The 56,702-nt window shown below is 62.4% G+C and carries 52 protein-coding genes and 1 pseudogene (1 of these 53 running past the window's edge); 22 read left to right on the forward strand and 31 right to left on the reverse strand.

All coding sequences use genetic code 11. The features are described 5' to 3' along the window. From C5F53_RS16630 to C5F53_RS16665, 8 genes are all read right to left on the reverse strand, one after another. Positions 1-229: tripartite tricarboxylate transporter permease (locus C5F53_RS16630; RefSeq protein WP_201740851.1), on the reverse strand; the 229-nt coding region annotated here is incomplete at its 3' end. 24 nt (positions 230-253) lie between these two features. After that, positions 254-742, reverse strand: a complete 489-nt coding sequence (locus C5F53_RS16635) for a tripartite tricarboxylate transporter TctB family protein (RefSeq protein ID WP_105262527.1) — start codon at positions 740-742, stop codon at positions 254-256. 74 nt (positions 743-816) lie between these two features. After that, positions 817-2,607, reverse strand: coding sequence for a GspE/PulE family protein (locus tag C5F53_RS16640; protein ID WP_105262528.1), 1,791 nt, complete (start codon positions 2,605-2,607; stop codon positions 817-819). Then, on the reverse strand, positions 2,604-3,362 hold the full coding sequence (locus tag C5F53_RS16645; RefSeq protein WP_105262529.1) for a spermidine synthase: 759 nt from the start codon (positions 3,360-3,362) through the stop codon (positions 2,604-2,606). Before C5F53_RS16645 ends, C5F53_RS16640 begins: the two co-directional genes overlap by 4 nt. A 6-nt stretch (positions 3,363-3,368) precedes the next feature. Next, positions 3,369-4,214 (reverse strand): TatD family hydrolase, encoded by an 846-nt coding sequence (locus tag C5F53_RS16650; RefSeq protein WP_105262530.1) that lies wholly within the window; start codon positions 4,212-4,214, stop codon positions 3,369-3,371. Positions 4,215-4,231: 17 nt separating this feature from the next. Continuing rightward, a complete protein-coding gene (locus tag C5F53_RS16655) occupies positions 4,232-5,431 on the reverse strand; it encodes an ABC transporter substrate-binding protein (RefSeq protein ID WP_105262531.1) in 1,200 nt (399 codons plus the stop codon). A 150-nt stretch (positions 5,432-5,581) separates the two neighbouring features. Then, positions 5,582-6,259 (reverse strand): lipoprotein-releasing ABC transporter ATP-binding protein LolD, encoded by a 678-nt coding sequence (lolD, locus tag C5F53_RS16660; RefSeq protein ID WP_105262532.1) that lies wholly within the window; start codon positions 6,257-6,259, stop codon positions 5,582-5,584. Beyond that, positions 6,252-7,508, reverse strand: a complete 1,257-nt coding sequence (locus tag C5F53_RS16665) for a lipoprotein-releasing ABC transporter permease subunit (protein WP_105262533.1) — start codon at positions 7,506-7,508, stop codon at positions 6,252-6,254. The genes lolD and C5F53_RS16665 overlap by 8 nt, the downstream gene beginning before the upstream one ends. Before the next feature lie 59 nt (positions 7,509-7,567). On the opposite strand from C5F53_RS16665, the gene C5F53_RS16670 reads away from it, so the two are divergent. The 5 genes from C5F53_RS16670 to C5F53_RS16690 all read left to right on the forward strand — a co-directional run bounded on the left by C5F53_RS16670 (position 7,568) and on the right by C5F53_RS16690 (position 13,000). After that, on the forward strand, positions 7,568-8,515 hold the full coding sequence (locus tag C5F53_RS16670) for a hypothetical protein (protein ID WP_105262534.1): 948 nt from the start codon (positions 7,568-7,570) through the stop codon (positions 8,513-8,515). Next, entirely contained in the window at positions 8,512-10,221 is a 1,710-nt protein-coding gene (recJ, locus tag C5F53_RS16675; protein WP_105262535.1) for a single-stranded-DNA-specific exonuclease RecJ, read from the forward strand. Before C5F53_RS16670 ends, recJ begins: the two co-directional genes overlap by 4 nt. Further along, positions 10,218-11,108, forward strand: a complete 891-nt coding sequence (locus tag C5F53_RS16680) for an NUDIX domain-containing protein (RefSeq protein ID WP_161499956.1) — start codon at positions 10,218-10,220, stop codon at positions 11,106-11,108. The genes recJ and C5F53_RS16680 overlap by 4 nt, the downstream gene beginning before the upstream one ends. A 54-nt stretch (positions 11,109-11,162) precedes the next feature. Then, positions 11,163-12,176, forward strand: coding sequence for a transporter (locus tag C5F53_RS16685; protein ID WP_105262537.1), 1,014 nt, complete (start codon positions 11,163-11,165; stop codon positions 12,174-12,176). Positions 12,177-12,244: 68 nt separating this feature from the next. Continuing rightward, on the forward strand, positions 12,245-13,000 hold the full coding sequence (locus C5F53_RS16690) for an SDR family NAD(P)-dependent oxidoreductase (protein WP_105262538.1): 756 nt from the start codon (positions 12,245-12,247) through the stop codon (positions 12,998-13,000). A gap of 457 nt (positions 13,001-13,457) precedes the next feature. On the opposite strand, the gene ppk2 is transcribed toward C5F53_RS16690, so the two are convergent. Beyond that, positions 13,458-14,324: a polyphosphate kinase 2 gene (gene ppk2 / locus C5F53_RS16695; RefSeq protein WP_105262743.1), complete on the reverse strand. Its 867-nt coding sequence runs from the start codon at positions 14,322-14,324 to the stop codon at positions 13,458-13,460. A gap of 163 nt (positions 14,325-14,487) precedes the next feature. Next, the gene (locus C5F53_RS16700) at positions 14,488-15,525 is read right to left on the reverse strand and encodes a GGDEF domain-containing protein (protein WP_105262539.1); all 1,038 of its coding nucleotides are present in this window, start codon (positions 15,523-15,525) and stop codon (positions 14,488-14,490) included. A gap of 138 nt (positions 15,526-15,663) precedes the next feature. Here C5F53_RS16700 and C5F53_RS16705 point away from each other — a divergent pair, with 138 nt between their 5' ends. Beyond that, positions 15,664-16,899, forward strand: a complete 1,236-nt coding sequence (locus C5F53_RS16705; protein WP_105262540.1) for a nitronate monooxygenase family protein — start codon at positions 15,664-15,666, stop codon at positions 16,897-16,899. 88 nt (positions 16,900-16,987) lie between these two features. On the opposite strand, the gene C5F53_RS16710 is transcribed toward C5F53_RS16705, so the two are convergent. Next, entirely contained in the window at positions 16,988-18,622 is a 1,635-nt protein-coding gene (locus C5F53_RS16710) for a diguanylate cyclase (RefSeq protein WP_201740879.1), read from the reverse strand. 18 nt (positions 18,623-18,640) lie between these two features. Next, positions 18,641-19,387: a 2OG-Fe dioxygenase family protein gene (locus tag C5F53_RS16715; protein WP_105262541.1), complete on the reverse strand. Its 747-nt coding sequence runs from the start codon at positions 19,385-19,387 to the stop codon at positions 18,641-18,643. 165 nt (positions 19,388-19,552) lie between these two features. On the opposite strand from C5F53_RS16715, the gene C5F53_RS16720 reads away from it, so the two are divergent. Together C5F53_RS16720 and C5F53_RS16725 are read left to right on the forward strand one after the other, a co-directional pair. Then, on the forward strand, positions 19,553-20,056 hold the full coding sequence (locus tag C5F53_RS16720) for a hemerythrin domain-containing protein (RefSeq protein ID WP_105262542.1): 504 nt from the start codon (positions 19,553-19,555) through the stop codon (positions 20,054-20,056). Between the two features lie 114 nt (positions 20,057-20,170). Then, complete coding sequence (locus C5F53_RS16725; protein WP_105262745.1) at positions 20,171-21,211, forward strand: NADP-dependent oxidoreductase; 1,041 nt, start codon at positions 20,171-20,173, stop codon at positions 21,209-21,211. Positions 21,212-21,294: 83 nt separating this feature from the next. Here the strand turns inward: C5F53_RS16725 and C5F53_RS16730 are convergent, their stop codons facing one another. Continuing rightward, complete coding sequence (locus C5F53_RS16730) at positions 21,295-22,317, reverse strand: methionine synthase (RefSeq protein ID WP_105262543.1); 1,023 nt, start codon at positions 22,315-22,317, stop codon at positions 21,295-21,297. A 24-nt stretch (positions 22,318-22,341) separates the two neighbouring features. Beyond that, positions 22,342-23,208 (reverse strand): ion transporter, encoded by an 867-nt coding sequence (locus tag C5F53_RS16735; RefSeq protein ID WP_105262544.1) that lies wholly within the window; start codon positions 23,206-23,208, stop codon positions 22,342-22,344. Between the two features lie 298 nt (positions 23,209-23,506). On the opposite strand from C5F53_RS16735, the gene C5F53_RS16740 reads away from it, so the two are divergent. The 5 genes from C5F53_RS16740 to C5F53_RS16760 all read left to right on the forward strand — a co-directional run bounded on the left by C5F53_RS16740 (position 23,507) and on the right by C5F53_RS16760 (position 27,992). Next, positions 23,507-24,541, forward strand: coding sequence for an amino acid ABC transporter substrate-binding protein (locus tag C5F53_RS16740; protein WP_105262545.1), 1,035 nt, complete (start codon positions 23,507-23,509; stop codon positions 24,539-24,541). Between the two features lie 114 nt (positions 24,542-24,655). Continuing rightward, a complete protein-coding gene (locus C5F53_RS16745; RefSeq protein ID WP_105262546.1) occupies positions 24,656-25,831 on the forward strand; it encodes an amino acid ABC transporter permease in 1,176 nt (391 codons plus the stop codon). A 10-nt stretch (positions 25,832-25,841) separates the two neighbouring features. Continuing rightward, positions 25,842-26,945 (forward strand): amino acid ABC transporter permease, encoded by a 1,104-nt coding sequence (locus C5F53_RS16750; protein WP_105262547.1) that lies wholly within the window; start codon positions 25,842-25,844, stop codon positions 26,943-26,945. A gap of 9 nt (positions 26,946-26,954) precedes the next feature. Further along, the gene (locus C5F53_RS16755; protein ID WP_105262548.1) at positions 26,955-27,698 is read left to right on the forward strand and encodes an amino acid ABC transporter ATP-binding protein; all 744 of its coding nucleotides are present in this window, start codon (positions 26,955-26,957) and stop codon (positions 27,696-27,698) included. A gap of 6 nt (positions 27,699-27,704) precedes the next feature. Then, positions 27,705-27,992, forward strand: a complete 288-nt coding sequence (locus C5F53_RS16760) for a hypothetical protein (RefSeq protein ID WP_105262549.1) — start codon at positions 27,705-27,707, stop codon at positions 27,990-27,992. A gap of 3 nt (positions 27,993-27,995) precedes the next feature. On the opposite strand, the gene C5F53_RS16765 is transcribed toward C5F53_RS16760, so the two are convergent. Both C5F53_RS16765 and C5F53_RS16770 read right to left on the reverse strand, forming a co-directional pair. Then, complete coding sequence (locus C5F53_RS16765; protein WP_105262550.1) at positions 27,996-29,450, reverse strand: NAD(P)/FAD-dependent oxidoreductase; 1,455 nt, start codon at positions 29,448-29,450, stop codon at positions 27,996-27,998. Positions 29,451-29,458: 8 nt separating this feature from the next. Next, the gene (locus C5F53_RS16770; RefSeq protein ID WP_236635416.1) at positions 29,459-30,166 is read right to left on the reverse strand and encodes a M14 family murein peptide amidase A; all 708 of its coding nucleotides are present in this window, start codon (positions 30,164-30,166) and stop codon (positions 29,459-29,461) included. 219 nt (positions 30,167-30,385) lie between these two features. Between C5F53_RS16770 and C5F53_RS16775 the strand changes: the two genes are divergently transcribed. Both C5F53_RS16775 and C5F53_RS16780 read left to right on the forward strand, forming a co-directional pair. Further along, on the forward strand, positions 30,386-30,904 hold the full coding sequence (locus C5F53_RS16775; RefSeq protein WP_105262552.1) for a flavin reductase family protein: 519 nt from the start codon (positions 30,386-30,388) through the stop codon (positions 30,902-30,904). 9 nt (positions 30,905-30,913) lie between these two features. Next, a complete protein-coding gene (locus C5F53_RS16780; RefSeq protein WP_201740880.1) occupies positions 30,914-32,257 on the forward strand; it encodes a TAXI family TRAP transporter solute-binding subunit in 1,344 nt (447 codons plus the stop codon). Here the strand turns inward: C5F53_RS16780 and C5F53_RS16785 are convergent. The 3 genes from C5F53_RS16785 to C5F53_RS16795 form a co-directional block, all read right to left on the reverse strand. Continuing rightward, a complete protein-coding gene (locus C5F53_RS16785) occupies positions 32,247-34,598 on the reverse strand; it encodes a DUF1631 family protein (RefSeq protein WP_105262553.1) in 2,352 nt (783 codons plus the stop codon). The two genes, C5F53_RS16780 and C5F53_RS16785, sit on opposite strands and share 11 nt — an antisense overlap. A gap of 37 nt (positions 34,599-34,635) precedes the next feature. Continuing rightward, a complete protein-coding gene (gene ettA, locus C5F53_RS16790) occupies positions 34,636-36,297 on the reverse strand; it encodes an energy-dependent translational throttle protein EttA (protein ID WP_105262554.1) in 1,662 nt (553 codons plus the stop codon). A 74-nt stretch (positions 36,298-36,371) separates the two neighbouring features. Next, complete coding sequence (locus tag C5F53_RS16795) at positions 36,372-38,600, reverse strand: DUF1631 family protein (RefSeq protein WP_105262555.1); 2,229 nt, start codon at positions 38,598-38,600, stop codon at positions 36,372-36,374. A gap of 293 nt (positions 38,601-38,893) precedes the next feature. Between C5F53_RS16795 and C5F53_RS16800 the strand changes: the two genes are divergently transcribed. Further along, positions 38,894-40,666, forward strand: coding sequence for a DEAD/DEAH box helicase (locus tag C5F53_RS16800; RefSeq protein WP_105262556.1), 1,773 nt, complete (start codon positions 38,894-38,896; stop codon positions 40,664-40,666). Continuing rightward, positions 40,629-41,249 (forward strand): nucleoside-diphosphate sugar epimerase, encoded by a 621-nt coding sequence (locus tag C5F53_RS16805; protein ID WP_236635417.1) that lies wholly within the window; start codon positions 40,629-40,631, stop codon positions 41,247-41,249. Before C5F53_RS16800 ends, C5F53_RS16805 begins: the two co-directional genes overlap by 38 nt. Positions 41,250-41,261: 12 nt before the next feature. Here C5F53_RS16805 and C5F53_RS16810 read toward each other — a convergent pair whose 3' ends face one another. The 3 genes from C5F53_RS16810 to C5F53_RS16820 form a co-directional block, all read right to left on the reverse strand. Beyond that, positions 41,262-41,642: a hypothetical protein gene (locus tag C5F53_RS16810; protein WP_105262557.1), complete on the reverse strand. Its 381-nt coding sequence runs from the start codon at positions 41,640-41,642 to the stop codon at positions 41,262-41,264. A gap of 61 nt (positions 41,643-41,703) precedes the next feature. Then, the gene (locus tag C5F53_RS16815; RefSeq protein WP_105262558.1) at positions 41,704-42,936 is read right to left on the reverse strand and encodes an MFS transporter; all 1,233 of its coding nucleotides are present in this window, start codon (positions 42,934-42,936) and stop codon (positions 41,704-41,706) included. Further along, a complete protein-coding gene (locus C5F53_RS16820) occupies positions 42,923-43,405 on the reverse strand; it encodes a MarR family winged helix-turn-helix transcriptional regulator (protein WP_105262559.1) in 483 nt (160 codons plus the stop codon). The genes C5F53_RS16815 and C5F53_RS16820 overlap by 14 nt, the downstream gene beginning before the upstream one ends. Positions 43,406-43,476: 71 nt before the next feature. Between C5F53_RS16820 and C5F53_RS16825 the strand changes: the two genes are divergently transcribed. From C5F53_RS16825 to C5F53_RS16835, 3 genes are all read left to right on the forward strand, one after another. Next, positions 43,477-44,031: a PaaI family thioesterase gene (locus C5F53_RS16825; RefSeq protein WP_370446750.1), complete on the forward strand. Its 555-nt coding sequence runs from the start codon at positions 43,477-43,479 to the stop codon at positions 44,029-44,031. A 26-nt stretch (positions 44,032-44,057) separates the two neighbouring features. Beyond that, positions 44,058-44,471: a lactoylglutathione lyase gene (gene gloA / locus C5F53_RS16830; protein WP_105262560.1), complete on the forward strand. Its 414-nt coding sequence runs from the start codon at positions 44,058-44,060 to the stop codon at positions 44,469-44,471. 156 nt (positions 44,472-44,627) lie between these two features. Then, complete coding sequence (locus C5F53_RS16835) at positions 44,628-46,271, forward strand: amidohydrolase (protein ID WP_201740881.1); 1,644 nt, start codon at positions 44,628-44,630, stop codon at positions 46,269-46,271. A 75-nt stretch (positions 46,272-46,346) separates the two neighbouring features. Here C5F53_RS16835 and C5F53_RS16840 read toward each other — a convergent pair whose 3' ends face one another. The 3 genes from C5F53_RS16840 to C5F53_RS16850 all read right to left on the reverse strand — a co-directional run bounded on the left by C5F53_RS16840 (position 46,347) and on the right by C5F53_RS16850 (position 50,631). Then, complete coding sequence (locus C5F53_RS16840; protein ID WP_105262562.1) at positions 46,347-48,800, reverse strand: hypothetical protein; 2,454 nt, start codon at positions 48,798-48,800, stop codon at positions 46,347-46,349. Between the two features lie 16 nt (positions 48,801-48,816). Next, positions 48,817-49,500 carry a hypothetical protein gene (locus C5F53_RS16845; RefSeq protein WP_105262563.1) on the reverse strand — a complete coding sequence of 228 codons (684 nt, stop codon included), beginning with the start codon at positions 49,498-49,500 and terminating at the stop codon, positions 48,817-48,819. 156 nt (positions 49,501-49,656) lie between these two features. Next, on the reverse strand, positions 49,657-50,631 hold the full coding sequence (locus C5F53_RS16850) for a YafY family protein (protein WP_105262564.1): 975 nt from the start codon (positions 50,629-50,631) through the stop codon (positions 49,657-49,659). Positions 50,632-50,786: 155 nt separating this feature from the next. Here C5F53_RS16850 and C5F53_RS20790 point away from each other — a divergent pair. Further along, positions 50,787-51,340, forward strand: a pseudogene (locus C5F53_RS20790) (LysE family translocator). 2 nt (positions 51,341-51,342) lie between these two features. On the opposite strand, the gene C5F53_RS16860 reads toward C5F53_RS20790, so the two are convergent. From C5F53_RS16860 to C5F53_RS16885, 6 genes are all read right to left on the reverse strand, one after another. Next, entirely contained in the window at positions 51,343-51,822 is a 480-nt protein-coding gene (locus C5F53_RS16860) for a VOC family protein (protein WP_105262565.1), read from the reverse strand. Positions 51,823-51,853: 31 nt separating this feature from the next. Then, complete coding sequence (locus C5F53_RS16865; protein ID WP_105262566.1) at positions 51,854-52,504, reverse strand: dihydrofolate reductase family protein; 651 nt, start codon at positions 52,502-52,504, stop codon at positions 51,854-51,856. Between the two features lie 106 nt (positions 52,505-52,610). Then, positions 52,611-53,036 carry a hypothetical protein gene (locus tag C5F53_RS16870; RefSeq protein ID WP_105262567.1) on the reverse strand — a complete coding sequence of 142 codons (426 nt, stop codon included), beginning with the start codon at positions 53,034-53,036 and terminating at the stop codon, positions 52,611-52,613. Positions 53,037-53,269: 233 nt separating this feature from the next. Then, on the reverse strand, positions 53,270-53,911 hold the full coding sequence (gene eda, locus C5F53_RS16875; protein ID WP_105262568.1) for a bifunctional 4-hydroxy-2-oxoglutarate aldolase/2-dehydro-3-deoxy-phosphogluconate aldolase: 642 nt from the start codon (positions 53,909-53,911) through the stop codon (positions 53,270-53,272). Between the two features lie 32 nt (positions 53,912-53,943). Beyond that, positions 53,944-55,812, reverse strand: a complete 1,869-nt coding sequence (gene edd / locus C5F53_RS16880; protein WP_105262569.1) for a phosphogluconate dehydratase — start codon at positions 55,810-55,812, stop codon at positions 53,944-53,946. Between the two features lie 169 nt (positions 55,813-55,981). Continuing rightward, entirely contained in the window at positions 55,982-56,554 is a 573-nt protein-coding gene (locus C5F53_RS16885) for an NTP transferase domain-containing protein (protein ID WP_105262570.1), read from the reverse strand. Positions 56,555-56,615: 61 nt separating this feature from the next. Here C5F53_RS16885 and pdxH point away from each other — a divergent pair, with 61 nt between their 5' ends. Further along, on the forward strand, positions 56,616-56,702 hold the beginning of the coding sequence (gene pdxH, locus C5F53_RS16890; RefSeq protein ID WP_105262571.1) for a pyridoxamine 5'-phosphate oxidase. 552 nt of this gene lie beyond the right edge of the window; 87 of the gene's 639 nt are visible here — the first part of the coding sequence; it begins with the start codon at positions 56,616-56,618; its stop codon lies off the right edge, out of view.

Here is a 56,702-nt window from a genome sequence, read left to right on the forward strand (position 1 = left end):
TGGAGCCACCGTACTGGGCGCCGTAGTAAATACCGGCCAGCATGATCAAGGCCGCCACGGGGGGCAAGGCATAGGTGGCGGGCAGCAACATGGCGATGGTGGCCAGGGGGCCAATGCCGGGCAAGACACCAATCAGGGTACCGAGCAAACAGCCGATGAAGGCGTAGATCAGGTTCTGGAAGGTGAAGGCCACACCAAAACCGAGGGCGAGGTTGTCAAAGAGTTCCATGGGGCAGTGTCCTCAGGCGGTGACTTAGGCAGTGAAGTAGGCGGGCCAGACCGGGAACTGCAGCTTGAGCAGCACGATGAAGGCTAAGTAGCTCAAGAGGGCCAGCAGGGTGGCCAGGATGAGTACGGGCTTGAGGGCAAACTCTTCACCGGCGTTGCTGGCAATGAAGGTGAGCAGGTAGATGCCGATGATCAGGCCCAGGGGCTTCAGACCAATCAGGGGCAGGCCACCGATGCAGGCACCAAACACGAGGTTGGCCAGGATGATGAAGAACAGGGGCTTCCAGGCCAGCTTGCCGATCTTGTCACCGTCTACGGTTTCCACCACCAGGGCCTTGAAGGTGATGATGCTGCCCAGAAAGGCCAGCAGCACGCCCAGGGCCAGCGGGAAGTAGCCCGGGCCCATGCGGGCGCCGTCTCCCAGGGTGTAGCCCGATGCGCCCCAGGCGAAGGCTACCCCTACGCCCATGAACATCAGGCCGGAAAAAAAATCCTTTTGGCTTTTTATATTCACTGTCTGTCTCCTACAACTAAACGGTGACGCATTCTGCCTGTATTTTTAGGGGCTTCCGTCTAGGGGTTTGCGTTCTAGCCCTGCAAAGGGGGTGTTGAGCTGAGAACCTCCTCCATCACGGTCTGGCCTTCGGCCACCCGCAAAGCCCCCGCAAGCCGCAGTGGGCGCATGCCATCGGTAACGGCCTGGCGGCGCAGCGCGTCAATACTGGGGTCGGCGCTCACACGGGACTTGAAACCCTCGCTCACCACCAGCAGCTCGTACAAGCCCATGCGGCCCATGAACCCGGTCATGCGGCAATCCACACAGCCCACCGGCTTGAAGGGTTTGTAGCCCCCATTGATCTGCCAGGGCTTGACCATTTCGCCCAGGGCTTCACGGCTGGCTTCGTCGTCCCGCACCTTGCATTGCTTGCACAAGGTGCGCACCAGACGCTGCGCCAGCACGCCCAAAAGCGTGGCGTTGATCAGGTAGGGCGGAATGCCCAGCTCCATCAGGCGGGTGACGGCCGAGGGCGCATCGTTGGTGTGCAGAGTAGAGAACACCAGGTGACCGGTGAGTGCAGCCTGCACTGCCATTTCGGCCGTCTCCAGGTCACGGATTTCACCCACCATGATGATGTCCGGGTCTTGCCGCATCAGCGCGCGCAGGCCCTGCGGAAAACCAAAGTCCAGTTGCGGCTGCACCTGGGTCTGGTTGAAGGACGGCTCGATCATTTCGATCGGGTCCTCCACGGTGCTCACGTTCACCTCTTCGGTGGCCACACGCTTAAGGGTGGAGTACAGCGTGGTGGTTTTGCCCGAACCCGTGGGACCGGTCACCAGAATGATTCCGTGCGGCCGCTGCACCAGTTGTTCCCAGCGCGTGGCGTCGTGGCTACTGAAGCCCAAGGCGTCCAGGTCTTTGACCGCATTGTCGGGGTCAAAAATCCGCATCACCATCTTCTCGCCAAAGGCGGTGGGCAAGGTCGAGATGCGCATTTCAATCTCGTCGCCACGCGGGTTGCGGGTTTTGATGCGGCCGTCCTGCGGACGGCGTTTCTCGATCACGTCCATGCGACCCAGCAGCTTGATACGCGCCGTCATGGCGTTGAGCACGCCCATGGGCATTTGGTAGACCGGGTGCAGCACACCGTCGATGCGGAAGCGGATCACGCCTTGCTCGCGGCGCGGTTCCAGGTGGATGTCACTGGCACGCTGGTCAAAGGCGTATTGCCACAACCAGTCCACCACCTGCACCACGCCTTGGTCGTTGGCGTCGAGCTGTTTGTTGCTTTTGCCCAGCTCCACCAGTTGCTCGAAACTGGCGCCATTGTTCGCCCCGTTTTTGCTGGCGGCGCGCACACTTTTGGCCAGCGCATAAAACTCGGCGGTGTAACGCGTGATCTCCTGCGGGCTGGCCACCACACGTTTGACGCTGCGGCGGCTCTGGCGCTCCACCTCGGCCACCCAGTCGGTAATAAAGGGTTCAGCCGTGGCCACAGTAATCTCGCTGGGCGTGACCACCACGGGCAATATCTTGTGGCGCTCGGCATAAGCCGCGCTCATGGCGTCGGCCACCTTGCCCACATCGACCTTGAGCGGGTCAATGCGCAGGTAGTCCAGCCCGGCGCGCAGGGCCAGCCACTGGGTCAGCATTTCCATGTCCAGCGGTTTCTGGTCCGACGCGCGGCGCATGGACACACTGGCCAGGCGCACCAACGGGTGCTGCGAACTCTCGGCCTGCGCACAGCGGCTGATGGTGCGCTGGGCTTCCTCTTCGGCAATCACCTTGTCGTGCTGCAGCCACTCCACGAGTCGGCGCCAGTCCACCGGGCCCGCGTGGGGGGTAAGCGAAGCGTGGGGTTTCTTGGCACTGGTGCTCATGCTTGCACCGGTTTAAAAACGCGAACCCATTTGTCCGCGGGCAAGCCCCATTGGGACTGGATGAATTCGGCGCGCTCCATCAACACCGAGCGTTTAGGGCGGCTGGGCGTGCGCTGGGCCAGCACCACGGTGTTGCCTTCACGCGTGGCCTTGAAGGCCCAAATGGCGTCAGCACCAAAGGCCTGGGCAATTTTGTCCACACTGGCCTGGAAGCTGGAGCTGCGGCCAAACAGGTTCACCGTCATGCAGCCTTCTTCGGTGAGTGTGGCGCGGCAGTCGGCGTAAAAGTCGGCGCTGTCGAGCACAGGCGCTGCGGCCTCTTCGTCGTACAGGTCTACCTGCAGCGCATCCACTGCGCCCAGCCAGCGGGATTGTTTGATTTCTTGGGACGCATCGGCCAGCACCACCTGCATGCGGCTGTTGTCGGCCGGCAGCTTGAACCAGCCGCGGCAGGCGTGCAGCACCTGCGGGTTGAGCTCAATCGCGGTGGTCTTCATCTTGAGTTCTTTGTGGCAAAACTTGGTGAGCGAGCCGGCCCCCAAACCCAGCTGCAGGGCTTGGCGTTTGTTCAGGGCGTGGGGGTCCATGAACAACATCCAGGCCATCATGCGCTGGATGTATTCGTGCACCAGCGCCGTAGGTGCGTCCACCAACATGGAGCCCTGGATCCATTCACTGCCCAGGTGCAGGTGGCGGATGGGGCCTTCTTCGGAAAAATTGACTTCGGGGAGGGAGAGAGATGCTTTTCGTGCCATGGGGATTTATACCAGCAGCGCAGCCAGCTTCGGCAGGGCTTTACAGGCGTTGTGCGTGGTGGCGTCGGCCAGCTCCTCCACAGCCATGCCCCGCAGCTCGGCCACGGTCTGGGCCACGCGCGGCAGCTCGGCCGGGGTATTGCGGCCCTGAGGCACGCCGGCCGCGCGATCGGCCGCCGTGGTGTAGAGCCAGTGCGGCGGAATGTCGGGTGCATCGGTCTCCAGCACCAGCGCGTCCAGCGGCAGGGTTTGGGCCAGGTGGCGCAGTTGGTGGGCACGTTCAAAGGTCACCGCACCACCAAAACCCAGTTTGAAACCCAGCTTGATAAATGCCTGCGCCTGTACCTCGCTGCCATTAAAAGCATGGGCAATGCCCTGCCAGCGCCCACCGGGGCCAGCCACCTCGCGCAGGTGTTTGAGCAGGCGGTCGGCCGAACGGCGCACATGCAGCACCACAGGCAGGTCGAACTGGCGGGCCAGCTTCAGTTGGGCCCGGTAAAACGATTCCTGCTTTTCGCGCCAGGGGCTTTGGGTGAGCTGCGGCACAAAGTAGTCCAAGCCAATCTCCCCCACCGCCACCAGCCTGGGGTCGGCATGGTGGGCCTGCAGCTGCTGGGCCAGCACCGCCAATGCGTCCTCCTGCGCGGTGGGTACATACAGCGGATGGATGCCCAGACAGTAGCTGTAACCCTGGTGGTGGGCCAAGTGGCGCACCACGTCCAGGTTGGCAACCTCCACCGCCGGAATGACACAGTGCGCGACCCCCGCTTGCTGGGCTGAGAGGCACACCGCGCCCACCTGCCGGTCTGCCTCAAAGGCGTCGAGGTGGCAGTGTGTGTCTATCCAGGGCATGGTGGTGGTGGGAAACGTCAGCGTTTGCGCTGCACAAACAGGTTGCGTGTGCGGTCTTCGGGGTAGGCGAAGGTTACCGCACCATTCTTCACCAGACCCATCACCAGCATATTGCTGGTGATGGCATCTTTGTCGTCTTTGCTGAAAGGGCGTTCGTGCGTGGCGGTCACGCCGTAATAAATGCGCGGCATGGCCTCCAGCGCGGCCTTGACCGAGGGGCCGGAAAGGTTGCCATCGCGGATGGACAAGATGGCATAGGTCAGCAGGTACACCGTGTCATAGGCCTGGGCGGCGGCCATGGGCACGGTGATTTTTTTGGTGTTGTACTTGCGGGCGTAGGCACTCAGAAAGGAGATGCGCCGCTCGTTGCTGGGCTCAGCAATAAAGGTCTGCGCCATCAGTGCGCCCTCGGCGGCCTCTTTGGCACCGTCCATGAAGAAGGGAAACGACAGCGGCCAGGCGCCGACCTGGGGCACGGCCCACTTCAAGGCCTGGCGGCCTTTGGCAATCACCGCGTTTTCGGTGCCCACGGTGTAGCTGAACACCACATTGGCACCCACGGCCTGCGCGGCCTTGAGTTCGGTTTGCAGGTCTTTCACGCCCAGGTCAAACCGGGCCACATACACCGGCTGCAAGTTTTTGCTGGCCAGTGCCTTGACCACATCGTTCAAACCACCCTCGCCGTACGGGGTTTTGTCAGCAAAAATGGCCACCTTGGTCCAGCCACGGCTCACGATGTCGTCCACCACAAACGGCGCCTGAATGCCATCGCGTGCCGAGGTGCGGAAGATGTAGCTCTCGGGCGCCGGGTATTTGGCGGTGATGGGCGTGCCCGTGGCGCAGGGCACGATGAGCGGGGCCTTGGCGGTCTGGAAGGTCTCCAGCGACTTCATGGCCACACCGGTGTTGCAAAACCCGATGGTGCCCACCACGCCTTCTTTCAACACGTCTTGCGAATGCTGCAAACCCACATCGGGGTTGGCGGTGTCGTCCTTCACCACCAGCTCCAGCGGCCGGCCCAGGTAGCCGCCGGCGGCATTGATCTCGTCCACCGCCAGCTTGGCGCCGTTGAGCATGGGGATGCCAAAGTCGGCCGAGGGGCCGGTGAAGGGGCCAATGAGCCCGATGCGCAAAGGTTTGATGGTTTGTGCGGCGGCCCCAACGGCCAACCCCGCACCCAGCACCACACTCACCCAGGAATGCCAACGACGGTTCATAATGATTCTCTAGAAATTGGATGGGGCAGGATAGGAGGCACCCCACCCCGCCGTCATCCGCGAGAACCCTTGGACGCGGGCTTTGCCAGCCGTCCCGTCAGCAAACCGCAAGCCACCCGGCCTGCAGCGGCAAGGCCCTGGGGCTGCGCCCTAGCCCGCGAAACGCCCCGACACCAGCTGCAGCTGACGGCTGCAGCGCGCGGCCAGCGTGGCGTCGTGGGTCACCAGCACAAAGGCCGTGCCCTGCTCGCGCGCCAGCGTCAGCATCAGGTCGAACACACCATCCGCCGTGCTGCGGTCCAGGTTGCCCGTAGGCTCGTCGGCCAGCACGCAGTCGGGGTTAGTCACCAGTGCACGCGCAATGGCCACGCGCTGGCGTTCGCCACCCGAGAGCTCGGCCGGGCGGTGGTGCATGCGGTGCTCCAGCCCCACCAACGCTAGCATTTTCATAGCTGCTTGCGCAGCATCTACGGGGGCTACACGCCGAATTGTCAATGGCATGGCGACGTTGTCGAGCGCACTGAACTCGGGCAGCAGGTGGTGAAACTGGTAGACAAAGCCCAGGTGTTTATTGCGCAGCCGCCCTTGGGCCGCCGCGTCCAGCCCGGCCAAGGGTTGGCCACACAGGGTCACGCTGCCACTGCTGGGCGCGTCCAGCCCGCCCAGCAAATGCAGCAAGGTGCTTTTGCCGGAACCCGAAGCGCCCACAATCGCCAGCGTCTCGCCACGGCGCACGTCCAAGTCGACACCGTGCAGCACCGTTACGTCCAGACGGCCTTCCTGAAACCGCTTGGTCAGGCCGGTGGCTTGCAATAAAACGTCATTCATAGCGGAGCGCCTCGGCAGGGTTCACTTGGCTGGCGCGCCAGCTGGGGTACAGGGTGGCAACAAAAGCCATCAACAGAGAAATCACCGCCACCGGCACGATGTCGCTTTGCTGCGGGTCACTGGGCATACGGCTGATCAGGTAAATGTCTTGCGGCAAAAAGCTGGCACCCAGCAGACGCTCCAGCGCGGGCACGATGACATCAATATTGAAGGCCACGCCCAAGCCCAGCAGCAGGCCGGCCAGCGTGCCAATCACCCCCACCATGGCGCCCTGCACCACAAAGATGCCCATGATGCTGCCCGGGCTGGCACCCAGGGTGCGCAGGATGGCGATGTCGGCACGTTTGTCGGTCACCGTCATCACCAGCGTGCTGACCAGGTTAAAGGCGGCCACCGCCACGATGAGGGTGAGGATGATGAACATCATGCGTTTTTCCACCTGCACCGCGGCAAACCAGGTGCGGTTTTGGCGGGTCCAGTCGCGCAGCAGCAGGTCACCACTCATGGTGCGGCTCAGCTCTTGGGCCACCTCGCGCGCCCGATGCAGGTCTTTCAGCTTGAGGCGCACACCCGTGGGGCCTTCCAGGCGGAAGATCTTGGCCGCGTCTTCCCAGTGCACAAACACCAGGGCCGAGTCGTATTCGTAGTGGCCCGAGTCAAAGGTACCCACTACCGTCATCTGTTTGAGGCGCGGCACCACGCCTGCGGGTGTGACCTGCCCGCTGGGCGCAATCAGGGTCACGCGGTCGCCCTTGACCACGCCCATGCTGCGCGCCAGCTCGCCGCCCAGCACCACACCAAACTCACCCGGCACCAGCTGGGCCAGCACCGCGGCCTGCGCGCCGGTGGCCACGTCCGACACCTCGGGCTCGCGCGCGGGGTCGATGCCGCGCACCATCGCACCCTTCATGTCTTCGCCGCGCGCCACCAGGGCCTGCGCCGCCACAAACGGCGCGGCACCCACCACCTGCGGGTTGTCGCGGGCTTCGCGCAGGGTGCGGTCCACATCGGCCAGGGCCTGCCCACCGGGGGCAAACACCTCAATGTGCGACACCACGCCCAGCATGCGGTCACGCACCTCTTTCTGGAAGCCGTTCATCACGCTCAGCACGATGATGAGGGCCGCCACGCCCAGCGCAATGCCCAGCATGGACACGCCCGAGATAAAGGAAATAAAACCATTGCGCCGCGTGGCACGGCCAGCGCGCGTGTAGCGCCAGCCGATGGTGAGCTCGTAGGGAAGTCGCATCAAACGTTACAAAGTGCAGAGGTGGGCGGATTGTGGCATCCATGCGGGACAATCCAGCCATGCACACCGTTATTCCCTATGCCGCACCGGCCGGTCCGCACTGCCAGGCCGCCATTGCCGACATAACGCTCCCCAACCTGGCACAGCTGCTCAGCCTGCTCAACCCCACCCCGCCCCTGCTGGGCTCGGCCGAGTCGCTGACCCCGCTGGGCGAACGCGTGCACGCCAAAAGCCTGGGCCTGCAGGGCGCCGACGGCCTGGTGCCCTGGGCGGCGCTGGACGCCGAACACCTGGGCCTGACCAAGGTGCACGGCAGCAGCGGCTGGGCCTGGATCACGCCCTGCCACTGGCGCGTGAACGCCGACCATGTGGCGATGGAAGACCCGCAGAAGCTTGCCCTCAGCGCCCACGACTCCGATGCCCTGCGCGCCGCCATGCAGCCCTACTTTGCCGAAGACGGCATCACGCTGCACCCGCTGAGCGACACCACCTGGCTGGCCCAGGGCGCCGCCCTGGTCGATCTGCCCACCGCCTCGCTGGCGCGCGCACGCGGCGCCCGTGTGGACGGTTGGATGCCGCGCCAGGAACAGGCGCAACCCCTGCGCCGCCTGCAAAACGAGATGCAGATGCTGCTCTACACCCACCCGGTCAACGATGCGCGCAAAGCCCGTTTTGTACCCCCGGTCAACTCCTTCTGGATCAGTGGCACCGGCACCCTGCCTACCACCCCGCGCAGCGCTCCGGCTCAGCGGGTGGAGATGGAAAACAGCCTGGCTGCGGCCGCCCAGCGTGATGACGGCCGTGCCTGGGCCCAAGCCTGGCAGGCGCTGGACCAGGGCCTGATCGCCAAACTGCTGGCCCGCGCCAATGCCAACGAGGCGCTGGAAATCACCCTGTGCGGCGAACGCCTGGCCCCCACCTTTGTGCTGCAAAGCAGCCCTTGGTGGAACCGCCTGCAACGCCGCTTTACCGCGCCCCCTCCGCACGAATTGCTGTTGACCTTATGAACATCGTCCCCCGCGACATTCCTCCCCGCTCGGTCTGGGCGCTGGAGCAAGCCGGCGTGCACCCGCTCCTGGCGCGCCTGTACGCCGCCCGCGGCGTGCACAGCCCCGATGAGCTGGACGACGCGCTGGCCAAGCTGCTGCCCCCCAGCTCCCTGCTGGGGGTGGACCGCGCGGCCGTGCTGCTGGCCGACGCCATGGCGCAAAACCTGAAACTCTGCATCGTGGCCGACTACGACTGCGACGGTGCCACCGCCTGCGCCGTGGCCGTGCGCGGCCTGCGCCTGCTGGGCGCGCAGCACGTGGACTACCTGGTGCCCGACCGCGTGGTGGACGGCTACGGCCTGACCGCCCCCATCAGCGAGCGCGTGAAGAAATCCGGCGCGGATGTGCTGATCACCGTGGACAACGGCATTGCCAGCGTGGACGGTGTGGCGCGCGCCAAGGCCCTGGGCCTGCAGGTGCTGGTGACCGACCACCACCTGCCGGGCAGCGAGCTGCCGGATGCGGATGTGATCGTGAACCCCAACCAACCCGGCTGCACGTTTGAGAGCAAGTCGATCGCCGGTGTGGGCGTGATGTTCTACACGCTGCTGGCCCTGCGCGGCGAGCTGCGCAAGCGCGGCGTGTTTGACGCCACCACCCAACCCAAACTTGATGTGCTGCTGCCGCTGGTCGCACTGGGCACCGTGGCCGATGTGGTGAAGCTGGACGCGAACAACCGCCGCCTCGTGGCCCAAGGCCTAAAACGGGTGCGCGCCCTTGCCCTGCCTGCGGGACTAGCTAGTCTTTTTGTAGCAGCCGGGCGCAAGGCCGAAGTGGCCACTACCTTCGACTTTGGTTTTGCCCTGGGCCCCCGCATTAACGCAGCTGGCCGTTTGAGCGACATGACACTGGGCATTGAATGCCTGCTGACCGACGACCCCGGCCGCGCCGACGAGCTGGCCAAAACGCTGGACGGCATCAACCGCGAGCGCCGCGAGATTGAGGGCGACATGCGCGAGCAGGCCATGATGATTGCGGAGAGCCTGTTTGACGAAGGCGACGAGCCACCGCCCGCCATTTGTGTGTTCGACCCCGACTTTCACGAAGGCGTGGTCGGCATCGTGGCCAGCCGCATCAAGGACAAGCTACACCGCCCCACCTTTGTGTTTGCCGCCAGCGCGGCCGAAGGCAAGGAGCATGAACTCAAGGGCTCCGGCCGCAGCATCCCCGGCTTCCACCTGCGCGACGCGCTGGACCTGGTGGCCAAGCGTTACCCCGGCGTCATCCTGCGTTTTGGCGGCCACGCCATGGCGGCGGGCTGCACAGTGGCCGAAGAGTTTTTTGATGACTTCGAGAACGGCCTGAACGAAGTGGCGCAGGAGTGGCTGGATGCCGCCACGCTGACGCGCCGCATGGACACCGACGGCCCGCTCAACCCCGAATACCGCCGCGTGGACCTGGTCGACACGCTGCACAAAGAAGTATGGGGCCAGGGTTTTGCCGCCCCCACTTTCAGTGAAGAGGTGGAAGTGGTGTCGCAGCGCCTGGTGGGGGAAAAACACCTGGCCCTGAAGCTCAAACACCAAGGCCAGCCGGTGGACGGCATCTGGTTCGGCCACACCGAGCCCCTGCCAGCCAAAGTCACCCTGGCCTTCCGGCTGGATGCAGACGAATGGAACGGCGTGCGGCGTGTGCGCTTTCTGGTCGAAGGCGCGCAGGTGTGAACCTGCCAGGTGCGCAAGCGTTTGCCGCCAAGCTGGGCAGCACACAACGCCAGCAGTTGGCACAGGCAGCCAGGCGAGCCCTGGCCCCGCCGCCGCCAGACCTGCAGATTTTTTGGCTGGAGGGTGACAGCGGCACACCGCCACAACGCCTGGGGCTGCTGAGCCCCGAGCGTTCCGCCCTGCTGGCAACCCTGTTGCCCGACTGCCGGTACCAACCCCAAGGCGACCACCCTGGTCTGCACTGGCGGGCACTCCAAATCAGCAGTGCGGAACGCAGTGCCCTGCTGCAAGGTGCGCTGGCGCATTGCCATGCACAAGGCCTAGTACACGGTTGGCGCAACGAAGCCTTTGCGTTCTGGCACCACCACTGCCTGACGCCACCCGACGATGGACGTGAGCCTGTGCTGACGGTAGAGCGCGCCGGCTTCCGGTTTCTGGGTATGCGCAGCCATGCGGTGCACATCAACGGTTTTACTGCGAATGGGCAACTCTGGTGCGGCCGCCGCTCACCCACCAAGGCCACCGACCCCGGGCGGCTGGACAACGTGACCGCTGGGGGACTGCCTGCGGGTGAAACGCCGCTGGGTTGTGCGGTGCGCGAACTGCACGAAGAGGCTGGTACCGTGCTGGCCGACACCTCCTCGCTACACGCCAGCGGCCTGGTCCGCACTGCGCGGCTAGACACCGGTGGCTGGCACGACGAAACCCTGCTGGTCTACAACTGGGCTTGCCCGGAGGGCTGGGTTCCACACAACCAGGACGGTGAAGTGGCCGAGTTTTTGTACCTGTCCGCAGCGCACACCATGGAACGTATCATCGGCGGTGAATTCACCCTGGATGCGGTGGCCTCGCTGGCGCAAGGGCTGGGCCTGGCGGGCAGCCCCTGATACCCACAGGCCCATGTGCACTAGCCCGGAAACACCTTTATGCCGAGCCCTCCCATGACCCCCACTGCGCAAAATTACGGTGCCGACCCATCCGGCCTGATCTACGGCTTTGTATTTGACAAAGAAGGCCTGGCCACACCAACGGGCAGTGAGGATGCGCTGCGCTGGCTGGCCCGCGCAAACCCCGAGGACGGCGGTTTTGTCTGGTTGCATTTCAACCTGTCACACACCGCCAGCGCCAAGTGGCTGCAAGACCATCTGCAGCTGTCCGACCTGTTCCATGAATCCCTGACCGATGGCTCCCGATCCACCCGGGTGGAGCTGGACGACGACACGCTGGTCGCCGTGGTGAACGATGTGCACTACGACTTTGCGTTTGAGCCGTCCGATATTTCCACCCTCTGGTTGTCGGTGGGGCCGCGTTTGGTGGTGAGCGCGCGGCTGCAGCCCCTGCGCTCGATTGACCGCCTGCGCGACGCCGTGCGCCGCGGCGAACAACTCATGTCGCCGGTGGCCTTGCTGGTGCACCTGATGCACGACCAGGGGGATGTGCTGATCAACATCGTGCGCAACACCACCGCCCGGGTGGACGCCATTGAAGACAAACTCCTGGCCGGCCGGCTGGAAACCAAACGTGCCAACCTCGGTGCCCTGCGCCGCCTGTTGGTGCGCCTGCAGCGCCTGCTGGCGCCCGAGCCCGCGGCCCTGTTCCGCCTGCTGCGCAAGCCGCCGCAGTGGATCGCCGAGGAAGACCTGGGCGACCTGCGCCAGTCGACCGAAGAATTCAACGTTGCGCTGAGCGACATGGCCGCACTGCAGGAACGCATCAAGCTGCTGCAAGAAGAGATTGCCGGACGTGTGGCCGAGGCCAACAACCGAAGCCTGTTTGTGCTGACCATCGTGACCGTGCTGGCCCTGCCGATCAACATCATTGCCGGTTTGTTGGGCATGAACGTGGGCGGCATTCCCCTGGCCGAACACCCGCAAGGTTTCTGGTGGGTGGTGGCCCTGATCGTCACCTTCACCGTGGTGGCGGGCTACATCGCGATACGCCGGCACCGCGAGTAATTGGAGGCCTTTTAGGCCTCTAGCACCCGTGGAATATGCGCAAACAGCTCCTAATTTAATAGCAAATTATGCCCAAAAATCTCACTATCCTCACCGGCGCCTCGCGCGGCATGGGCCGAGCCATGGCCGAACAGCTGCTGCAAACCGACGCCCTGCTGCTGTGCATCTCGCGCCAGACCAATATCGCCTTGGCCGAACAAGCCCAGCGCGCAGGTGCGGCACTGCTGCAGTGGCCGCTGGACCTGGCCGAGGGCGCCACCGCCTCCGCCCAGCTGCGCCAATGGCTGGCGCAGCAAGACCCGGCCACGCTGGCCAGTGCCACGTTAATCAACAACGCGGGTGTGATCCCGGCGCTGGTGCCTCTATCGGACTCCGACCCGGTCGCGCTGGCGCAAGCGCTGCGTGTGGGACTGGAAGCGCCCATGCAACTCACCGCCGCCTTTCTGGGCGCCACGCGCAGCTGGACCGTGCCACGCAAGGTGCTCAATATTTCGTCGGGCCTGGGACGGCGCGCCATGGCCTCGCAAGCGGCCTATTGCGCAGCCAAGGCAGGCATGGACCATTTCACACGTTGTGTGGCGCTGGACGAGGCCCAACTGGCCCACGGTGCCAAAGTGTGTTCGTTGGCGCCCGGTGTGATTGACACCGACATGCAGGTGCAGCTGCGCAGTGCGGACGCCACGCAGTTTCCGGACCTCGGCAGCTTTGCCGGCCTGCATGCCCAAGGGCAGCTCAGCAGTCCGGAGGATGCGGCGCGGCGGGTGCTGGCGTATCTGGCACGGGCGGACTTTGGGAAGGACGCTGTGGGGGATGTGCGGGGCTGATCTTCTTTCCGGGTTTTGCTGCTTTTAGGGTTGCAGTGCTTTTTTAACACCCACTCCCCCAGCCCCTCGCCCCGTCGGCGAGGGGAGCCTTTTTAACAGCCGATTTGGGGGCGGTCTCCGGCTATGGAGCTACACGCGTAAGGTTGCCACCGGGTTGGTGCGCCACGGCCAGTGCCAGCGGTTGTGGTGAATGCAAACGTGCAGGCGCGGAGCCACTGGCGTGCGCAGCCGCCAGCGTTGGCAGACATACTCCTCCGAAGTTCTACAACCGCCGCCCAGGGCCGTGGAGCGAACTAACAGTGGCAACCTCACCAGCGTAGCCCCCTATCCAGCGCACAGAAGATAAATACGGCTGTTAAAAGCTCCCCTCGCCGACGGGGCGAGGGGCAGGGGGAGTGGGTGTTAAAAAAAAGCGGTCTAAGCGTTAAAAAAACACCACGGCAAGACGACCAAAAAATCAATAAACCTCAGGAACAATAATGTCCTCCCGCACCGGCCTCCGCTCATAGTCTTCATGCCGCACCCGCGGCGGCAACACCACCGGCGGGTGCTCGGTTTCCTCATACGGCATCTGCTGCAACAGGTGGTGGATGCAATTGAGGCGGGCCTTCTTCTTGTCCACCGCTTGCACCACCCACCACGGCGCCTCGGCGATGTGGGTGCGCTCCAGCATCACCTCTTTGGCGCGGGTGTAGTCTTCCCAGCGGCTGCGTGACTCAAGGTCCATGGGACTGAGCTTCCATTGCTTCAGGGGGTCGTGGATGCGGCCCAGAAAGCGGCTGTGCTGCTCTTCGTCGGAGATGGAGAACCAATACTTGATGACCTGAATGCCGGAGCGCACCAGCATCTTCTCGAACTCGGGCACGGTGCGGAAAAACTCTTCGAGCTGCTCGTCATTGCAAAAGCCCATCACGCGCTCCACACCAGCACGGTTGTACCAGCTGCGGTCAAACAGCACGATCTCGCCGGCCGCCGGCAGGTGGCTCACATAACGCTGAAAGTACCACTGCGTGCGCTCGCGGTCATTCGGTGCGGGCAATGCCGCCACGCGGCAAACGCGCGGGTTCAGGCGCTGGGTGATGCGTTTGATAGCGCCGCCCTTGCCGGCCGCGTCGCGCCCCTCAAAGATCACCACCACCTTGTGGCCCGTGGCCACCACCCAGTCCTGCAGCTTGACGAGTTCGCCCTGCATGCGAAACAGTTCCTTGAAGTACTGGCGGCGTGCGGCGCGGGCATCGGCATCAGGGACCTGGCCGCCCGCCAGGCGCTCCAGGTGCTGGTCGTCCAGCTCCATTTCCAGTTCCTCGTCATAACTGTCGAGCATGTCGTTCTGGATACGGCGGATCAATTCGTCTTCGCTGGCGCTCACGGGCAACTCCTGGTGGCTGGGTGTACCCCCCTAGCCTAGGCAAGTGTTGTGTCAGTTGCGTGAAAATTGCGCGACAAAGGCACCAAAGCCGTCGTACACGCCGAGAACGCCTGAAACGTTAGAACAGGTCCACGTCCATGCCCTCGGCCACCTGGTCCACCAGGTCGCCCGAGGCCACCAGCGCCTGGTAGCTGCAGACCTGGTTGCGGCCATGTTCCTTGGCGTGGTAGACCGCCTTGTCGGCGCGGCCAAAGGCACCGCTGGGCGTGTCGTGTGGCAACAAGACCGAGAAGCCGATGCTCACGGTGATGGTGCCGACCTGCGGAAAGGCATAGGCCTGTACCCGCTCGCGCAGACGCTCCAGTGCCGCATGGGCATGGTCCACGCTGTCGCAGCGCATCAACACCACAAACTCCTCGCCCCCAAAGCGGTACAGCTGGTCGTGGAAACGGAAGCAGCTGCGCATCAGGCGTGCCAGCAGCAACAGCACCTCGTCACCAATCAGGTGGCCATAGGTGTCGTTCACGCGCTTGAAATGGTCAATGTCCAGCACGGCCAGCCACACGCCCGCATCGGGATGCGGCTGGCGGCGCTCACCGCCCTCGGGCAGGTCGTCGCCGTGTTGTTCGGCGGTGGCTTTGAAAAAGGCACCGTCAAAGGTTTTGCGGTTCAGCAGTTCGGTCAACGCGTCTTTTTCGCCGTAGTCCAGCAGGCCCAGCAGGTTGTGGTAGGTCAGCAAAATGCCGTCCACCAGCTCCAGCGTGTGTGCGGACAGGTCTGTGGCAAAGCCCATTTCGAGCAGGCCCCAGGTGCCCTGCGGCGTCTGCAGCGGAATCACGCACGCGCCGGGGGGAGTGTCGGCATGTACTGCGCGCCCCTGCTCTACGGCCTGCTGGCGCAACGCAAAGCGGGAGAGATGGGGCAAGGTAGTCCAGTCGGTCCAGAGCAAGTCGCGGCTGATCTGGGTTTGGCCTGCATCCAGCCGGGCCTGCACCAGGCAGCGCCGGTCATCGCCCTCACCCACCACACGGATCAGGCTGGCACTGTGCACCGCACCGTCGCTGCTGCTGATCACCAAACGCACCAGCGCGGCATCCAGAGCGTCGCGGTCACGCAGACCACTCATGGCCGCCAGACTTTGCACAAGCGCGTTCATTCTTGGTATTTACCTCTTTTGTGTCACGCACCGGGGGGTGCTGCCCAACTGCCAGCAAGTTGACCCACCTCAAAGCCAGACCGCAGGCCGCGCCCTAAGCTGTATGACTGTCCAACGCCCGCTATCTTAGAGCACACCATGACCCAAGCAAGTACCAAATGGCCGTTTTTAGCCCGCGAATCGGGCGATTGGCTGCGCGACAGCGGTCTGGGCGCCCTGCGCCTGGCCGGGCGCACGCTGCTGCCCATTGTGCAGGGCGGCATGGGCATCGGCATCTCGGGCCACCGGCTGGCCGGCAGCGTGGCGGCCCTGGGCGGAGTGGGCACGCTGTCCAGCGTGGACCTGCGCCGCCACCACCCCGACCTGATGGACCAAACCCGCGAACTAGCGCCGGGGGATGCCGCCAAGGCGGGCATCAATGCGGCCAACCTGATCGCTATTGAGCGCGAAATCCAGGCCGCCCGGGCCAGCACCGGTGGACGGGGTCTGCTGGCCATCAACGTGATGCGCGCCGTGAGCGAATACGCCGCCAACGTGACCAAGGCCCTGGAATGCGGCATTGACGCCGTGGTGGTGGGCGCGGGCCTGCCGCTGGACCTACCCGACCTGGCCAAGGACCATCCCAAAGCGGCGCTGATCCCCATCCTGTCCGACGCGCGCGGCGTGCAGCTGCTGGTGAAAAAGTGGGAACGCAAGAAGCGCCTGCCCGACGCCATCGTCATCGAACATCCGCGCCTGGCCGGCGGCCACCTGGGCGCCGCCAAAATTGCCGACCTGCAGGACACCCGCTTTGACTTTGAAAACGTGATCCCGCAGGTGCGCCAGTTCTTCAAGGACGCGGGTTACGAGCAACACATCCCGCTGATAGCGGCTGGTGGTGTGCGCAGTTTTGAAGACATTGCCCGCCTGCAGGCGCTGGGGGCCGATGCGGTGCAGCTGGGCACGGCCTTTGCGGTGACCGAAGAAAGTGATGCCCATGCCGAATTCAAACGCGTGCTGGCCGAAGCCCGGCCCGAAGACATGCTGGAATTCACCAGCGTGGCAGGCCTGCCCGCTCGCGCCGTGGCCACGCCCTGGCTACGCGCCTACCTGAAGATCGAACCCAAGTTGCAGGCCGTGGCCCACGTAAAGGCGCGCTGCACCAAGAGCTTTGACTGCCTGGCCCAGTGCGGCCTGCGCGACGGCCTGCCGGGCTGGGGCCAGTTCTGCATCGACAACCAGCTGGCTGCGGCGCTGCGCGGGGACACCAAAAAAGGCCTGTTCTTCCGCGGTGCGGGGGAGCTGCCGTTTGGCAGCCAGATCAAGACGGTGCGCGAGCTGGTGCAGCGCCTGCTGACGCCCGGCATGGCCGCAGGGGATATGGCGGCGGCCTAAGCTGCCGCCTTGTTTGCTATTAATTCAGGAGCTGCTTGCGCAGTATCTACGAGCTTCAGAGGCCGATTTGGCTTAAAAATGGGGCGTATCAGCCGGGCTGCAGCACTTGCACCTGGTTACGCCCTGCACGCTTGGCCTGGTAGAGCGCCTCGTCGGCGCGCTTGAGCAGGGCTTCGGAATCCAGATCCGGGTTCCACTGTGCAATGCCGCCCGAGAAATTGGAGCTGAACCAGCCGTCGTCTACGGGATGGCGGATACGCGAGAAGTCCACGCGGATGCGGTCCAGCACGGTGTGCGCCTGATCGGCCTGCGAGCCCGGCAGGATGACCACAAACTCTTCGCCGCCGTAGCGGCCCACGGCATCGCTCTTGCGCACGCGTTGTTTGAGCAACCACGACAGGCTGCGGATCACATGGTCACCCATGGGGTGGCCGTAGGTGTCGTTGACCGACTTGAAATGGTCGATGTCCACCATGGCCACACACAGGCCGCTGCCGTCCAGGCGCGCAGCGTTGATGGCGCTTTGCAACTGCTGCTTGGAAGTAGTGTGGTTGAGCAGCCCGGTCAGGCTGTCGTGCAGCATGGTGCGGCGCAGCGTGCGGTAGCGGTCGATCTTGCTTTTGACCACGGCGTTGAGGATCACCGGGTTGAAGGGTTTGGTGAGGAAGTGGTCGCCGCCCAGGCGCAGCGCGTCCACCTGCAACGCCACATTGCTGTCACCCGAGAGGTAGACCACAGGTGTGGACAAAAACTCGGCATGCTGGCGGATCACGCGCGTCACTTCCACCCCCGTGCAACCGGGCATGTACATGTCCATCAGCACCAGGTCGGGCTGGAAGGAGGCCAGTGCGGTCAGCACGTCCTGCGGGCGCGTGATGGCCAGCGACTGCATGCCCGCCTCGGACAGGGTGCGGCGGATCATGGCACCAGCGGTCTTGGAGTCTTCCACCACCAGCACACGGTAAGGCGGCTCTTCCTCGTTGCTGCACAGCTTGACGATGCGCGCCATGATGGCCGCGTGTTGGGTGCCGGTGGCAAAGCAGGCGTCGCAGCCCGCGCTCAGCGCCTGCTGTTGGCTCTCAAAGTCCACCCCCACGTTCAGGCCCACGATGTGGCTGGCCGAAAACTGGCCGCGCAGCGTCTGCACCTGCGCCACAAAAGCCGCCAGCGGGCGGCGGGCCGCGTCCACCAGCACCATAGCCGGCTCGGGCACCGAGGGCAGTGTCTGGGCCGTGCCCAGCAACTCCACCTGCACATGAAAGAAGCCAACCTGGGCCACCAGGTCTTTCCAGGCGGTGGGGGTGTCGGTTACAAAAACAATTTTCTTGGGCGGCACCAGGGTGCTCACGGGCGTGGCGTCGTGGGGGGCGTCTGGCGCCTGGCGGCGCTCGGCCTGGTGGGACGAGTGGCCCTGGATAAAGGCCTGCGCACGCGCGCCAAATTCCTGCACCTGCACACCCAACAGCGTGCTGGCGCCAACCGGCAGCGTGCCGCCGGCAGACGGATCCATCAACTGGTCCATCAGCGAGAGTACTTTTTGCTCCAGCGAGTGCGCACTCTGGTGCAGGCCCGAGAGGCCGTGGCTCTCCAGAAACTCGGTCAGGCTGGAGACCGATACGGCAAATTCGACAAAGCTGTCCAGCCCGGCCTGGCGCATGCAGGCCTGCCACTTGGCGGCCAGCTCCTGGCAGCGTTTGTTCAGATCTTCGGGGGTGCAGGACATGGGGTGTACGGCACCGCCTCAGCGGGCAGGTTCGCCCTGGAAGTTACCGGCCCGCAGGGTCACCACCAGCGTGTCGCGGTGGCCACCGTCGGCCACCGGCTGGATGGGGGTGGACTCATGGACCACGCGCGGGTCGTCCAGCAGCAAGAGCGACCAGGGTTCGGTCAGCGTGAAGCGCTGGCCATTGGGGCCATCCGCCTCGAAAACGCGGGTTTCGCCGCCTTTCACGCCCTCGCGCCCCACCAGGAACACGGCCACCAGGTCCACGCCGTCGCGGTGCGCGCCCTCGGGCGTGGGGCGACCAATGCCGTCGGTGGTGTCGATGCGGAACTGGTGCGCCTCGGTGTACCAGGTGTGCGATCCCTTGAGCGCGCTGGCCACCTGGCCCAGCCAGGCCAACAGCTGCTGCCAGGCAGGCTGCGCCACCAGGGCCGCCTGCATGGGTTCAAAGTGGCGCTGCATGCCGCCGTGCAAGGCGTTGTATTCCACCGGCTGCCAGTGCGGGCGGTGCGGCGCCAGCGCCACGGCGCTGCCGTCCACCACAAAACAGGCATGGCGACGGCGGCGGTAGCGGCCGCCATCGCGCAGGTAGGCGTCGGGCGGCAGGTCGTCCCACAGCGGGCGCCAGGCCAGCAGGGCGGCCAGGTCCAGCCCAGCCAGCGTCGCCACCTGCTGCGGCCTCACCACGGCATAACCCTGGGTACGCAGGGTGGCGTCCAGGTCCTGGGGGGCGGCGATGGCGGGGGGCGCAAAAGAAAGGGTCATGGCGGGCGTCAAGCAGGGTAAAGCCGGGAACAAGGCACCAAAGGGCGGCCACAGAGGGGCTGCGCGGCATTATCAACCCAGAAGAGTGCACACCGGCTGATGTGGGTCAAGACGCCCCGCAGCCGGTCTGGCTAATCTGGGAACCCCATTTCCAGAGACCCCGCCATGACCGCCACCACCGCCCTGCCCCACACCCTGGACACCCCCTTGCAATGGAGCGACGCCCTCGCCCTGGACATGCCGGTGATGGACGAAACGCACCAGGAGTTTGTGGCGCTGCTGGCCGAGGTGGTGCAGGCCGCGGACGACGCGCTGCTGCCCCACTGGTCGGCCCTGATTGCCCACACGCAAGACCACTTTGACCGCGAAGACCAGTGGATGCTGGCCACCGGCTTTGCCGCCGGCAACTGCCACGCCACCCAGCACAAGGTGATTTTGCAGGTCATGCGCGAGGGCGAAGCCCGCGGCCACGCTGGCGACCTGCCCGTGGTGCGCCAGATGGCGCGCGAGCTGGGCCTGTGGTTTCCCCAGCACGCGCAGAGCATGGATGCATCGCTGGCATTGCACTTGCGTTCAGCCGGCTACGACCCGCACACTGGCGCACTGGGCCAACCCGAGCGCCTGCCAGCCCAAGCTATCCACGGCTGTGGTGGCAGTTGCGGGGATTAGAGCCAGCCCCCAAACCGTTTGTCACCTTGGCTACCCCGCGGCGGTGAGTGCGGCGCTACCATGCGCTCCCCGGCTGACACCCTGCGTGCCGCCCCCATTTTTCAGGAGTCCGTCATGTCCCTCGCCCACCTCGTCAACCACCAAATCCGCCTGGCCGCCCGCCCTGTGGGCATGCCCACTGCCGCCAACTGGAGCCACACCAGCGAACCCGTGGCCGAGCCCGCCGAGGGCGGCGTCACGCTCAAGACCCTGGCGCTGAGCCTGGACCCTGCCATGCGCGGCTGGATGAACGAAGGCAAGAGTTACATCCCGCCCGTGGGCATTGGCGAAGTTATGCGCGCCGGTGGTGTGGGTGTGGTGGTGGCCAGCAAGAACCCCAAGTACGCCGTGGGCGACCACGTGAGCGCAGGTTTTGGCGTGCAGGAGTACATCACCATTGCCCAAGACGAGATGAAGCGCAATGGCCTGGTGAAGATCGACCTGCGCGCCGGCACGCTGACCCAATGGCTCAACGTGCTGGGCATGCCCGGCATGACCGGCTACTTTGGCCTGATGGACGTGGGCCTGCCGCAAGCGGGCGAAACCGTGGTGGTGTCCGGCGCGGCCGGTGCCGTGGGCCAGACTGTGGGCCAGATGGCCAAGATCAAAGGCTGCCGTGTGGTGGGCATTGCCGGTGGCGCTGCCAAGTGCGACTGGGTGGTGAAAGAGCTGGGCTTTGACGCCTGCATCGACTACAAGGCCGGCCCCGGTGCCGTGCGCGCCGGTTTGAAAGAGCACGCACCCAAGGGCGTGGACATTTACTTTGACAACGTGGGCGGCGAAATTCTGGACGATGTGCTGGCCCGCATCAACCGCAAGGCCCGCATCATCATCTGCGGCGCCATCAGCCAGTACAACAACACGACCGCCGTGCAGGGCCCCAAAAACTACCTGAGCCTGCTGGTCAACCGCGCACGCATGGAAGGCATTGTGGTGTTCGACTACGCCGACCGCTACCACCTGGCCGTGGCCGAGATGGCAGGCTACCTAAAGGACGGCCGCATGAAGAGCAAGGAAGACGTGGTGATGGGCCTCAACACCTTCCCCGACACGCTGCTCAAACTGTTCAACGGCGAAAACTTTGGCAAGCTGGTGCTGGAAGTGGCGAAGGGCTAAGGCTCTAGCTTGCGCAAACTGCTACGTTTTTAGTAGCTGTTCGCGCAGCATCCACGTGGGATAGAGGCCTAAAACATGCTCAATCACACGCCATAGCGCTGGCGCGCCAGCGCCGCGCCCTGGGCCAGCGCTTCCAGCTTCTTCACCGCCACCTCACGGCTCATGGGGGCCAGGCCGCAGTTGGTGCAGGGGAAGATGCGGTGCTTGGGCACATGCTGCAACGCGATGCCAATGGTGTCGGCCACCTGCTCCGGGGTTTCGATCACCTCGCTTGCCACGTCGATCACGCCGACCATCACGTCCTTGTCTTTCAGCAGCGCCATCAGGTCTGGCGGCACGTGGGAGTGGTAGCACTCCAGGCTAACTTGTTGAATGCTGCTGGCGGCCAGCGCGGGGAACACCTGCGCGTACTGGCGCCACTCCTGGCCCAGGGTTTCTTTCCAGTCGTTGTTGGCCTTGATGCCGTAGCCGTAACAAATGTGCACGGCGGTGGTGCAGGTCAGGCCCTTGGCCGCAATCTCTAGCGCCTGCACACCCCAGTTCACGGCGTCCTGCATGTAGACGTTGAAGCCCGGCTCGTCGAACTGGATGATGTCCACGCCATCGGCCTGCAGCGCCAGTGCCTCCTGGTTCAGCAGCTCGGCAAACGCGAAGGCCATCTTCTTCTTGTCGCCATAGAAGCGGTCGGCCACGGTGTCCACAATGGTCAGCGGGCCGGGCAGGGTGAACTTGAGTTTCTTCTTGGTGTGGGCACGGGCGAGTTGCGCCTCGAAGGCGTGCACGCGACCCTTGAGCTTCAAGGGCGCAATGACCTGGGGCACTTGCGCGTCGTAGCGGTTGTTGCGGATGCCCATGGTGACCTTGTTTTCAAAGTCGATGCCGTCCACCTGCTCCAGAAAGCCGTGCACAAAGTGCTGTCGGCTTTGCTCGCCGTCGCCCACCACGTCCAAGCCCGCATCCTCCTGCGCCTTGATCCACAAGAGCGTGGCATCGGCTTTGGCTTGCTGCAGCTCGGGGCCAGCCAGCTTCCACTGGGGCCAGAGTTTTTCGGTCTCTGACAGCCAGGCGGGTTTGGGCAGGCTGCCGGCGATAGCGGTTTCGAACATGGTGTCTCCTTGTGGTTATAGGGGTCAGGGGTTTTCGCGCAGGTAGGCGGGCAAGTGGGCACCGCAGTGCAGGCAGTAGCGGGCCTCGGGCAGGTGGCCCTCGGTCAGGCATTCGTGGCAGGTGCGGGTGGTGGGCAGCGGCTCAGCGGTGCGCCGGGCCGTCATTTCGGCGGTGACGATGCCGGTAGGCACCGCCAAGGTGCCCCAGCCCAGCAACATCATGCAAGAGGCAATAAACCGGCCCAGGTCGGTTTTGGGGGTGATGTCGCCAAAACCCACCGTGGTCATGGTCGTTACCGCCCAGTACACCGCGGTGGGAATGCTGGTGAAACCGTTGGCCGGCCCCTCCACCACATACATCAGCGTGCCCATGACCAGCACAATCATTAGCACGGCCGAGAGAAACACCATGATCTTGCGCCGGCTCGCTGCCAGGGCGCGCCCCAGCGACTGGTACTCGGACACATAGGCCGTGAGCTTGAAGACGCGGAACACGCGCAAAAGGCGCAGCACCCGCACATCAATCAGCGCATGCACCTCCGGCACCAGCAGCGCCACATAGGTGGGCAGCAGGGCCAGCAGGTCAATCACACCATAAAAACTCAGCACGTAACGCCAGGGGTGGCGCACACAGGCCAGGCGCGCCAGGTACTCCAGCGTAAAGGCCACCGTAAACACCCATTCCAGCGCCGTAAACCAGGGGTAGTAGCGCTCCCCCACTCCCTGCACGCTGTCCACCACCACCGCCACCACACTGGCGAGGATGACCGCGATCAGCCATTGGTCGAACAAACGGCCGGCGCGGGTGTCGGCCTCAAAAATGATGGTGTAGAGGCGCAGGCGCCAGCCTTGCAAGGGCTTGCCCAGCGTGAAATCTTCAGAGGTTCGCATGGCCGCGATTCTGCCCTGTGCAGCACCCGCGCCACACCCACAACACAATGCGCATAACCTTATGCGAAAGAACCATAGCCATGCGCCAGAAGTGGGCGTTCGTGGCATGGATTCTGCTAACTATTTGGTACGGAGAGGCTGGATGCCCAAGAATCAGGTTATGACTTTTTTGCATCCGCCTCGATGGTAAACCCGGATGAGGGCACTTGCCCACCGGCGCTACAGTTCAGCGTCAGAATCGGGTGGCAGACACCAATGTGGTGCACCCTGCTGATTCATTTATTTGGAGAAACTATTTATGAGCATCAAGAAACTGAAAACCCTGGCCACCGTGGTCGCCGCGTTGGGCGCCGTATTGGCTGCACCCGCGCACGCCGGTAAAACCCTGGACGCCATCAAGGCGCGTGGTCAAGTGGTTTGCGGTGTGAACACAGGCCTGGCCGGTTTCGGTGCTGCCGATTCCAACGGCAAGTGGACAGGCTTGGACGTGGACGTGTGCCGCGCCGTGGCCGCTGCGGTGCTGGGTGATGGCGAAAAAGTGAAGTACGTTCCCCTGAACGCGCAAGCCCGTTTCACCGCCCTGCAGTCTGGCGAAATTGATGTGTTGTCGCGCAACACCACCTTCACGCTGACCCGTGATGCTTCCCTGGGCCTGACCCAAACCGCCGTGACCTACTACGACGGCCAAGGTTTCATGGTTCCCTTGAAAAGCAAGCTCAAGAGCGCCAAGCAGCTCAAGGGCCAGACCGTGTGCGTGCAGTCTGGCACCACCACCGAAAAGAACCTGACCGACTACTCCAAGGCCAACGGCCTGGGTATCAAGCCGATCGTGTTTGAAAAGCTCGAAGCCGCTGAAGGTGCCTACTTCGCTGGCCGTTGCGTGGCTTACACCACCGACGCGTCCGGTTTGGCATCCACCCGTAACAAGGTGGCCAAGAACCCCGCTGACCACATCATCCTGCCCGAGCTGATCTCCAAAGAGCCCCTGGGCCCCATGGTGCGCCGCGGTGACGACGAGTGGACCACCATCGTGAAGTGGACCATTTACGGTCTGCTGGAAGCCGAAGAAGCAGGCGTAACCTCCGCCAACGTGGACGACCTGAAGACCAGCAGCAAGGACCCCGTGATCGGCCGCCTGCTGGGTTCCACCGAAGACACCGGCAAGCTGCTGGGTCTGGACAAAGAATGGCTGGCACGCGCAGTGAAGACCACCGGCAACTACGGTGAAATCTTCGAGCGTAACGTCGGACCCAAGTCCTCTCTGCAACTGCCACGTGGTCTGAACAACCTGTGGAACAAGGGTGGCGTGCAGTACGCACCTCCCGTCCGTTAAGTCGGTGTTGCGAAGCGGTTAACACTGGCTTCGTTCTGAAAAAGGGCAGCCGCAGACACCATGCGCTGCCCTTTTCAACTGGTTGCGTGATTCTCTAGTTCATCAAAGGGCGCTATGTCCACCCCCTCCTCTCCTCCCAAGAAATCGTGGTCCTGGCGCAGCCAGGCGTTTCGCGGCCTGCTGTACCAAGTGATCGCCATCGTGGTGGTCTTGGTCACGGTGCTGTATCTGGCCCACAACACGACCACCAACATGAAGTTGCGTGGCATCCAGAGCGGCTTTGACTTTTTGTCCAGCCCTGCCGGCTTTGACATTGGCGAAAGCCTGTTTGCCTTCGATTCGGGCGAGTCCTACTGGCGCGCCTACCTGGTCGGTTTTGTCAACACCCTGCGCGTGGCGGTGGTGGGCATCATCCTCACCACCTTGCTGGGCGTGCTCATTGGCGTGGGGCGCTTCTCGCGCAACGCCCTGATCCGCGGCATGTGTGCGGTGTATGTGGAATTTTTCCGCAACATCCCGGTGCTGCTGCAATTGCTGATGTGGTACCTGCTGTTCACGGAAGTGCTGCCCGCATCGAACGAGCCCCTGACACTGGGGCCACTGTTCCTGAGCAAGGGCGGGCTGAACTTCCCCATCCCCGAATGGGCCAGTGGCCATGTGTGGGGTGCCTGGGGTCTGCTGGCTGGCGTGGTGGCAGCCTGGCTGTACCGCAAATGGGCTTACCGTGCGTTTGAGGCCACCGGCAAGGCCAAGAGCATGTTCTGGGTTCCTGTGGCCATCGTGCTCGCCTGTGGTCTGCTGGGCTGGATTCTGGGTGGTGCGCCCACCGCCCTGAACATGCCGGTGCAAGGCGACTTTGCAGTGGAAAACGGTGGCGCGCTGACACCGGAATATCTGTCCGTATTACTGGGCCTGACGGTGTACACCGCGGCCTTTGTGTCCGAAGTGGTGCGCGGCGGTATCCAGTCCGTGGCCCTGGGCCAATCGGAAGCCGCAGCGGCTCTGGGTCTCTCCCGCGGCCAGACCATGCGTCTGGTGATGTTGCCGCAAGCGCTGCGCGTGATCATCCCGCCCGTCACCAACCAGTACCTCAACCTGACCAAAAACTCCTCGCTCGCGGTGGCCATTGGTTACCCCGATGTGGTGTCGATTGCCAATACCGCCATCAACCAGACCGGCCGCGCTGTGGAATGTATTGCCATCATCATGTTGGTGTACCTGAGCACCTCGCTGTTCACATCGGTTGCGATGAATTGGTACAACACCCGCTCCGCCATCAAAGAACGCTAAAGACCTGACCATGAGCGCAACTACTTTTGAACCTATCGCTGCGCGCCCCGCCCCCGTGAAAACGGAAGGGCTGGTGGCCTGGATCCGCAGCAACCTGTTTGGTGACTGGAAGACCACGGTGGGCACCCTGCTGGTAGCGGCCGTGCTGCTGAAGGTGCTGCCACCTTTCCTGCATTGGGCTCTGTTCAGTGCCGTTTGGACACCGCAATTTGAACTGTGCAATGCCGAGGGTGCTGGCGCTTGCTGGGGCGTGGTGGCGGAGAAATTCCGCATCATCATCTTTGGCCGCTACCCCTTCGAGGAGCAATGGCGCCCCCTCATATCGACCCTGCTGCTGTGTGCTCTGCTCGCAGGCAGCTGCATGCGCGCCTTCTGGAAGGCATGGTTGGTCCCCTTGTGGATTGCGGTGTTGGCCTTCTTCTTTGTGGTGATGTACGGCGGTATGTTGGGCCTGAGCCGCGTGGAAACCGACCGTTGGGGCGGCTTGCCGCTGACCATTCTGCTGGCCTCGCTGTCCATGGCCATGGCCTTCCCCATTGCCTTGCTGATTGCGCTGGGCCGCCGCTCCAAGCTGCCCGCCATCAAGACCTTTTGCACCATTTATGTGGAGTTGATCCGCGGCGTGCCACTGATCTCGGTGCTGTTCATGGCGTCCTTTATGTTCCCGCTCTTGATGCCGCAGGGCTTCAATATCGACGTGCTGGTGCGTGTGTTGGCCGGTATCACCCTGTTTGCCGCAGCCTACATGGCCGAGGTGATTCGCGGTGGGCTGCAGGCCGTGCCCAAGGGCCAGATTGAAGCCGCCGCCACGCTGGGCCTGAGCTACTGGCAGACCCAACGCAAGATTGTGTTGCCCCAGGCCCTGGCCATGGTGGTGCCGGGCATCATGAACAACTTCATCTCCACCTTCAAGGACACGTCTTTGGTCACCATCGTGAGCCTTTACGAACTCACCGGTGCCATGAGCCTGGCCCTGAACTCGGATGCTGACTGGCGCCCCTTCAAGATCGAAGGTTACCTCTTCATCGCCCTGATTTATTTTGGCTTCTGCTTTGCCATGTCCCGCTACAGCCTGTGGATCGAAAAGCAAGTCAACAAAAGCAAACTCCGCTAAGGAACGAATATGTCTGAACCCATCATCACCTTCAACAAAGTCAACAAGTGGTACGGCAATAACTACCACGTGCTGCGCGATATCGACCTGACCGTCACCAAGGGTGAACGCATCGTGATTTGCGGCCCATCGGGCTCCGGCAAGTCCACGCTGATTCGTTGCATCAACCGCTTGGAAGAACACCAGCAAGGCAACCTGACCGTGGACGGCGTGGAGCTGACCGACGACGTGAAAGCGATTGACGACGTGCGCAAAAAAGTCGGCATGGTGTTCCAACAATTCAACCTGTTCCCCCACCTTACGGTGCTGGAAAACCTGACACTGTCGCCCATGTGGGTGGGCAAGATGCCCAAGAAAGAAGCCGAAGAAAAGGCGATGGAGCAGCTCAAGCGCGTGCGTATTGCCGAACAAGCCAGCAAGTACCCCTTGCAGCTGTCTGGTGGCCAACAGCAGCGTGTGGCCATTGCGCGCGCCCTGTGCCTCAAACCCAAGATCATGCTGTTCGACGAGCCCACCTCGGCGCTCGACCCCGAGATGATCAAGGAAGTACTAGACGTGATGATCGAAATGGCCAACCAAGGCATCACGATGATCTGCGTGACCCACGAAATGGGCTTTGCCAAGGCCGTGGCCGACCGTGTGATTTTCATGGACCAGGGCCAGATCGTGGAACAGAACACGCCGCACGAGTTCTTCAACAACCCGCAGAGCGAGCGCAGCAAAGACTTCTTGTCCAAGATCCTGGGCCACTAAACCCGCATGTCTTCCACCGCGCTTGCGCAATGGCAGACATTGCAGACCGGCCTCACCCAGTTGCGCGAGGGCGCGCTGGGTGCGCACGGTTTGTCGGAGCTGGCGCGCACCCAAGAGGCCTTGCTCGAAGCCCTGGGGCCGCGTTACCGCGAGGTCTTGTTGCAACTGCTGGACCGGCTGGAGTCCAGTGCGCTGTTCAGTGAGGAGAGCTGCTCCTTCAGCCAACAGGGCCTGCTCGACAACCTGCAGATCTGGCTGGACAAGGCGCGCGGCCAACTCGACCCTGCCGCGTAAGCGTCAAAGGTAGTCGTCTGCCTTGAAACGGCGGGTCTGCAGCCAGTACTGCCACGTGTAGCCCGGCCACAGGGTGTCTATGTCACCCCGCGCGTTTTGGTACCAGCTGTGGCAACCCGAGGCCCACACCGTGCTCTGCATCTTGTCTTGCACCTGGCGATAGTCGGCATCCGCCACTGCGGCCCGCAAGCGTAAAACCTGTTGGTCCGTGCGACGCAGGTGTTGCAAGGCCCGCACGATGTAGTGCACCTGGCACTCGATCATAAAAATCAGCGAGTTATGCCCCAGGCCCGTGTTCGGCCCCACCAGCAAATACAGATTGGGAAAACCAGCCACTGTGATGCCCAGTTTGGTGGCGGCCGGCGCAGTGCGCCAACGGGCGCTGAGTTCTGGCACCACGCCGTCGTCTGCCTCGCCAAACACCTGCATAGGGGCCACAAACTCGGTGGCCTTGAAGCCCGTGCCCCACACAATCACATCGCAGGGGGTCAGGGTGCCATCCGTCCCCACCAGCCCCTCGGGCGTCACGCGTACCACCGCCTGGGTGTGCAACTGCACATGCTCTTTTTGCAACGCTGGGAACCAGGTATTGGAGATCAACAGGCGTTTGCAGCCCGGGTTGAAATGGGGGGTCAGCGCGGCTTGCATGGCAGGTGCGCGCACCTGGCGCGCCACATGGTGCAAGGCCAGCTTGCGCAGCAGCGCCTGCATGCGCAGGGACCCCATAAAACCCATGCCCACCACTTCGTTGAACCAATACACCCGCCAGCGGCTCAGGCGCTGCAAGCCCGGCACATGGCGGTAGACCCAACGTTTGAATGTCCCATACGGCCGGTCCCAGCGCGGCAGCACCCAGGCCGCAGTGCGCTGGAACACATGCACCTGCGCCGCCACATTGGCAATCTCCGGTACAAATTGCACCGCACTGGCCCCCGTACCCACCACAGCCACACGCAGGCCCCGCAGGTCTACGTCATGGCGCCATTGGTTGGAGTGGAAGGCCACGCCCGCAAAGTCCTGCACACCCGGAATGTCTGGCACCAAGGGTTTGTTCAAAGGGCCGGTGGCCAGCACCACATGGCGTGCCTGCAGGGGCTCTCCCCCCGCCACCTCGACCTGCCAACAGCTCGCCTCTGCGCGCCAGCGCAGCGCCGTGACCTCTGTACCGAAGCGGATCAGGGGGCGCAGTTGGTACTTGTCCGTGACGCGCAGGATGTAGTCCTGAATCTCGGCCTGCTGCGGGTAGGGGCGTGTCCATTCGGTATTGGGTTCGAAGGAGAACGAGTACATGTGCGAGGGCACGTCACAGGCACAACCGGGGTAGACGTTGTCCCGCCAGGTACCGCCTACTTCGCGGGCACGCTCCAGTACCAACAAAGACTGCACCCCGCTGGCTCGCAGGCGAATGGCGGCTGCCAAACCGCCTAAACCCGCTCCCACAATCAGGACGTCTAGCATGGAGGGCCTCAGGGAGTTTTGGCAACCTGGGCGGGCCCCAGGCGCTCGGAGGTCCAGCGCAGCAGGTCCATCCACATCTGCCGCGTCTCGGCATCCTGGGTCATGCGCGAGGCGCTAGGCAGCTCAATGGTGACCACTGGCACCCGTTTGTGGATACCACCATAGTTGCCCAGAGAACCCGGAAAGATGCCCACCTGGTCCAGGTACAGGCGCCCCAGTTTGCTAGGTGGCACCGAGGGACCGTCGAAGTCCAGCACCCCATACGGGGCATGCACACTCACAATCAAATTGGGTTTGAAGCTGTCCATCTGCTCCAGCAAAAAGCGCGACTCAGGTTCTGACAAGGGTTTGTTGCCAGGCCAACGGCGCGGGTCGCGTTTGGTGCGGGACTCCCAGTACATGCGGGCGTCACGCGCCCAGTTGGGTGTGGGGAAGTTGCGGTTCAGATCCACGCCACTGGCATTGGTGCGCCGGGAGGGTTTGGCAAACAGGCCATCCGGATTCAGCGAAGGAATAAAGCGCCAATGGATGGACAAGGACATGTCAGACGGCGGATTCTGCGCCAAACCAATCCAGTGGAAGACCAGCGAGCTGGAGGACATTTCATCGCCGTGGATGCCGCCCACCACCAGAACCCGGAAGTTGGCATCCGCGGGTTGGATATCGGTCCCCCACAATACGCGCCCTTTGACCGAGCGGCCCTGCATGTCCCGCATGCCAGCGGCCTCGCACAAGGCGGGCGTGACACTTGGTATTTTTGACGCATAATCGACGCAAGCCCTTGTTGTATTTGCGTGAGAAGCTATAGAAAACATAGCAAAAACCAAGGATGCACAGGTTTGAAATCGCATGACTCCATTGTAGGATGCCTGCTGACCAGCGCTTTTGCGGGCCGACAGGGCAAGGCAGCGGCCAAAACCAGTTAAATTGCGAAGATGCGCTCCCCCACCACGACGCAACAGGCGCGTCCCCCAGATTTTTCGACCACAGAGTTCCGCGAGGCCTTGGGCATGTTTGCCACCGGCGTCACCATCGTCACGGCCCGCACGCCCCAAGGCGATCTGGTCGGCCTCACCGCCAACTCTTTCAATTCGGTATCGCTGGCCCCCCCCTTGGTACTCTGGAGCCTGGCCCGCAGTGCTGGCTCCATGGCGGCCTTTAGCACAGGCTCGCATTACGCCATCAATATCCTGGGCGCCGAACAGCAGGCACTGGCCCGCCAGTTTGCCGCCAAAGATGTGGACCGCTACCACGGTGTGGCCTTCGCGTTAGGCGCCAGCGGTGCGCCGCTGCTGGAGGGTGCAGTGGCTACGTTTGAATGCTTCAACCGCAGCCGCTACGAGGAAGGCGACCATGTCATTTTTGTGGGGGAGGTAGAGCGCTGCCACCACCGGGCAGGTGCCTCACCACTGCTGTACCACGGTGGCCGTTTTTACAACGAGCACCCGCTCTAGTCTGCCGCCATGAAGCTGCCCCAGTTGCCCAAATCCGTGCGTTATGTGCTGTTGTCGCTGCGCGACCTGATCACATCGGCCAGCCCTTTTGTCATCGCCGCCGCAGGTTTGCTGTGGCTGGCCTATTGGTGGCTGGACCCGATGCCGCCCAAGAAGATCACCCTCGCTACCGGTCCCGCGCAAAGTGCTTACGCCGAGTTTGGCCAACGCTACGCCAAGGCCTTGCAAGCCAGTGGCATCGAGGTCGAGCTGCTCACGACCGATGGCTCTTCTGCCAACCTGGAGCTGTTGCACAGCGGGCAGGCCGATGCTGGCTTTGTGCAAGGCGGAACGACCTCGCCCCAGGCACAGGCCGAAGACGCAGAAGTGCTGGTCACGCTGGGCAATCTGTTTGTAGAGCCGATCTGGTTGTTCTACCGCAGCGCCTCCGCCCAGGCGGTAACACCCAGCGGACAACTCAGCTCACTGACACAGCTGGCCCATATGCGGGTCAACGTAGGCGCCGCTGGCAGCGGCGTGCCCACGCTGATGCAAACCCTGTTGGACATGAACCGCGTTGCCCCCAAGAGCATCACGCTGTCACAGCTGGACCAAACCCCTGCCACCGTCAAACTACTGCAAGGGCAGCTCGATGCCGTGGTGTTTGCATCCGCCCCGGAAGCTCCCATTGTGCAAATGCTGCTGCAAACACCGGGCATTCGGTTGATGGATTTTCACCAAAATGAGGCCTATGCCCGTCGACTGCCTTTTGTGACGCCTGCCACCCTGCCCAATGGCATTGTGGACCTGGCCCGCAAACTCCCCACCCAGGATGTGCACCTGATTGCCACCACCACCAGCATGCTGGCGCGCGACGACGTGCACCCGGCGCTGCGCCAGTTGCTGTCGCAGGCGGCCATGCAGATCCATGGCCAGGCGGGCTGGTTCAACCGGGCACGTGAATTCCCCAATGCTGGCAACGCCGAGTACCCCCTCGCACCCGAGGCAGAACGCACCATGCGCACGGGCGTGCCCTCGCTGCAACGCTACATTCCCTTCACGCTGGCCAACCTGATCGAGCGTATGTGGTTGGCGCTAGGCCTGATCATTGCCGTGCTGCTGCCGCTGGGCAAGATAGCCCCGCCGCTCTACGCCTTCCGGGTTCGCTCGCGCGTGTTTCGCTGGTACGGCCAGCTACGCGAAATAGAAGAGCGGTTAGAAGAGTCGCCGGGCAGTGCCCCCGAACTTTTGACGGAGCTCAATGCGCTGGAGAGCAAGGTAGAAAAAATCATCGTGCCGCTCTCGTACACCGACGAGCTTTACACCCTGCGCAACCACATTGGCCTGGTGCGCCAGCGCCTGCTTACAGCGTAGAGTCCAGACTATTGCGCATGGCCTGTTGGGCCACCGCATCCAGTGCGCCGTCCACCACGGGTTGACCGGAAATCATGCGCAATTGCCCTGCTGCCACCAACTTGTCGTGGGTTCTGCGCGTCATGGACTGTGTGGTGCCATACACACTGGTAAAAAGGAACAAGGTGCCATGCGGGCTGGCCCAGGTGAGCTGGGTGCGCACCCACTCTCCGTTGGTCATCAACTCCACCCAAGAACCCAGGGGCAAGACAGCCCCACTAGCCAGGGTACCGGCAGCAGGCATCGGCACGGCTGGCTGCGCACCAGCCGCCGCCGTGTCTGTAACCGCCACCGGGGCACCGGCCTCTGGCTCCTCGGGCAACTCGATGAAGTTGGACTCGCGTGCCTCTTCGGGAGCGACCCAAGGATCACCATCCTCCACCGGCCGTGTTTTATGCACATGCAGCGGCGCGTCAACCGGCGGCACGGCAGGCTCCGCTTTGGTGGCAGAACGAAACACCTGTTGGTGCAAGCCCATCAGGGCCTCCAGGAAAACGCTGGTCTTGGTGGCCGGGTAGCGGATGATCTCCAACCCCTCGCGCAGAGTGCTGATCAACAGCGGTACGAGGCGCGTGAGTTTGGCGACATTGGTGCGAGCCAACTCCGGATGGGCACTCCACAACATGGCCGAGATCAAGGCCTGGTATTTGTCGGCCGCGCTGGAGCCTGTGCCGCCCTGCAGGCGCGCCTGCGCCACCACCTGGGCCCACGGGCCACACAAGAAAGTAATCACCACCTCGGGGACTTGGGCCGCATCGGGATGGGAGTCGATTTCACGGGCAATCTTTTCGGCCAGCAGGTTGCGCTGCTCGGCTTTTTGCAGTGCCTGCATGGCCTGCGCACGCGAGGCCTCCTGCGCCTTGGCCGCCGCATCCCACGAGGCGCGCAGCTGAGCCAGCACAATTTCAAAAGGCTCTGGGCCCTGCACATCCACTTCGGTCAAGGGCGCAACCGCGTCCCGAACCTCCTGGTAGAAACCGGCAAACCCGGTCGTCTGCTCGGTCGCAAACGCCAGGCTGCGGTGCGTGATCTCCTGCACCAAGCCACGGGCAGCATGCGCCTTGTCCGTAAATACCCGTGGATCCACCAACGCCAAACGCATCAGCGCAGGCTCCAGGCTGCGCACCAGCTCCTGCACGGGCACCAGCAGGCGTGGGTCGCGCGCAATGTTGTCCACCATCAGGTTGACCACCTCCAGGCTCAGGGCCTGGGCCACACCGCTAGCGCTGCGTCGGATTGCCTCGCAGGCCAGCTGCACTGCTCCGGCCTGCGCCATGCGCACCGGCGCGCCGCGACGCTGCTCCAGGCGCTGCACCACGCGGTCCACCTGCTTCATTTCGGTCAAGGCCTCGAAAGCGGCGGGCACGGTCGCGGCAAAGCCGCCATCCTGCGGGGCCTGGGGCGCCAGCAGGGCCTCCCCTTCAAACTCACGGGCAAACTGCTGCGCAAAGGCTGCCACCCGGTGGGGCGTGCCCTGAGCGTCCAGCTCCCCCGACAGCAGTTTGCGCAAACGGTCCAAGGTCAGCAAGGCAGGATCTGCGGCACGGCGAGTGCGCAACTCGGCTGCAATTTGGGCTTCACGCTCGGTACTGCCCGGCGTGCCGTGTGACACATTCGTAGAAGCAGCCTTGCCCACCCCAGTACCGGGCGTGGGCACCACGGCATAACCAGCGGCAACAACACCCTCCAACCGCATGCGGGCGGCTAGGCGGGTATACAACTCGCGCAGCTCAGCCCCCAGGGCCACGCCCATGGTGGTGAGCCAGTCCAGGCGCATAGCGGCCGGCACAGGCGTGCGCTCAACCACCAATTTGAGCGCCTGCAAATACACGTCGGGGCGCAGGGGGTTGCGCTCCGGACGGACAGTCGCCAGCCCCAGGGTGGCGCAAATCAGGGTGTTGAGCTCGGTGAGGCTGGCTTCGGCGGCCAGCATGGCCATTTGCTGCGCGCGTGCCATGGTCACGCTTTCCTGAACCTGAACTTCATCCATCAGTTCGAGCTGGTCAAACTGCACCTCGGCCATGCTCAGGACGGTGGTCTTGGGGGATGACACGGGGCCACTAAAGGCTGCCAACAAGGCTTGTGGATACTGCAGGCGCAACTCAGGCTCCTGTGCATGCAAAAGCTTCAGGGAGTCTTCATGCACCTCACGCTCACGGTAGTCGCGTGCGGAGCCCAAACGTTCCTGCACTGACTTGCGCACCGCCGCCACCAGTTTGCCCATGATGGCCTGCCCACCGGATGCTGCGTCCTCAATGGTGGCCTGGTACAGCGCGGCATAGTGGGGAGAAGGCACGGTCATGGCAATGGGCCCTGGTTGGACGGCGGAAAACGGTCGTTTACTTCAGTGCTTTGTAGCGCATCCGTTTCGGCTTGGCACCCTCTTCACCCAGGCGCTTCTTCTTGTCGGCTTCGTACTCCTGGTAGTTGCCGTCAAAGAAGGTCCACTGGCTGTCACCTTCGGCCGCCAAAATGTGCGTGGCGATACGGTCCAGGAACCAGCGATCGTGGGAAATGACCAGCATGGTGCCAGCGAATTCCAGCAGCGCGTCTTCCAAGGCGCGCAGGGTTTCCACATCCAAGTCGTTGGATGGTTCATCGAGCATCAGCACGTTGCCGCCCGCAATCAGGGTCTTGGCCAGGTGCAAGCGCCCGCGCTCACCGCCGGACAACATGCCCACCTTCTTCTGCTGGTCACCACCGTTGAAGTTGAAGCGGCCGCAATAGGCGCGGCTGGCCATCTGGAACTTGCCCACGTTCAGGATGTCGAGTCCACCGGACACGTCTTCCCACACGGTTTTTTCATCGGACAGTGCATCGCGGTGCTGATCCACAAACGCCATCTTCACGGTGGAGCCGATCACCACTTCGCCCGAATCCGGTTTTTCCTTGCCGGCAATCAGCTTGAATAACGTCGATTTACCGGCACCGTTGGGGCCGATGATGCCGACGATAGCACCAGCAGGAATGTTGAAGCTCAGGTTGTCGATCAGCACGCGGTCGCCAAAGGACTTGCTCACGCCCTTGAACTCAATCACCTGGCTACCCAGGCGGTCGGCCACGGGGATAAAGATTTCGTTGGTCTCGTTGCGCTTTTGGTATTCGAAGTCGCTCAGTTCTTCAAAGCGGGCCAGACGGGCCTTGCTCTTGGCCTGGCGGGCCTTGGGGTTCTGGCGTGACCATTCCAATTCCTTCTTCAAGGCCTTGGCGCGGGCTTCTTCGCCCTTTTGTTCGGCTTCCAGGCGCGCGCCCTTTTGCGTCAACCAGTCGGAGTAGTTGCCCTTGTACGGAATGCCGGAGCCACGGTCCAGTTCCAAAATCCATTCGGCCGCGTTGTCCAGGAAGTAGCGATCGTGGGTGATGGCCACCACGGTGCCAGAGTAGCGCTGCAGGAACTGCTCCAGCCAGTCCACCGATTCGGCGTCCAAGTGGTTGGTTGGTTCGTCGAGCAACAGCATGTCGGGCTTGGACAGCAGCAGGCGGCACAGCGCAACGCGGCGTTTTTCACCGCCGGACAACACGCCAATGTTGGCGTCCCAGGGTGGCAGGCGCAGCGCGTCGGCGGCGATTTCGAGTTGGTGCTCGGAGTCGGTGCCGGCGGTGGCAATGATGGCTTCCAGCTCAGCCTGCTCGGCAGCCAGCGCGTCAAAGTCGGCGTCTTCCGCGCCATAGGCGGTGTAGACCTCTTCCAGGCGGGCCTTGGCGGCAAATACCTTGCCCATGCCGGCTTCCACGCTTTCGCGCACGGTCTGGGTGGGGTCCAGCTGAGGTTCCTGGGGCAGGTAACCGATGTTCAGACCCGCCATGGGGATGGCTTCGCCTTCGATCTCCTTGTCCACACCGGCCATGATCTTGAGCAAGGTGGACTTGCCGGAGCCGTTGGTCCCCAAGACACCAATTTTGGCGCCCGGGAAGAAGCTCAGGGAGATATCTTTAAGAATGTGCCGCTTGGGCGGCACGATCTTGCCGACGCGGTTCATGGAGAAAACGTATTGGGCCATTGCGATTCGATTTTTTCAGCGATAAACCGCCATTATCGACTGCCTCACCCCCAAGCGCCCGCACACCCAGCGTTTCAGGTGCTGGCTTCGCCCTTTTCCAGGTCGTTGCGCAGGGCGGCCTGGGCCACGGCATCCAGGGCGTTGTCCATCACATGGCCGTCGGACACCAGATGGATCAGGCCCATGTCGCGCAGACGGTCCATCGTGCGGCGGGACATGGAGTGCGCCCCCCCGCCCGCAGAGGTGAACATGAACAAGGTGCGGTGCGGGCTGGCCCAGGTCAACTGGGCGCGCACCCAGACGCCATCCAGCGCCAGGTCCACCCAGGACCCGGTGCCCAGACTCTCGGCAGCCCAGGTGTTTTGCAGGGCCGGATCTGCCGCTTGGGGAGCATCAGGCATGGAAGGCGGCAACTCCTCGCTGTCGCGCATGAAGCCAGAGTCCGTCACCTCGTCGTCCGCCATCCAGAGCTCGTCATCGTCGGGCACCTGAAGCTCTGCGGCATCCACCCTGGGCACCAGGGCAGGCGTGGTGCCCCCCTCTGTCGCGACCACACGCCCAGCCTCAAAAGCCTGCTCGTGGATGCTGATAAGACCGTCGAAGAACGGTGGAATGCGGTCTTCGGGGTAATCGATACGCTGCAGCCCTTGGCGTAGCTTGACCAGCATTTGCGGCACCATGTCCACCAGGCGCGCCCGGTTGCGGCTGGTCAGGCGCAGCTGCACACTCCAAATCAGGTCGTCCACCAGCGCGAAGTAACCATCAGCGTCCTGCGAGCCATCGGCACAGCGCAGCTGCGACTCCGCAACCACCTGGGCCCAGGGGCCACGCAGAAAAGTCACTACCAGCTCCGGCACACGCTTGCTGCCCACCCGCCCCATGAATTCTTCTGACAACCGCTGGGCCAGCATATTGCGCTGTTCAGCATGCAGCAGGCTGCGTGCCGCTTCTTCCGCACGCTGGCGATGTTGGTGTTCTTCTTGCGCCCAGCCGTCTTCGAGTTTGCGCAGCAAACGGGCGAAGGCATTCGCATCGCCCTCCCCTCCCGACAGCACGCTGACGGCGTTGTCCAGGGTCTTCTGAAACCGCGTAAAACCAGGCTCCTCGACCGAGGTAAAGGCCAGACTGCGGCTCGTGATCTTGTCCAGAAAATGGCGCGCCGGATGTTTTCTCTCACTGAAGAAACGTGGGTCAGTGTGCGACAAGCGCAACAACACCGGCTCCATGGCCTTGAGGTTCTGGCGGATGCCCGGCAGCATGCGCCGGTCTTGCATCAGGTTGTCCAGCATCAGACGCACGACCTCTTCCCCCAGCTGCTGGCCCAGGGCCTTGCTGCGCACCGCTTCTTTGGACACACGCGGGGCCACCGCAGGGGGCGCCCCGGGCAGGCCCTCCGGGTTGGCCAAGCGCGCGCGCTCGGCCAAGCGCTTCATCATGGGCTCTACCAACTTCATGTCTTCCAGCGCTTCAAACGAGGCAGGCACCGTGTGGGTAAAGTCTTTGGCGCCGGCCGCGGCCCCGCTGGGGTCCAGCTCACCGGACAGCAGACGGCGCAGCTTGTCCAGCGTGAGCAGCGTACGGGTGACCGAGTTTTCAGCCCCCTTCACCGGCGCACCAAACGGACCGGTGCCACCCGTCAGGGGCACCACGGGCTCCACACCTTGGGAACGCAACCAATCCACCATTTCGCGGTACAGCTGGGCCAGTGCCGCCCCCAACAAGCTGGCGGCAGGCCCCATAACACCAGCGCGGGCCTCATCCGCCGGAATGCACTGGGCCAAGGACTCGCGCAGCGCATAAACAAAGTTTTCGGGTTTGAGCGGGTTCAGGTGGGCTTGTACGCTGCTCCAACCCAACAAGCTGCTTACCAGCCCATTGAAGGCCGGCAACACCGTGTCCACGGACAGCAGGACTTCCTGCTCGGTCATGGCCAATTCGATATTGGCGTCGATCTGCTCCTCCTCCAGAAACTGGAAGTCATCGAAGCGCACCCGGGCCGGGGTAGATTGATGCCGCGCCGTGCCGCCGTACACAGCGGAACGCAAGGCCGTGGAAAAGGCGTATTGGAATTCTTTTTTCTGTTGGGCCAAGGCCTCCACCACGGCACGGCGCTGGGGGTTCTGGCGGGCGTGCAGGCCTTTCTTGCTATGGGCCTCGGAGGTTGCCAGCTGCAAGCCGGCGATGACGTCGTCGATCACCGCATCACTTTGCTCCAGCACCACCTCGATGCAAGCCTGTAGCGAGGGCTTGGTCGCTCCCGGATCGTGGGCCACGCCGAGGCGCCGCAACAGGTATTTCTTCATCGTGCGCCCATTCTCCACAACCCTGACCGTTTGCACCAGTAGCGTGACAGATTGTTACGGCGCTTAGCCCGTGTTTTGAGGTCCTTGCAACACCTCTTTTCGGCCACCAAGGCAATGCATGCGACAATACGACCCATTGCGGCGCTTCAGTTGCCCGCAATACCAGCACCTTGCTGGGGACCCCACGACACAGGGCGTCCCACTTTTGAATCCATCTGCCTTTGACTGACTGCCGGCCTTTGTGCCTGCAGAACGGCCGATTCCCAAGCGTCCCGGACGGACGCATCTATCCAATGAACTTCGAAGAACTGAACCTGGCCCCTGCCATTGTCAAAGCCGTGCGCGAGCAGGGTTACGAGACCCCCACTGCGATCCAGGCCCAGGCGATTCCGCTGGTGCTGGAAGGCCATGACCTGCTGGGCGGCGCCCAGACCGGTACCGGCAAGACCGCAGCCTTTACCCTGCCCCTGCTGCACCGCCTTTCCATGAGCCGCAGCGCGCAAAACAAATTTGGCGGCACCGGCATCCGTGCCCTGGTGCTGACCCCCACCCGCGAACTCGCCGCCCAGGTGGAAGAGTCCGTGCGCCAGTACGGCAAGTACCTGCAACTGTCCTCCACCGTCATCTTTGGCGGCGTGGGCATGAATCCGCAAATCTCCAAGGTCAAAAAGGGCGTGGACATTTTGGTGGCCACTCCCGGTCGTCTGCTGGACCTGGCCCAACAAGGCATGCTGGACCTGGGTCAAGTGCAAATGTTGGTATTGGACGAAGCCGACCGCATGCTGGACATGGGCTTCATCCACGACGTGAAGAAGGTGCTGGCCCTGGTGCCCAAAGAAAAGCAAAGCCTGCTGTTCTCGGCCACCTTCAGCGATGAAATTCGCGAGCTGGCCAATGGCCTGCTGAAGAACCCGCAAAGCGTGCAGGTGACACCGCGCAACACCACGGTGCAGCGCATCACGCAAGTGATCCACCCCGTGGGCCGTGGCAAGAAGAAGGCCCTGCTGGCCCACATCATCAACGAGCAAAACTGGAGCCAGGTGCTGGTGTTCACCCGTACCAAGTTTGGCGCCAACAACGTGGCCGAGTTCCTGGAAAAAAACGGCATCACCGCCATGGCGCTGCACGGCAACAAGAGCCAGGCTGCTCGTACCCAGGCGCTGTCCGGTTTCAAGAGCGGCGATGTGCGCGCCCTGGTGGCCACCGACATTGCCGCCCGCGGTATCGACATTGACGACCTGCCGCACGTGGTGAACTACGAAATCCCGAACGTCAGCGAAGACTATGTACACCGCATTGGCCGTACCGGCCGCGCGGGTGCTGACGGCGCTGCAGTGAACCTGGTGTGCCTGGACGAAGAAGGCTTTATGCAGGACATCGAGCGCTTCACCAAGCAAAAGATTGACGTCAAGGTCATCGACGGCTTTGGCCCCGAACCCGGCGAAAAGGGCGAACCCATCGCCATGGGCCGCCAGACCATTTGGGGCGGCGCAGGCAAGCCGCCTAGCCGCGACGTGATGCAGGCCGCTGCCAAAGCCGCCCGCACCGAAATGCTGCAACGCGTGCGTGACAGCAAGGCCGGCCAGGGCGGCGCACGCTCCGGCGGCGGTGGCAATGGTGGTGGTAACGGCGGTAATGGCGGTGGCCGTGGTGGCCAGGGTCCACGCGGCAACGGCGGTGGTAACGGTGGCGGCCAAGGCCGTGGTGTCGACCGCAGCGGCGAATTCCAGCCTCCACGCCCGCAAGGCGCACGCCCGCCCCAGGGCCAAGGCCGTGGCCGCGGTCCCGGCATGGGCCAGCCTGCTGGTTTTGCCAACGAACCCCGTGCACCGCGCGCACCTGCCGGTCAGCCTGACCCGATGCGCACCAGCGTCGATATGATGGCCGAGCGCGGCGCTCGCCGCAGTTACGGCGGTGGCAACCGCAACGGAGGCGGCAATGGCGGTGGCGGATACGGTGGTGGTGGCGGAGGAGGCTTCGGCGGTGGTGGCCGCTCGGGTGGCTTTGGTGGCGGGGGCAACGGGTCTCGTGGGCCGCGAGGTTCTGGCGGCTCTTCTAGCCGATAAGCAGTACAGCGCGGTACACAGTCTGGGGCGGCGCACGCTGCCCCTCACCCACCCCAAGCTGACCCAACACATCGTCGACTTCGCGGCGCTCCCCGAGCTGCCGCGAACCGACGATGTTTTTATTTGTCTGGGCACCACCATCAAGGTGGCGGGGAGCCAGCAGGCCTTTCGCGCCGTGGACTATGAAGCGGTTATGGCTGTAGCCCTTGCAGGATATGCGCAAGGCGCTACAAAATTAGGAGTAGTGAGTGCCATGGGCTCAGACCCAAAATCCAGCATTTTCTACAACCGGACCAAGGGCGCGATGGAAGCTGCCGTGTCTTCCATCGGCTACCAGAGCGTCTCCATTGCACAGCCGTCCATGCTGGCGGGCAACCGCGCGTCACTGGATCAACCCGTGCGCAAAGGCGAGATTTTGGCGCTCAATGTATCTCGCTGGCTGGGGCCGCTGATACCGGCCAATTACCGCCCCATCTTGGCTGCTGACGTAGCGGCAGGCCTGGTGCGTGCGGTGAGAAACGGGCGACCCGGTGTGCAACGCATTCTGTCGGGCGAACTGCAGGGCGCCAACCAGCACCCCTGAACGTGCCAGCGCTTAGCCGCGCACGAACAGCGTGACCAGCGGCTGGTCGCCCACCTGCTGACTCCAATGGCCGTGGATGGCGGCGTCAAATGTGGCGCCTTCGGGCAGCAGGTCGGCCGAATAGAAATGCTCGCCCGCCTTGAAGATGCGCGACTCGCCATGCACACCAATCTCCATCTGCCCCTGCAGGATGAAACACCACTGCGTGTGGCCCGAGCAGTGGAACTGGCTGCGAAAGCCCACCGGACTGGTGCGCAGCTGGTAGCCGCCCGAGGCAAACACCTCTGACAGCATGGACTGCGGGGTACCGAGGTTCAGCGGTAGGGCCTCTTCCTTGAAACGGGCGCGGCCGTCGGTGTCGGTGAACAGGATGACTTTGGTGAAAGTGGCCATGGTGGGGTGGGTGCTCAGTTGGGGAACAATGCCGGCGATTATTCCCCAAGGCTGCCCCTACTCACGCAGGCTGGCGCACCAGCTTGGCCTCTTTGATCGGCAGGTGGATCAGCGCAGCCCCCACGGCCAGCACGATGTCGATGTACCAAACCCAGTTGTAGCTACCAGTCGCATCAAAAATCTTGCCGCCCAGGAAGGCACCGAGGAAGCCACCCACCTGGTGCGTCAGCATCACCAGGCCAAACAACGTGGCCATGTGGGCCGTGCCAAAGAACTTGGCCACCAGGCCCGCCGTGGGCGGCACCGTAGACAGAAAACTCACACCCATGACCGCGGCAAATACCAGCACCACAGGGCCGGTCTTCGGCGCTAGCAGAAACACCAGTACGGCGATGGCACGCACGCTGTAGACCAGCGACAGCAACGACTTCATGCGCCAGCGGCCCACGGCCCAGCCCATGGCAATGCTGCCCACGATGTTGAACAGCCCCAGAATGCCAAGCGCCCAGGCGCCCCACTGCGTGGGCAGACCACACGCAGCCACCACGCCCGGCAAGTGCGTGGCCAGAAACGCCACATGGAAGCCACATACAAAGAAACCCGCCGCCAGCAACAAAAAGCTGGGCGTGCGCAAAGCCAGTCGTACGGCGTCGCCTGTGCCCATGGCTTTGACACCGGGTACTGCCACCTGCACTGTGTTGCCCTTCAGGAAAAAGGCCGCGGGCAGCGCCAACAGCACAATGCCCGCCATCACCTGCATGGCATTGCCCCAGCCCACGCTGACCATCAATGCACCGGCGATGGGCGCCATGATGAATTGGCCAAATGAACCACCCGCATTGACGATACCCGTGGCCATGCCGCGCTTGTTAGCGGGCAGCAGGCGTGTGGTTGCCGCCATCAGCACCGCAGGGCCTGCCATGCCGGCGCCACCGGCTGCCAACACACCAATGGCAAAGATCAGCCCGGCGGTGGTGGTCATGAACGGCGTGATGAAAGTACCCAGGGCTACCAGCGCTACGCCCAGCAGCAGCACACGCCCGGCGCCCACGCGGTCGGCAAAGGCGCCCGCAAAGGGCTGCGTCAACCCCCACCACAGCTGGCCAAACGCAAACGCCAGGCTGATGCTGCCCACGCCCAAGCCGGTGGACGTGTTGAGCGAGCTGAGGAACAGGCCCATAGTCTGGCGCACGCCCATGGTCAGCGCAAAAGCGCCCGCGGCGGCCAGCAAGATCACCCACACCGCAAAGGTGCGCGCGGTGGTATTTGTCCCTTCGGTTTCAGGCTTCGTCATCGTCAGGCTCCAGGGGGGACAGCAGTTCCAGGGATTCGTCAATCAGTGCATGCAAGGCCAGCACGCGCGCTATGCCCAGCGTGGCGTTGATGCCCTCTTGCGCCACGCGCCACTTGCGCTGTGCCTCGGTGCGTTTGGTGTGGCCGGCCTCGGTGGCGCTGATCAGGCGACTGCGTGCATCGTCGCCCGCATTCACCACGATCCAGCCGCTGGCAATGAGCGGCTGCAGGTTGCGCGACAGCGTCGAGGTGCTCATGCGCATCACGCCCGCCAGATCCACCGCGCGCAACGGGCCCAACTTCACCACATGCGACAGCAGGGAGTACTGCGTGGTCTTCAGGCCCATCTTGGCCAGCTCTGCGTCGTAATGCTGGGTCACGCGGCGGGTGAGCTGGCGCAGCTTGAGGTTGGTGCAGCCCTGCGGTTTGGGGATGTCCGCAGTGGCAGCAGACTTGACAAGGGTTTTCATGCAAATTATTGTAGCTGCATTAGTTGCATATGCAACAATGCAATTTCAATCATCCCCAACACGAAATTTCCATGAACACCCTGACCACTCCCTCCACCCTGGACGCCTGGCTGGCCGAAGAGGCTGCCGTTCTCGCCCGCCTGAACGCAGGCCCCGGCCCCGGTGTGGCACGACCTGACCAGATAGCCCACCTGACCGGCATGGAGCTGATGCAGGCCATGCTGCGCGGCGAGCTGCCCTACGCCGCCATCGCCAAGACGCTGGACTTCACGATTGTGGAAGTGTCCGAAGGCCGTGCGTTGTTCCAGGGCACGCCCGGTCCCGCCCACCTCAACCCCATGGGCACCATCCACGGCGGCTGGTACGCCACGTTGCTGGATTCGGCGCTGGGCTGCGCCGTGCACACCATGATGTTGCCCGGGCGCGGCTACACCACGGCCGAGCTGGGCGTCAACCTGGTCAAGGCCATCGGCCCCAAAGTGCAGCGCATTCGCGCAGAAGGCAAGGTCATCCACTGCGGCCGCCAGCTCGCCACGGCCGAGGCCCGCCTCTATGGCCCCGACGGCACGCTGTACGCCCATGCCACCACCACCTGCCTGGTGTTTGACCTCAAGCTGCCCGGGTAAACGCGGGCTGCGGCACAATCTCTGGCATGCGATTTCTCCACACCATGCTGCGCGTTGGCAACCTCCAACGCTCCATCGACTTTTACACCGGCGTGCTCGGTATGCAGGTGCTGCGCACCTCGGAAAACCCCGAGTACAAATACAGCCTCGCCTTCCTCGGTTTTGACGGTGGCAACCCCGGCCAAGCCGAGATCGAGCTGACCTACAACTGGGGCGTGGAGAGTTACGAGCTGGGCTCCGCCTACGGCCACATCGCACTCGGCGTGCCCGACGCCTACGCGGCCTGCGAGAAGATCAAGGCGGCCGGTGGCAACGTGACACGCGAGGCCGGTCCGGTCAAAGGCGGCACCACGGTGATTGCGTTTGTGACCGACCCGGATGGCTACAAGATCGAGCTGATCCAGAAGGCTGAGCAGGCTGCGGGCGTGGGACTAGGTTAACGTCCTATCCCGTTCGTGACGACGAAACATGTAAAAGCCTTCCCATCAGCCAGATACAAGAGGTAGGTTATGTGCATATATTGTCGTCCTGGCCTCGGTCTGTTTACTTCCCTCCAATCTTCTCGGCGCAATGTCTTACTGGGCGGAGCGGCTGCAATGGCCTTCCCAGCACTCGCGCTGGCTGCGCCGGATTATTCAAAAATAGTCCGCGCTGATTTGATTTTTCACGGCGGAACCATTTTGACGATGGATCCCAAGCGACCGCGAGCGCAGGCTGTGGCGGTCGCACAGGGACGCATCATCGGGGTCGGTCAGCGCGACGAGCTGGAAGGTTTACGCACAGCACACACAAAAATCATAGATTTGCAAAGCGGCGCCCTGTTACCGGGTTTCACCGATCCCCACATGCACACCGTCTTTGTCGCCTTTGAAGACTGGCTTGACGTGGGCCCTTTGGCTGCTGCAAATATGGGCACCGTGATCGAACAGCTCAAGGCCTTGGTGGCTCGAACACCGCCCGGGGAATGGGTGCGAGGGTGGCAGTTTGATCCGTCCATTACACCGGACGCCATTCAACCCACCCGGCAGATATTGGACGGGATCGCACCAAACCACCCGGTATTTATCATCGAATCCAACGGGCATGTGGCCTACGTCAATTCAAAGGCTCTTGAGCGCGTCCACATCACTCGTGATTCGAATAATCCGCCCCAGGGGCGGTTTGTCAGGGACAGCCATGGGGAGCTTACGGGGCGCCTAGAAGAGACGGCTGCGATGATGGCATTTTTCCTCGCGATGCCGCTGAAAACACCCAGCCAAACGGCAGAGTCCATAGGGCGTTTATTTGCAAAAGCAGCGAGCCGTGGCTGCACAGGTTTATTTGATTGCGGACTGGGCATGCAGGGGCTCTCCGATTTATCCGTCCTGCGTGAAGTCATGGAAAAAGACCCACCCATACGTTTTGGCGGGGCGTTGGTATCCACGCACATGAAAACTTGGCGTGACGCCGGTATCAAACCTGGCATGGGTGACGATCGATACCGAATAAGTGCGATAAAGGCTTGGACAGACGGCTCCAATCAAGCGCAAACCGGTTACATGCGTGAGCCGTACTTAAATTCAGCGTCACGAGGGCAACTCAATTACACCCAGGAGGCGCTTACAGCAACGATTCGGGAAGCTCATGAGTTGGGGTGGCAGGTGTGCGTTCATTCGAACGGTGATGCCGCTATCGACACCACACTGAACGCCTATGAGACTGTGCTCCAGCAAAAACCACGGATGGACCATCGCCACCGGATTGAACATTGCAGTTTGTTGCACGATGAGCAAATAGCTCGAATGCGGAATTTGGGTTTATCGCCGTCTTTCCTGATCGGTCACGTGCATTATTGGGGGCTTGCTTTCAAGGAACGTGTGCTCGGGTCGGAACGTGCCGAACTGCTGGATCGTTGCGCCTCTGTCGCACGCGAGGGCTTGCGCGCCACCTTGCATTCAGATTGGAATGTGACGGACATCGATCCTCTGCGCTCTGTGGAGATTGCCGTGACACGCGTCATGCGAGAAGGCGGCCAAGTACTCGCGCCTCAAGAAAGAGTCCCCGTCATGACGGCACTTGAAATGGTTACGTCAAATGCGGCGTGGCAATGTAGACGCGATTTCGTAGGGCAGATCCGCGTGGGAATGAATGCTGACTTTGTGGTGTTGGATCAAGATCCAACCCGGGTGGACGTTTCCACGATCCACGAAATACCGATTCGTGAAACGTGGATTGATGGGCGACGTCGTTTCCAAGGTTAGGCTTCCTGGATCAGAGGCATTCGCGACAGGACATCACAGCCTCTCGATTTTCAAGCAGCATGAGAAATAAGCGTGCTATCTATCCCACCAATGCAGACAATCGAAGTAGTTTTTTAAGGCCTCGTCACCATTAAACCAATACATACATGTTTGGTCGCCACCATTAAATACCTTTGTAACAACGCCTTCGGCCAAGATATCAACTGCGCCATATTTAAATACCTTTAGGCTCCAATCGTCAGCTTGATTCATTGGAATGGTATTCAGTCGCAAAACTCCGGTTATTTTGTCTCTGAAGACATATTGATAAAAATACTGACCATAGTAATCAAAACCTGGTATATCTTTTACGGACTCAAGCTGAAGCTTCTCACTGCTGTTTGTATATCCAGTTTTAAAGGTTTTGCCTCTTTGTCCAGAGCAAGGATAACTAGCATCGCAGTACACAAAAATCGCCTGATCCCTAGTTTCCTCTGGCTCGAAGGGCTCCTCTTCACCTTCTTTTATAGGAAGCTTATACCACCACCAGGGAGGGACTACGTATTCATAAATATTGAAACTCCAAGTAAAAAATTTAGTCTTCACACTTATCGTGGGACTGAATTCTAAGAATGCACCAAAACCAGCGTCACCCTTTGGAGACATTTTGGATGTCTTCTTAGCTGTATCAATATCGTAAGCTCCATCTGCTTTGAATCCGACCAAGATACTACCGATGGTTGCATCTACGGAGGCCCTGAGTATCCATGTATTCACCATAGCCCGCAACGCAAGGTTGGCATTCACACCGACTTCAAAACCCATACCAATTTTGCCCGTTGTCGAGCCACGCAGCTTTGTACCGTCTGCAACACCCAAATGGTTTTTTGCAACAGTGGACTGCATTTGAAAATCAGATTTAAACCCGCCATTCGAGGTATAGTTGATACCTACTTTTCCCGGTTTGTTCGTGTCTGTGGGCGAGCCTAAATTATAGTCCGGCAACACCAGCACCATATCGGCAGAACCACTAGCGCTAACTCCTGTTGCAAAAGAAACGGGAATTGAAAATTGGACAGTTGCGAATAATGGGACACCCCATTCAGATGCTTTTATGGCATAAAGCTCAATCTCACAATCCATTTTCACGCGGCCATCAAGAAAAAATTTAACTTGGCCTCCTGAATTAATTTGTGGATTCAGATCAACGCCAAGGTTCGGATGGCCTCCGTTCCAATTAAAATCTCCATCTAACGTTAACTTAGCTACGCTTTTTAACGATGTGATGGCAAATTTCACTAAATTTCCAGCTGTGGCGCTTGCACGGCATTCCAACCCTCCCTCTTTAAGGTTCGAGTTCTCTCCAACGTGATGCATTTTGTAAACATATGACTCAATAGGGGACCGACCTGCGCCGGCAACGTATCGAATCGTTTCTTCCGATGCACTCACTCGACTACCGTCTACAAATATCGCACCCACCAATACCGCCTCAGCCGGGTTATCAGGTGTTATCTCATGGGTCAGGATATCTGTGACGCCAAAGGCTCTCAATGGGCTAGACGTCAGTTTTCCACCAAAATCAATATAAGTATTAAATTCTTCCTGCGTTGCCACGTGATGAATCGGTAAAGCGTTGAACCACAGGGACGGGTTTGCGGGATCACGGTCAGCGGGATCCAAAGGGTTTCGTCCTATCATGGCCATTCTGTCCACTTTTGAGACCCCTTCATTCATCACAAACAATGTATCGATACTCTCAAAATAAATCGCTTTTTTTGTAAATGCCGGAAATCCATTGGTATTCAGATTTTTCAATTTCTCAATAGAAACATCATCAAACAAAATGTACTTTGGGGTCGAAGTCCCGCTTTTCAAAAAGGGGTCCATCGAGAAACCACCTCCAGAATCACCCAAATCGAAGTTGGTGGATATGTTGTAGTCGCAGACCGTGCTGAAACTGGGCTCAACTCTGCTGGAACACAACCGCGGATGAATGCTTGGATCACTGACAACCAAGACATCGCTGTCTGGCACAGCGGCCAGCACCATGAACTTGGAAATTGCATCGCCGCGCGCATCCAGCCCCGTGATGTAACTATTTCCCTTTTTTCCGGTGAGCGTCAGAAAGACAGCGTTGGGGTGCTGAGGGTCTGCTGCGGCCGATGACACGATCGACGAATCACTCACCAAAAAGCTGGCAGGTACCGCATTGGAAATAGTTCCCAAGTTATCCTCATGGAAAACGACCCTTGCCAAACCGTTATTCCGCGCGCTAAGTAATACAGTTCCGCTGGACAGGATGTAAGGATGCGGCGAATCGTCCGCCAGCTGCTTTCCATCTTTGAACCGCTTGTGGGTAACGCCAAAGGGAGGTGGTTTGTTCAGGTGATGGGTGCTTTCCCGCTTGGTTTTGATGTGGGCCGCGGTGCCGATGATCACGCGTTTTTCTTCCGGCGGAATTCCCTTGCCCCCGTTGCCACAAGCCACCAGCACCATGGCCAGCCCGGTCCAGACTGCCCAGTGCAGCGCGCGCTTTACGTTTTGCATATCGCTCTTTTCATCATCAAGTTGGCAAAGGCAGTGCCCACGGACTCAGCCACATCATGGGTTGCAGCAACTGCCGCAACACGGCCCACAGCACAGACCCCAACGTACTCGGTGCACCGTCCTGAATCACATAAATCATCCCGTTGCTGAGCAACACAAATGCCAGCAACACCAGGTACAGGGTGACCACCACCACCCGCTCCCCACGCCAGAGGTGGGGCCACCAGCTGCGCAAGGCATGAATAGGCGCCACCCAAAGCAACAAGACCCAAAACAACGAGGCCGCCACGGCCAGCATCTGGGCCAGAAATGTGGCGTCAAACGTATGCTTGATGCCAAACACCAGCTCCGTCAGCCCGGCGCTCATCGCCTGGGAAATGGACAAATACTGTGCCACCGTGGCCACAATGAACCAAACCCGTTTGGATTTGTACCAAGCGCGATCGGTTGCCAGGCACTGCTGGCAGGCCAGCAAGCCAATGATGGACGCAATGGCCATCAGGGCTCCGACGACCATGGCCACCTCCAGGTAAGCAAACGTCTCGGCAAAAGACCGGGCCGTTTTGGACTGGGCGTGCAACTGCAGTGCAAACGATCCCGCAAAAAACAAGGTGGCCAAGACCAACCCAGCCGCCGTCAAGCGGTTCTGTACCGCAGAATCCGGCGGCCCCTCAGGGCTGTTCAATTGGGAAATACTCATAGATCAAAGCCTTGGCAGCACAAAACACAGGTAAATCACGTCTGAATTCGCATCAATTTCCTGACAAACACAACGTCGGCGTTCATGTTAGTCGAAGAAATTTACTACAAAAATAGGAGCTGCTCGCGCAGTATTCATGGGGGCCACAGGTCATTTTTATAGTGAAACACTGTCATAACTCGCCTGAATCACCCACAGGCGCTGCGCGATGGCTCGGCGCAGGGCCACGGGGGACAGCACCACCACATCGGGCGCCATACGCAGCAGCTGGTAACTGGCGTTCTCCAGGGTTTCTATCGGGATCTTGAGGCGCACGGACTCGCCGGCCTGCGTTGGCAGCGCCTGAGTCGCCACGGCCTTGGCCAACGCGCTGCTGAGCTGGTGCAGCTGCTTCACACCTTGGGCTGTGGCCTGCACCACAGCGTGGCCCTGGTACAGCTCGGCCTCAAAACGCTGGATGGATTCCGTCCAATATGCCGACAGGTCAAAACGTTTGGGCCGCGTGCTGGCCTTGTCCAGCAACTCGGCGCCCAGAATGTTGGAGATGCGGTAGGTGCGCGGCTTGGCATCGCTGCTGGCCACCAAGTACCAGACGCCCGCCTTCAGCACCAGCCCCAACGGGTGCACGGTGCGCTGCACCTCGGCCTTCCAGCTGTCGTAGCGCAGGCTTAGCTGCCGGTCTTGCCACACGGCAGCGGCCACCGTGGCCAGGTGCGGCACCGGATCGGCCTCGCGGTACCAGTCGGCCGGGTCCAGGTGAAAGCGCGACTGCACGCGCTGCGCATCGTCGCGCTGGTGCGCGGGCAGCGCAGTCATGAGCTTGAGCTGTGCGTCCACCACCTGCTGGCCCAGGCCCAGCTCGGCCGCCGGGCCGGCCAGCCCGCTCATGAACACGGCCTGTGATTCGGACGCCGTGAATCCGGTCAGCGTGGTCTTCCAACCCTCCACCAACTGAAAGCCGCCGTTGCGGCCCTGCTCCGCATAAATGGGCACGCCTGCGGCGGTGAGCTGGTCCACATCGCGGTACAGCGTGCGCACCGACACCTCCAGCAGTTCGGCCAGCGCCTGCGCGCTCATGCGCCCGCGGGTTTGCAGAAGCATCTGGATGGTCAAAAGGCGGCTGGCACGCATCTCTCCATCGTATCGATAAAAGCTGACATTCGGTGGCAGCTATTGCTGCACACACTCGCTCCCATCTTCACAAATTGAGAAAAGGAATCGAGATGGAACACCTCTGGCTCTACGCGGTTTTGGTGGCTGGCATCGTGGTGCTGCCTGGCATGGATATGGCTTTTGTGTTGGCCAGCACGCTGGTGGACGGCAGGCGCTCCGGCGCCGCTGCCGTGGCGGGCATTGTGCTGGGCGGCATGGTGCATGTGGCCATGGGCGCGCTGGGTGTGGGTTTGCTGTTGCAGCACTTTCCGCTGGCGTTTAACGCGCTGCTACTGGCTGGCAGCCTGTATGTGGCTTGGATGGGCTATGGCCTTCTGCGCAGCTGTCCGACGTGCAGGATCAGCCCTCACGCCCACTGCACAGCACCTTTGCGCGCGCTACCCTCACCTGCCTGATGAACCCCAAGGCCTACATCTTCATGCTGGCCGTGTTTCCGCAGTTCATTCGCCCGCAGTTGGGAAACATCGCGGCCCAGTCCGTTGCCTTGGGCGCTATCACCGCCGCGGCACAGATCGCGGTGTACGGCGGCGTGGCACTGGCGGCGTCGCAGCTGCGCGTGTGGTTGCGCGGCAGTTCGAAGAGCCAGACGGCGTTCAGCCATTGGCTGGGTGGGCTGCTGGTACTGACCGCGGTGTGGACGCTGTGGATGGGGTGGCGGGTGGCTTGAGTTCAGCCGCGCCGGGCGGCTTCAATCTTTGCGATGTCGATCTTGCCCATCTCCATCATCGCTTCGAACACGCGCTTGGCGGCTGCACGGTCCGGGCCCGCCATGGCATCGGTCAGGGCACGCGGTGTGATCTGCCACGACAGACCCCATTGGTCCTTGCACCAACCGCATTGGCTCTCCTGCCCGCCGTTGCCCACGATGGCGTTCCACAGGCGGTCGGTCTCTTCCTGGTCGTCCGTCGCCACCTGGAACGAAAAGGCCTCGGTGTGTTTGAACATCGGCCCGCCGTTGAGCCCCAGACAGGGAATGCCCATCACGGTGAACTCCACCGTCAGCACATTGCCCTGCTTGCCCATCGGGTAGTCGCCCGGTGCGTAGTGCGCCGCGCCCACCGCACTGTTGGGGAAGGTCTTGGCATAAAACTCCGCGGCCTCCAGTGCGCCGCCGTCGTACCAGATGCAGATCGTGTTCTTGGGGGTCATGGGTGTTCTCCTGGGGTGAGCGTTGCCGGGGTCACTGCCGCGTGAACACCACGTGTGTGGCCAGCGCGGTGTTTTCGTGCCGGGTGCAGGTGTAGCCCAAAGCCGGCAGGTTGATGCCTTCCCACAGCCGCTCCCCTGCGCCCAGTAACACCGGCGAGATAGCGACATGCATTTCATCAATCAGGCGCAAGCGCAGGTACTGCTGGATGGTGTTGACGCCGCCACCGACCCGCACGTCCTTGCCCCCGGCCGCTGCACGGGCGCGCTCCAGCGCGACCACGGGGCCTTCGGTGACAAAGTGGAAGGTCGTGCCACCCTCCATGACCAGCGGCGCGCGCGCATGGTTGGTCAGCACAAACACGGGCACGTGGTACACCGGGTTCTCCCCCCACCAGCCGCGCCAGCTTTCATCGGGCCAGGGCCCGCGCACGGGACCGAACATATTGCGCCCCAAAATCCAGGCACCCATGTTCTGGAAACCACGCTGGGCAAAGTCGTCGTCGATGCCCGTCGCTCCGCCCTCAGTGTTGCCAAACACCTTGGTCTGAAACGTGCGCGTGGACATCGCCCAGCCATGCAGCGAGGTGCCGCCCACGCCGAGCGGGTTGGCCAGGTCTTGGTCAGGGCCTGCACCGAAGCCGTCCAGGGAGATGGAGAAACTTTCTACGCGAAGTTTGGACATGGAGACCTCCCGGGGTGGGGCTGAAAACTGGGATCAAGCGCGAGTGCATTATCCAGACTATCCAGTGATCTCACCATGCAAGCAGACGCGCACGGTTTAGCCACCATTACCGGTTCGTGCGCCTGGAACAAGCCATGTACTCGTCCTGCAACGTTTGCTCTTCTGCCCGCTGGGTGGTTTGCTCCTGAAAGGTCAGCGCTCGCCCACGGTACCGGTTCGCCAATTCATCACCACGGCGACGGACCGCCGCCAAACAAGCATCCATTTTTGAAGCTTCTGCAGGAGAAATTGCTGGCCTATTGGCGCGGATGCACTCTTCGTGCCGTTTCCCAACAGTGGCGAGGGCAGCATTCAGGTTCTGGGACCAAGCAAGGTACGCCGCCTGATCATGTTTGGATGGGGGATTCACGGAAAATTCCCGGATGATCTTGCTCTGCGCCGACTCAGCCTCGGTATCACACTTGTTCTGAGCCATCGAGGCATGGGGCTGCAATGCGATCAGACAAATGATTGCTAAGCGGGAGCAATTCATGGCAATTCTCCGAAGACGGGTTGGCAGCTATTTTCGCCAAACTTTAAGGCTTCCAGCTCAGAGTAAGCACATCACATGTTAATGAACAGGAACAGTTTGGGCAGATATTGGGTAGCCGCGGGATGGGGCCAGTACATCCATTGCCTGAAAAATAAGTTACTACAAAATTAATAGCGCTTGGCGCAAATAGAAAGAGGGCCGCAGCCCTCTTTCTATTAAATCCGCAGTGCGCCTTACTTGCGCAGCGCCTGCGTATCCTTCGCCAGCTGCGTGATCTTGTCCCACTCGCCCTTGACCATGGCATCAGCCGGCACGATCCAGGAGCCGCCCACGCAGACCACATTGGGCAGCGCCAGAAACTCGGGCGCATTTTGCAGCGTCACGCCGCCGGTGGGGCAGAACTTCACGTCGAAGAAGGGGCCGCTCCAGGCCTTGAGCATGGCGGGGCCGCCGGCTTGCATGGCGGGGAAGAACTTGAGCTGGGTGAAGCCGTCTTCCTGCGCCATCATGATTTCGCTGCCAGTGGCCACACCGGGCAGGAGCGACAGGCCCAGGTCGCGGCAGGCCTGGCCCACGGCGCTGGTGTAGCCGGGGCTGACAGCAAAGCGGGCACCGGCGTTGGCGGCGGCTTGCGCATCGGCCTTGCTGCGCACGGTGCCGGCGCCGACCACGGCTTCGGGCACGTCACGGGCAATGGCTTCCATACAGGCCAGGGCTTGTGGGGTGCGCAGTGTCACTTCGAGCATGCGCACGCCGCCGGCCACCAGGGCGCGGGCCATGGGCACGGCGTGGGCCACGTCGTTCAACACGATCACGGGGATGACGGGGGCGTCCTGCATCACTTGCAAGGCGGTAAAGGCGGGGGCTTGAGACATATAAATTCCAGATCGACGTTATAGATGTTGGTTTAAAACCAGGTGCAGGCGCCTTCTTCGGCAGCCAGTGCGTTGCGGCGGAAGTTGGCGAACAGTTCACGGCCCATGCCGATGCCGTTGGCAGCGCGCAGTTCTTCGGGCATGGTGTCCAGCGGGCGAGCAGCCCATTCGGCGTCGCTCACCAGCACTTGCAGGGTTTCGGCATTCGCATCCAGGCGGATCACATCACCATCGCGCACCTTGGCCAGCGGGCCGCCGGCCGCCGCTTCGGGCGACACGTGGATGGCGGCGGGCACCTTGCCCGATGCGCCGCTCATGCGGCCGTCGGTCACCAGTGCCACGCGAAAGCCTTTGCCTTGCAGCACGGCCAGTGGCGGTGTGAGCTTGTGCAGCTCGGGCATGCCATTGGCCTGCGGGCCCTGCCAGCGCACCACGCAAATCACGTCGTGGTTCAGCTCGTTGGCGCTAAAGGCCTTGTGCAGCGCGTCTTGTGAATCGAACACGCGGCATGGCGCTTCGATGATGTGGCGGTCATCCGGCACGGCGGACACCTTGATGACGCTGCGGCCCAGATTGCCCTTGAGCAATTTCAGGCCACCGCTGGCGCTGAAGGGCGCGCTTGCGGGACGCACCACGCCCTCGTCCTTGCTGGCGCCGGCGTCGGTCCACTGCAGGCTGCCGTCGGCAGCGGCCGAGGGAATGGCGGTGAATTCGCGCAGGCCACCGCTGCGCACGGTCAGCACATCGGCGTGCATGAAGCCGGCGTCCAACAACTCGCGGATCACATAGCCGGGGCCGCCTGCGGCCTGGAACTGGTTCACATCGGCGCTGCCGTTGGGGTACACGCGGCTCAGCAATGGCACCACGTCCGACAACGCGGAAAAGTCATTCCAGTCGATGACGATGCCTGCCGCGCGGGCCACGGCCACCCAGTGGATCAAATGGTTGGTGGAGCCACCGGTGGCCAGCAGGGCGACCATGGCGTTGACGATGCAACGCTCGTCCACCACCTTGCCAATCGGCGCAAAGCGCTTGGCCTTGGTGATGGCCAGCACGGTGCGCACGGCTTCGCGGGTCAGCTCCTGGCGCACGCCTTCGCCGGGGTTGATGAAGGCGGTGCCGGGCACATGCAGGCCCATGGCTTCGAGCAGCATCTGGTTGCTGTTGGCCGTGCCATAGAAGGTACAGGTGCCTTCGCCATGGTAGGCGGCGCTCTCGGCGGCCAGCAGTTCGGGGCGGCCCACCAGGCCTTGGGCGGCTTTCTCACGCACCTTGGCTTTTTCATTATTGGGCAGGCCCGAGGTCATGGGGCCGGCAGGCACAAACACGGTGGGCAGATGGCCAAAGTGCAGTGCGCCAATGAGCAGGCCGGGCACGATCTTGTCGCACACGCCCAGCATCAGCGCGCAGTCAAACACATCGTGGCTCAGCGACACGGCGGTGGCCATGGCAATCGCGTCGCGGCTGAACAGGCTCAGCTCCATGCCCGGGGTGCCCTGGGTCACGCCATCGCACATGGCGGGTACGCCGCCGGCTACTTGGGCGGTGGCGCCGTGCTTGCGGGCCTCCACCTTGATGAGGTCGGGGTAGTGCTGCAACGGCGCGTGGGCCGAGAGCAGGTCGTTATAGGCATTGACGACGCCGATGTTGGCGCCCTTCTCTTCCACGATCTTGAGTTTGTCCAGCCCGGTGACGCGGGTCTTGTCGGCGTCGGGCATGGCGGCAAAGGCGTGGGCCACGTTGGCGCAGCCCATGCGGTCAGCGCCGGGCTTGCGGTTGGCGGCCAGCTCCAGCTGGGCCAGATAGGCAGCGCGGGTGACCACACTGCGCTCGCGGATGCGGCGCGTGACGGCCTCGACAACGGGGTGCAAAGCGGCGGGGGAAGGGGTGGTGTCTGGCATGGTGCTCTTGTAACTAAATTACACCTCCTGATGGTAACTGCGAATGCCCTGCTTGTGTACAGACAGAGTTACCAGGCGGGTACGAACTGGCCCCCACGCTCCGCCGCTGCGCGGGTCGCTGCCCCCCAAGGGGGTGCATTTCGCCTTGGGGCGGCCCGGCGGCGAAATCCTAGCGCCTGTTCTCCCACTCGGCGCGGGCCCGTTCCAGGTCGTCCACGGTATCAATGTCCAACACACAGCCCACGTCAGTCACTACCATTTTGATAGCTGCTTGCGCAGACACCACGGGGGCTGCACCCTGATTTCCCTTCAAACCCGCGAGTGCATCGCCACAACGGGCCGCAAAGCGCACCGGGTGGCCGCGCTGGCCTTCGAACCACGGCACCAGCACGTCCCCGTCCAGCGGGGCGCGGGCGATGGTAACCAGGGTGTTCGGTTGTACCAGCGGCAGATCGGCGGGCAGCACCATCCAGCCGCCCGCGGCATCACGCGTAGCGCGCACCGCGGCGGCAATGCTGTCGCCCATGCCGAGGTGGCCCGCGTCTTCCAGGTGCCAGCGCAGGCCACTCGCCTGCACGGCGTCCAGCGTGCGCTGCAGCACCGTGGCGCCGCACAAGTCGGCCTGCAGTTTGTGGGTGGTGCCACCCGATGCCAAAAAACGCTCGCCCCGGCCCGAGGCCAGCACCAGCACCACGGGCAAGTGGGCTGCATCGGGCAGCAGGTGGGGGGTGGGCAACGACATCGCGGCATGGTAGCTGACCTGCCGCAAACACCGGGTATAGCGCGCTGCCTATACTGGCCGCATGACCTCTATTGCCGACCTTCGCAAAAGCTACGAGCGTGCCGAGCTGGACGAAAAAGCTTCGCATGCTGATCCCCTGCAACAGTTT

Source organism: Rhodoferax sp. TS-BS-61-7, from assembly GCF_002943465.1.
In the GTDB taxonomy this organism is placed as follows: Bacteria; Pseudomonadota; Gammaproteobacteria; order Burkholderiales; family Burkholderiaceae_C; genus Allorhodoferax.

What these genes read in the sequence shown, in the direction of transcription:
- C5F53_RS16730 (WP_105262543.1), bottom strand. Translation starts at nt 22,317, where the DNA reads ATGTTCGAAACCGCTATCGCCGGCAGCCTGCCCAAACCCGCCTGGCTG.
- C5F53_RS16740 (WP_105262545.1), top strand. Translation starts at nt 23,507, where the DNA reads ATGAGCATCAAGAAACTGAAAACCCTGGCCACCGTGGTCGCCGCGTTG.
- C5F53_RS16760 (WP_105262549.1), top strand. Translation starts at nt 27,705, where the DNA reads ATGTCTTCCACCGCGCTTGCGCAATGGCAGACATTGCAGACCGGCCTC.
- C5F53_RS16865 (WP_105262566.1), bottom strand. Translation starts at nt 52,504, where the DNA reads ATGTCCAAACTTCGCGTAGAAAGTTTCTCCATCTCCCTGGACGGCTTC.
- C5F53_RS16735 (WP_105262544.1), bottom strand. Translation starts at nt 23,208, where the DNA reads ATGCGAACCTCTGAAGATTTCACGCTGGGCAAGCCCTTGCAAGGCTGG.
- C5F53_RS16685 (WP_105262537.1), top strand. Translation starts at nt 11,163, where the DNA reads ATGACCCCCACTGCGCAAAATTACGGTGCCGACCCATCCGGCCTGATC.
- C5F53_RS16850 (WP_105262564.1), bottom strand. Translation starts at nt 50,631, where the DNA reads ATGCGTGCCAGCCGCCTTTTGACCATCCAGATGCTTCTGCAAACCCGC.
- C5F53_RS16785 (WP_105262553.1), bottom strand. Translation starts at nt 34,598, where the DNA reads ATGACCGTGCCTTCTCCCCACTATGCCGCGCTGTACCAGGCCACCATT.
- C5F53_RS16780 (WP_201740880.1), top strand. Translation starts at nt 30,914, where the DNA reads ATGAAGCTGCCCCAGTTGCCCAAATCCGTGCGTTATGTGCTGTTGTCG.
- gloA (WP_105262560.1), top strand. Translation starts at nt 44,058, where the DNA reads ATGCGATTTCTCCACACCATGCTGCGCGTTGGCAACCTCCAACGCTCC.
- C5F53_RS16640 (WP_105262528.1), bottom strand. Translation starts at nt 2,607, where the DNA reads ATGAGCACCAGTGCCAAGAAACCCCACGCTTCGCTTACCCCCCACGCG.
- C5F53_RS16745 (WP_105262546.1), top strand. Translation starts at nt 24,656, where the DNA reads ATGTCCACCCCCTCCTCTCCTCCCAAGAAATCGTGGTCCTGGCGCAGC.
- C5F53_RS16700 (WP_105262539.1), bottom strand. Translation starts at nt 15,525, where the DNA reads ATGAACGCGCTTGTGCAAAGTCTGGCGGCCATGAGTGGTCTGCGTGAC.
- C5F53_RS16825 (WP_370446750.1), top strand. Translation starts at nt 43,477, where the DNA reads ATGAACACCCTGACCACTCCCTCCACCCTGGACGCCTGGCTGGCCGAA.
- C5F53_RS16650 (WP_105262530.1), bottom strand. Translation starts at nt 4,214, where the DNA reads ATGCCCTGGATAGACACACACTGCCACCTCGACGCCTTTGAGGCAGAC.
- C5F53_RS16820 (WP_105262559.1), bottom strand. Translation starts at nt 43,405, where the DNA reads ATGAAAACCCTTGTCAAGTCTGCTGCCACTGCGGACATCCCCAAACCG.
- ppk2 (WP_105262743.1), bottom strand. Translation starts at nt 14,324, where the DNA reads ATGCTCGACAGTTATGACGAGGAACTGGAAATGGAGCTGGACGACCAG.
- C5F53_RS16815 (WP_105262558.1), bottom strand. Translation starts at nt 42,936, where the DNA reads ATGACGAAGCCTGAAACCGAAGGGACAAATACCACCGCGCGCACCTTT.
- C5F53_RS16795 (WP_105262555.1), bottom strand. Translation starts at nt 38,600, where the DNA reads ATGAAGAAATACCTGTTGCGGCGCCTCGGCGTGGCCCACGATCCGGGA.
- C5F53_RS16655 (WP_105262531.1), bottom strand. Translation starts at nt 5,431, where the DNA reads ATGAACCGTCGTTGGCATTCCTGGGTGAGTGTGGTGCTGGGTGCGGGG.
- C5F53_RS16885 (WP_105262570.1), bottom strand. Translation starts at nt 56,554, where the DNA reads ATGTCGTTGCCCACCCCCCACCTGCTGCCCGATGCAGCCCACTTGCCC.
- recJ (WP_105262535.1), top strand. Translation starts at nt 8,512, where the DNA reads ATGAACATCGTCCCCCGCGACATTCCTCCCCGCTCGGTCTGGGCGCTG.
- C5F53_RS16645 (WP_105262529.1), bottom strand. Translation starts at nt 3,362, where the DNA reads ATGGCACGAAAAGCATCTCTCTCCCTCCCCGAAGTCAATTTTTCCGAA.
- C5F53_RS16705 (WP_105262540.1), top strand. Translation starts at nt 15,664, where the DNA reads ATGACCCAAGCAAGTACCAAATGGCCGTTTTTAGCCCGCGAATCGGGC.
- C5F53_RS16840 (WP_105262562.1), bottom strand. Translation starts at nt 48,800, where the DNA reads ATGCAAAACGTAAAGCGCGCGCTGCACTGGGCAGTCTGGACCGGGCTG.
- edd (WP_105262569.1), bottom strand. Translation starts at nt 55,812, where the DNA reads ATGCCAGACACCACCCCTTCCCCCGCCGCTTTGCACCCCGTTGTCGAG.
- C5F53_RS16835 (WP_201740881.1), top strand. Translation starts at nt 44,628, where the DNA reads ATGGCCTTCCCAGCACTCGCGCTGGCTGCGCCGGATTATTCAAAAATA.
- eda (WP_105262568.1), bottom strand. Translation starts at nt 53,911, where the DNA reads ATGTCTCAAGCCCCCGCCTTTACCGCCTTGCAAGTGATGCAGGACGCC.
- C5F53_RS16765 (WP_105262550.1), bottom strand. Translation starts at nt 29,450, where the DNA reads ATGCTAGACGTCCTGATTGTGGGAGCGGGTTTAGGCGGTTTGGCAGCC.
- C5F53_RS16715 (WP_105262541.1), bottom strand. Translation starts at nt 19,387, where the DNA reads ATGACCCTTTCTTTTGCGCCCCCCGCCATCGCCGCCCCCCAGGACCTG.
- C5F53_RS16665 (WP_105262533.1), bottom strand. Translation starts at nt 7,508, where the DNA reads ATGCGACTTCCCTACGAGCTCACCATCGGCTGGCGCTACACGCGCGCT.
- C5F53_RS16870 (WP_105262567.1), bottom strand. Translation starts at nt 53,036, where the DNA reads ATGAATTGCTCCCGCTTAGCAATCATTTGTCTGATCGCATTGCAGCCC.
- C5F53_RS16860 (WP_105262565.1), bottom strand. Translation starts at nt 51,822, where the DNA reads ATGACCCCCAAGAACACGATCTGCATCTGGTACGACGGCGGCGCACTG.
- C5F53_RS16810 (WP_105262557.1), bottom strand. Translation starts at nt 41,642, where the DNA reads ATGGCCACTTTCACCAAAGTCATCCTGTTCACCGACACCGACGGCCGC.
- lolD (WP_105262532.1), bottom strand. Translation starts at nt 6,259, where the DNA reads ATGAATGACGTTTTATTGCAAGCCACCGGCCTGACCAAGCGGTTTCAG.
- C5F53_RS16775 (WP_105262552.1), top strand. Translation starts at nt 30,386, where the DNA reads ATGCGCTCCCCCACCACGACGCAACAGGCGCGTCCCCCAGATTTTTCG.
- C5F53_RS16725 (WP_105262745.1), top strand. Translation starts at nt 20,171, where the DNA reads ATGTCCCTCGCCCACCTCGTCAACCACCAAATCCGCCTGGCCGCCCGC.
- C5F53_RS16670 (WP_105262534.1), top strand. Translation starts at nt 7,568, where the DNA reads ATGCACACCGTTATTCCCTATGCCGCACCGGCCGGTCCGCACTGCCAG.
- C5F53_RS16770 (WP_236635416.1), bottom strand. Translation starts at nt 30,166, where the DNA reads ATGCGGGACATGCAGGGCCGCTCGGTCAAAGGGCGCGTATTGTGGGGG.
- ettA (WP_105262554.1), bottom strand. Translation starts at nt 36,297, where the DNA reads ATGGCCCAATACGTTTTCTCCATGAACCGCGTCGGCAAGATCGTGCCG.
- C5F53_RS16720 (WP_105262542.1), top strand. Translation starts at nt 19,553, where the DNA reads ATGACCGCCACCACCGCCCTGCCCCACACCCTGGACACCCCCTTGCAA.
- C5F53_RS16690 (WP_105262538.1), top strand. Translation starts at nt 12,245, where the DNA reads ATGCCCAAAAATCTCACTATCCTCACCGGCGCCTCGCGCGGCATGGGC.
- C5F53_RS16710 (WP_201740879.1), bottom strand. Translation starts at nt 18,622, where the DNA reads ATGTCCTGCACCCCCGAAGATCTGAACAAACGCTGCCAGGAGCTGGCC.
- C5F53_RS16845 (WP_105262563.1), bottom strand. Translation starts at nt 49,500, where the DNA reads ATGAGTATTTCCCAATTGAACAGCCCTGAGGGGCCGCCGGATTCTGCG.
- C5F53_RS16755 (WP_105262548.1), top strand. Translation starts at nt 26,955, where the DNA reads ATGTCTGAACCCATCATCACCTTCAACAAAGTCAACAAGTGGTACGGC.
- C5F53_RS16800 (WP_105262556.1), top strand. Translation starts at nt 38,894, where the DNA reads ATGAACTTCGAAGAACTGAACCTGGCCCCTGCCATTGTCAAAGCCGTG.
- C5F53_RS16750 (WP_105262547.1), top strand. Translation starts at nt 25,842, where the DNA reads ATGAGCGCAACTACTTTTGAACCTATCGCTGCGCGCCCCGCCCCCGTG.